General features: G+C 69.3%; 45 protein-coding genes and 6 pseudogenes. 29 read left to right on the forward strand and 22 right to left on the reverse strand.

What is annotated here, in order from left to right:
* Positions 1-98: 98 nt before the first annotated feature.
* The 7 genes and pseudogenes from ACWCP0_RS37380 to ACWCP0_RS37410 all read left to right on the forward strand — a co-directional run.
* Positions 99-299, forward strand: a complete 201-nt coding sequence (locus ACWCP0_RS37380) for a hypothetical protein (RefSeq protein WP_451083205.1) — start codon at positions 99-101, stop codon at positions 297-299.
* Between the two features lie 459 nt (positions 300-758).
* Positions 759-1,466: a hypothetical protein gene (locus tag ACWCP0_RS37385; protein ID WP_451083206.1), complete on the forward strand. Its 708-nt coding sequence runs from the start codon at positions 759-761 to the stop codon at positions 1,464-1,466.
* Between the two features lie 396 nt (positions 1,467-1,862).
* Positions 1,863-2,474: a DUF1269 domain-containing protein gene (locus ACWCP0_RS37390; protein WP_451083207.1), complete on the forward strand. Its 612-nt coding sequence runs from the start codon at positions 1,863-1,865 to the stop codon at positions 2,472-2,474.
* A gap of 449 nt (positions 2,475-2,923) precedes the next feature.
* The gene (locus ACWCP0_RS37395; RefSeq protein WP_451083208.1) at positions 2,924-3,799 is read left to right on the forward strand and encodes a fumarylacetoacetate hydrolase family protein; all 876 of its coding nucleotides are present in this window, start codon (positions 2,924-2,926) and stop codon (positions 3,797-3,799) included.
* A 51-nt stretch (positions 3,800-3,850) separates the two neighbouring features.
* Positions 3,851-4,771: a VOC family protein gene (locus ACWCP0_RS37400; RefSeq protein WP_451083209.1), complete on the forward strand. Its 921-nt coding sequence runs from the start codon at positions 3,851-3,853 to the stop codon at positions 4,769-4,771.
* 63 nt (positions 4,772-4,834) lie between these two features.
* A pseudogene (locus ACWCP0_RS37405) lies at positions 4,835-4,939 on the forward strand (hypothetical protein); the annotation flags it as partial.
* Positions 4,940-4,951: 12 nt separating this feature from the next.
* Positions 4,952-5,158 (forward strand): annotated as a pseudogene (locus ACWCP0_RS37410) (hypothetical protein); the annotation flags it as partial.
* Between the two features lie 235 nt (positions 5,159-5,393).
* On the opposite strand, the gene ACWCP0_RS37415 reads toward ACWCP0_RS37410, so the two are convergent.
* Both ACWCP0_RS37415 and ACWCP0_RS37420 read right to left on the reverse strand, forming a co-directional pair.
* Positions 5,394-5,897: a molybdenum cofactor biosysynthesis protein gene (locus ACWCP0_RS37415; protein ID WP_451083245.1), complete on the reverse strand. Its 504-nt coding sequence runs from the start codon at positions 5,895-5,897 to the stop codon at positions 5,394-5,396.
* Between the two features lie 279 nt (positions 5,898-6,176).
* Positions 6,177-6,269: pseudogene (locus tag ACWCP0_RS37420) on the reverse strand (transposase); the annotation flags it as partial.
* Positions 6,270-7,305: 1,036 nt separating this feature from the next.
* On the opposite strand from ACWCP0_RS37420, the gene msrA reads away from it, so the two are divergent.
* The gene (gene msrA / locus ACWCP0_RS37425; RefSeq protein ID WP_451083210.1) at positions 7,306-7,812 is read left to right on the forward strand and encodes a peptide-methionine (S)-S-oxide reductase MsrA; all 507 of its coding nucleotides are present in this window, start codon (positions 7,306-7,308) and stop codon (positions 7,810-7,812) included.
* A gap of 397 nt (positions 7,813-8,209) precedes the next feature.
* Positions 8,210-8,608, forward strand: a complete 399-nt coding sequence (gene msrB, locus ACWCP0_RS37430) for a peptide-methionine (R)-S-oxide reductase MsrB (protein WP_385425908.1) — start codon at positions 8,210-8,212, stop codon at positions 8,606-8,608.
* Positions 8,609-9,503: 895 nt separating this feature from the next.
* Here msrB and ACWCP0_RS37435 read toward each other — a convergent pair.
* Both ACWCP0_RS37435 and ACWCP0_RS37440 read right to left on the reverse strand, forming a co-directional pair.
* Positions 9,504-9,626: a hypothetical protein gene (locus tag ACWCP0_RS37435; protein ID WP_451083211.1), complete on the reverse strand. Its 123-nt coding sequence runs from the start codon at positions 9,624-9,626 to the stop codon at positions 9,504-9,506.
* 451 nt (positions 9,627-10,077) lie between these two features.
* On the reverse strand, positions 10,078-10,539 hold the full coding sequence (locus ACWCP0_RS37440; protein WP_451083212.1) for a carboxymuconolactone decarboxylase family protein: 462 nt from the start codon (positions 10,537-10,539) through the stop codon (positions 10,078-10,080).
* A 488-nt stretch (positions 10,540-11,027) separates the two neighbouring features.
* Here ACWCP0_RS37440 and ACWCP0_RS37445 point away from each other — a divergent pair, with 488 nt between their 5' ends.
* Positions 11,028-11,225: a hypothetical protein gene (locus ACWCP0_RS37445; protein ID WP_451083248.1), complete on the forward strand. Its 198-nt coding sequence runs from the start codon at positions 11,028-11,030 to the stop codon at positions 11,223-11,225.
* Here the strand turns inward: ACWCP0_RS37445 and ACWCP0_RS37450 are convergent.
* Positions 11,220-11,571: pseudogene (locus tag ACWCP0_RS37450) on the reverse strand (integrase core domain-containing protein); the annotation flags it as partial. The gene ACWCP0_RS37445 and the pseudogene ACWCP0_RS37450 overlap by 6 nt on opposite strands.
* A gap of 312 nt (positions 11,572-11,883) precedes the next feature.
* Between ACWCP0_RS37450 and ACWCP0_RS37455 the strand changes: the two are divergent.
* Positions 11,884-12,843 (forward strand): 5'-nucleotidase, encoded by a 960-nt coding sequence (locus tag ACWCP0_RS37455; RefSeq protein WP_451083213.1) that lies wholly within the window; start codon positions 11,884-11,886, stop codon positions 12,841-12,843.
* 246 nt (positions 12,844-13,089) lie between these two features.
* Here ACWCP0_RS37455 and ACWCP0_RS37460 read toward each other — a convergent pair whose 3' ends face one another.
* A complete protein-coding gene (locus tag ACWCP0_RS37460; protein WP_451083214.1) occupies positions 13,090-14,430 on the reverse strand; it encodes a tetratricopeptide repeat protein in 1,341 nt (446 codons plus the stop codon).
* Between the two features lie 174 nt (positions 14,431-14,604).
* On the opposite strand from ACWCP0_RS37460, the gene ACWCP0_RS37465 reads away from it, so the two are divergent.
* Positions 14,605-15,057, forward strand: coding sequence for a hypothetical protein (locus tag ACWCP0_RS37465; RefSeq protein WP_451083215.1), 453 nt, complete (start codon positions 14,605-14,607; stop codon positions 15,055-15,057).
* Between the two features lie 222 nt (positions 15,058-15,279).
* On the opposite strand, the gene ACWCP0_RS37470 is transcribed toward ACWCP0_RS37465, so the two are convergent.
* A complete protein-coding gene (locus tag ACWCP0_RS37470) occupies positions 15,280-16,428 on the reverse strand; it encodes a serine hydrolase domain-containing protein (RefSeq protein WP_451083216.1) in 1,149 nt (382 codons plus the stop codon).
* A 287-nt stretch (positions 16,429-16,715) separates the two neighbouring features.
* On the opposite strand from ACWCP0_RS37470, the gene ACWCP0_RS37475 reads away from it, so the two are divergent.
* The 5 genes from ACWCP0_RS37475 to ACWCP0_RS37495 all read left to right on the forward strand — a co-directional run bounded on the left by ACWCP0_RS37475 (position 16,716) and on the right by ACWCP0_RS37495 (position 21,394).
* A complete protein-coding gene (locus ACWCP0_RS37475) occupies positions 16,716-17,171 on the forward strand; it encodes a pyridoxamine 5'-phosphate oxidase family protein (protein WP_451083217.1) in 456 nt (151 codons plus the stop codon).
* A 508-nt stretch (positions 17,172-17,679) separates the two neighbouring features.
* The gene (locus tag ACWCP0_RS37480) at positions 17,680-20,052 is read left to right on the forward strand and encodes a sensor histidine kinase (RefSeq protein WP_451083218.1); all 2,373 of its coding nucleotides are present in this window, start codon (positions 17,680-17,682) and stop codon (positions 20,050-20,052) included.
* Positions 20,049-20,459 carry a roadblock/LC7 domain-containing protein gene (locus ACWCP0_RS37485; RefSeq protein WP_451083219.1) on the forward strand — a complete coding sequence of 137 codons (411 nt, stop codon included), beginning with the start codon at positions 20,049-20,051 and terminating at the stop codon, positions 20,457-20,459. Before ACWCP0_RS37480 ends, ACWCP0_RS37485 begins: the two co-directional genes overlap by 4 nt.
* Positions 20,452-20,817: a DUF742 domain-containing protein gene (locus tag ACWCP0_RS37490; RefSeq protein ID WP_451083220.1), complete on the forward strand. Its 366-nt coding sequence runs from the start codon at positions 20,452-20,454 to the stop codon at positions 20,815-20,817. Before ACWCP0_RS37485 ends, ACWCP0_RS37490 begins: the two co-directional genes overlap by 8 nt.
* Entirely contained in the window at positions 20,804-21,394 is a 591-nt protein-coding gene (locus tag ACWCP0_RS37495) for a GTP-binding protein (protein ID WP_451083221.1), read from the forward strand. The genes ACWCP0_RS37490 and ACWCP0_RS37495 overlap by 14 nt, the downstream gene beginning before the upstream one ends.
* Positions 21,395-21,698: 304 nt before the next feature.
* Here ACWCP0_RS37495 and ACWCP0_RS37500 read toward each other — a convergent pair.
* Positions 21,699-21,839 (reverse strand): annotated as a pseudogene (locus ACWCP0_RS37500) (ABC transporter permease); the annotation flags it as partial.
* Positions 21,840-22,081: 242 nt separating this feature from the next.
* Positions 22,082-24,280, reverse strand: a complete 2,199-nt coding sequence (locus tag ACWCP0_RS37505; protein WP_451083222.1) for a glycoside hydrolase family 3 N-terminal domain-containing protein — start codon at positions 24,278-24,280, stop codon at positions 22,082-22,084.
* Positions 24,281-24,914: 634 nt separating this feature from the next.
* On the opposite strand from ACWCP0_RS37505, the gene ACWCP0_RS37510 reads away from it, so the two are divergent.
* From ACWCP0_RS37510 to ACWCP0_RS37530, 5 genes are all read left to right on the forward strand, one after another.
* On the forward strand, positions 24,915-25,322 hold the full coding sequence (locus ACWCP0_RS37510; protein ID WP_451083223.1) for a hypothetical protein: 408 nt from the start codon (positions 24,915-24,917) through the stop codon (positions 25,320-25,322).
* Positions 25,323-25,353: 31 nt separating this feature from the next.
* On the forward strand, positions 25,354-26,127 hold the full coding sequence (locus ACWCP0_RS37515; RefSeq protein ID WP_451083224.1) for a hypothetical protein: 774 nt from the start codon (positions 25,354-25,356) through the stop codon (positions 26,125-26,127).
* Positions 26,128-26,278: 151 nt separating this feature from the next.
* Positions 26,279-26,569: a hypothetical protein gene (locus ACWCP0_RS37520; protein ID WP_451083225.1), complete on the forward strand. Its 291-nt coding sequence runs from the start codon at positions 26,279-26,281 to the stop codon at positions 26,567-26,569.
* Positions 26,570-26,800: 231 nt separating this feature from the next.
* Positions 26,801-27,130: a hypothetical protein gene (locus ACWCP0_RS37525; protein ID WP_451083226.1), complete on the forward strand. Its 330-nt coding sequence runs from the start codon at positions 26,801-26,803 to the stop codon at positions 27,128-27,130.
* 496 nt (positions 27,131-27,626) lie between these two features.
* Entirely contained in the window at positions 27,627-28,580 is a 954-nt protein-coding gene (locus ACWCP0_RS37530; protein WP_451083227.1) for an SMP-30/gluconolactonase/LRE family protein, read from the forward strand.
* A 42-nt stretch (positions 28,581-28,622) separates the two neighbouring features.
* Here ACWCP0_RS37530 and ACWCP0_RS37535 read toward each other — a convergent pair whose 3' ends face one another.
* Positions 28,623-29,723, reverse strand: a complete 1,101-nt coding sequence (locus tag ACWCP0_RS37535) for an ADP-ribosylglycohydrolase family protein (protein WP_451083228.1) — start codon at positions 29,721-29,723, stop codon at positions 28,623-28,625.
* A gap of 86 nt (positions 29,724-29,809) precedes the next feature.
* On the reverse strand, positions 29,810-30,100 hold the full coding sequence (locus ACWCP0_RS37540) for a hypothetical protein (protein ID WP_451083229.1): 291 nt from the start codon (positions 30,098-30,100) through the stop codon (positions 29,810-29,812).
* 117 nt (positions 30,101-30,217) lie between these two features.
* Here ACWCP0_RS37540 and ACWCP0_RS37545 point away from each other — a divergent pair, with 117 nt between their 5' ends.
* Positions 30,218-30,913, forward strand: a complete 696-nt coding sequence (locus ACWCP0_RS37545) for a CPBP family intramembrane glutamic endopeptidase (RefSeq protein WP_451083230.1) — start codon at positions 30,218-30,220, stop codon at positions 30,911-30,913.
* A gap of 603 nt (positions 30,914-31,516) precedes the next feature.
* On the opposite strand, the gene ACWCP0_RS37550 is transcribed toward ACWCP0_RS37545, so the two are convergent.
* Both ACWCP0_RS37550 and ACWCP0_RS37555 read right to left on the reverse strand, forming a co-directional pair.
* Positions 31,517-32,569, reverse strand: a complete 1,053-nt coding sequence (locus ACWCP0_RS37550) for a threonine aldolase family protein (RefSeq protein ID WP_451083231.1) — start codon at positions 32,567-32,569, stop codon at positions 31,517-31,519.
* Between the two features lie 98 nt (positions 32,570-32,667).
* Positions 32,668-33,333, reverse strand: coding sequence for a TetR/AcrR family transcriptional regulator (locus tag ACWCP0_RS37555; protein WP_451083232.1), 666 nt, complete (start codon positions 33,331-33,333; stop codon positions 32,668-32,670).
* A gap of 88 nt (positions 33,334-33,421) precedes the next feature.
* Between ACWCP0_RS37555 and ACWCP0_RS37560 the strand changes: the two are divergent.
* Positions 33,422-33,893: pseudogene (locus ACWCP0_RS37560) on the forward strand (IS5 family transposase); the annotation flags it as partial.
* Between the two features lie 4 nt (positions 33,894-33,897).
* On the opposite strand, the gene ACWCP0_RS37565 reads toward ACWCP0_RS37560, so the two are convergent.
* The 6 genes from ACWCP0_RS37565 to ACWCP0_RS37590 all read right to left on the reverse strand — a co-directional run bounded on the left by ACWCP0_RS37565 (position 33,898) and on the right by ACWCP0_RS37590 (position 39,387).
* On the reverse strand, positions 33,898-34,218 hold the full coding sequence (locus ACWCP0_RS37565; RefSeq protein WP_451083233.1) for a hypothetical protein: 321 nt from the start codon (positions 34,216-34,218) through the stop codon (positions 33,898-33,900).
* Positions 34,215-34,781, reverse strand: coding sequence for a hypothetical protein (locus tag ACWCP0_RS37570; RefSeq protein WP_451083234.1), 567 nt, complete (start codon positions 34,779-34,781; stop codon positions 34,215-34,217). Before ACWCP0_RS37570 ends, ACWCP0_RS37565 begins: the two co-directional genes overlap by 4 nt.
* Positions 34,782-35,256: 475 nt before the next feature.
* Complete coding sequence (locus ACWCP0_RS37575) at positions 35,257-36,072, reverse strand: ABC transporter permease (RefSeq protein WP_451083246.1); 816 nt, start codon at positions 36,070-36,072, stop codon at positions 35,257-35,259.
* A gap of 40 nt (positions 36,073-36,112) precedes the next feature.
* On the reverse strand, positions 36,113-36,997 hold the full coding sequence (locus ACWCP0_RS37580) for an ABC transporter permease (protein ID WP_451083235.1): 885 nt from the start codon (positions 36,995-36,997) through the stop codon (positions 36,113-36,115).
* Between the two features lie 8 nt (positions 36,998-37,005).
* Positions 37,006-38,211, reverse strand: coding sequence for an ABC transporter substrate-binding protein (locus ACWCP0_RS37585; protein WP_451083236.1), 1,206 nt, complete (start codon positions 38,209-38,211; stop codon positions 37,006-37,008).
* Positions 38,212-38,340: 129 nt separating this feature from the next.
* Positions 38,341-39,387: an ABC transporter ATP-binding protein gene (locus tag ACWCP0_RS37590; protein WP_451083237.1), complete on the reverse strand. Its 1,047-nt coding sequence runs from the start codon at positions 39,385-39,387 to the stop codon at positions 38,341-38,343.
* 233 nt (positions 39,388-39,620) lie between these two features.
* Between ACWCP0_RS37590 and ACWCP0_RS37595 the strand changes: the two genes are divergently transcribed.
* Positions 39,621-40,439 carry a FadR/GntR family transcriptional regulator gene (locus tag ACWCP0_RS37595; protein WP_451083238.1) on the forward strand — a complete coding sequence of 273 codons (819 nt, stop codon included), beginning with the start codon at positions 39,621-39,623 and terminating at the stop codon, positions 40,437-40,439.
* On the forward strand, positions 40,393-41,175 hold the full coding sequence (locus ACWCP0_RS37600) for a cache domain-containing protein (RefSeq protein WP_451083239.1): 783 nt from the start codon (positions 40,393-40,395) through the stop codon (positions 41,173-41,175). The genes ACWCP0_RS37595 and ACWCP0_RS37600 overlap by 47 nt, the downstream gene beginning before the upstream one ends.
* 604 nt (positions 41,176-41,779) lie before the next feature.
* Here the strand turns inward: ACWCP0_RS37600 and ACWCP0_RS37605 are convergent.
* Positions 41,780-42,547 carry a hypothetical protein gene (locus ACWCP0_RS37605; protein ID WP_451083240.1) on the reverse strand — a complete coding sequence of 256 codons (768 nt, stop codon included), beginning with the start codon at positions 42,545-42,547 and terminating at the stop codon, positions 41,780-41,782.
* Between the two features lie 646 nt (positions 42,548-43,193).
* Between ACWCP0_RS37605 and ACWCP0_RS37610 the strand changes: the two genes are divergently transcribed.
* Positions 43,194-43,568, forward strand: a complete 375-nt coding sequence (locus ACWCP0_RS37610) for a cupin domain-containing protein (protein ID WP_451083247.1) — start codon at positions 43,194-43,196, stop codon at positions 43,566-43,568.
* A gap of 560 nt (positions 43,569-44,128) precedes the next feature.
* Here the strand turns inward: ACWCP0_RS37610 and ACWCP0_RS37615 are convergent.
* Both ACWCP0_RS37615 and ACWCP0_RS37620 read right to left on the reverse strand, forming a co-directional pair.
* Positions 44,129-44,902 carry a hypothetical protein gene (locus ACWCP0_RS37615; RefSeq protein WP_451083241.1) on the reverse strand — a complete coding sequence of 258 codons (774 nt, stop codon included), beginning with the start codon at positions 44,900-44,902 and terminating at the stop codon, positions 44,129-44,131.
* On the reverse strand, positions 44,902-46,200 hold the full coding sequence (locus tag ACWCP0_RS37620; protein ID WP_451083242.1) for a VWA domain-containing protein: 1,299 nt from the start codon (positions 46,198-46,200) through the stop codon (positions 44,902-44,904). Before ACWCP0_RS37620 ends, ACWCP0_RS37615 begins: the two co-directional genes overlap by 1 nt.
* Positions 46,201-46,306: 106 nt before the next feature.
* On the opposite strand from ACWCP0_RS37620, the gene ACWCP0_RS37625 reads away from it, so the two are divergent.
* Together ACWCP0_RS37625 and ACWCP0_RS37630 are read left to right on the forward strand one after the other, a co-directional pair.
* The gene (locus ACWCP0_RS37625) at positions 46,307-48,169 is read left to right on the forward strand and encodes a cellulase family glycosylhydrolase (protein ID WP_451083243.1); all 1,863 of its coding nucleotides are present in this window, start codon (positions 46,307-46,309) and stop codon (positions 48,167-48,169) included.
* Between the two features lie 159 nt (positions 48,170-48,328).
* On the forward strand, positions 48,329-48,631 hold the full coding sequence (locus ACWCP0_RS37630; protein WP_451083244.1) for a sterol carrier protein domain-containing protein: 303 nt from the start codon (positions 48,329-48,331) through the stop codon (positions 48,629-48,631).
* Positions 48,632-48,726 lie beyond the last annotated feature (95 nt).

The raw sequence follows: 48,726 nt of genomic DNA on the forward strand, positions 1-48,726 counted from the left end.
CGAGCAGAAGCCGTCCGTGACGGCATCCTGCCCGCTACACTCCCACCGCTCGACGCTTCCCCAGGTCAAGCCACGAAGTACTGCTGGAGTACTAGAAGGTGACCGACTCGGCCCAGGTCGTCGCCGACCTGCGTGGCCTGGGCCGGCAGATTCCCGACCTGCTGCTGGACGCAGACCCGGAAACTCCCGTCCCCGTGACGGTGCCGGCCCTCACCGCCGAATCCGACCACCCCTTGCCCTTCGGCACACAGATGCACTCCCGCGTATCGGGCTGGACCACGCGCACGCTGGGCTCTTGACTTTCGACGTTTCCGTTGATCATCGTGGGGATCGCTCAGGCGGGTGATGTGGCGTCATCAGGGCACGTGGGGGTGGGACAGCAGAGAAGCATCGGCGGTGCTTGCGTCTCCTCCGGGCACCAGGATTGAAAACCGACGGCCCCGCTGGCGAGGGACGTTCGCATATGGCCACCGACGAGCATGACCGCTGTGACCCGTACATCCTTCCCAAACCGCGTGCTGGTACGGCCTTGCTCAAAGCCTGGACGCAGGAGATCCAGACTTTCCTGCAGGAACGGAGGCCGTGGCGCCCAGGGAGGCCGAGCCCGGGCACATCGACTTGGACGCTTTGCTGGCGCACTTCCTCGCCGAAGGATGAAGGCGGCCCAGCTGCCACTCGTCGAGAAGCTGGATCGCTCAAGGGCCCCTCGTCACCGAGTCCTGTTAGCGTGCCCACCCTGAGGCTGGCACACTGAATTTGTGCTTCCGCTGATGGCCGCTGCTGATCAGAATGCGTCCTCATCGCTTTCTGCTGCCAGCGTTGTGTCGGTCAGTGCATTGGTCTTCACCGTCGCCTCATTCTGGTGGCTCAACGCCAGACAGGGGCGCCTGGAGACGTGGGAGCCTCATTCCTTTGCGGCGATTTGCCACGGATCCATGGTTCGCCTGCGGCTTCCGCTCGTCCTTCACAACACCGGTGCCAAGCCGATAGTCGTGCAGGATCTCATGCTGAGCTTCCCCGATGAGCCCACCTCTCATCTGCCACTCCTGTGGACGTCTTCACCATCCCGTCTCCAACCCGGGCCGGATGAGGAACCCAAGCTGCCGGCCGGATTCGTCGTGGCCGGCAGAGAAGCGCAACAACTCTTCATCGAGTTCGAGGCACCGTTTTCTGGGTTTGTTCCGGAGGCCCGTGACTACAAGGTCCGAATCCAAGTGAGGGTTGGGCACCGCAAGGGTTGGCGCTCGCTTCTGACGTTCACCTTGAGGACCACCAACATCATTCATCCCGACCGGTACACCGTCTACAACAACGCACCTCTCGAACTGACGAAGGAAGACCAGAAAAAGGCAGACGCTGCGCTCCTGGAGCTGTTGGAGGGGCAGGAGAAGGGCCCTTCCGCCAAGGGCGAGACCAAGCGGCGAGACTCTTCGAACGACGAGGGCAACACCGGCACGAATCTCTAGAGCGGGAAGACGGTCCCGGGCTTCGCCGTGGCGATGTGTCGGCGCCCCGCCCGCTGCCGTCGGAGCCGGTCAGACTGCGGCCGCGAAGGAGATGCTGCGGCCGGTGGCGGTAGACCGTGGCCCGGCCGTCACCGGAGCGTTCGGCGAGCGCGGCGTGGGTGACCGCCCCAGGCCCGCGCCAAGGAGCTCTGCTGCGGCCGCCCCGCTGCGACGGGGGCCCACTTTGGCCTGCTCAGCCGACGCCTGCTTCCTTGCCTTGGCGGCGGCGCGGGGCCGCCGACGACGTCACCCGACATCTATGAGACGACTTGACTCACAGAACATCTCCGATACATAATGTCTCACAGACGGGAGCTCCCGCCGATTACAGGACCTATGAGCAGTTGAGGAGTGGCAATGGACAGGACCGACAACATCGTCGTCTTCCGCTTCACCGAACAGGCCTCCGCCTACCAGGCGCTCAGTGAGCTGCAGCGGCTGGGCGGCCCGACCGTGGAGGTCCGTAGCGCGATGCTCGTCGAGCGCCAGGAGGACGGGACGGTGCGGATTCCGGAGGGCGTGGACGCCAGGGCGGGAGAGGGCACGCTGGTCGGCGGGCTGGTCGGTTCGGTGGTGGGCCTGCTGGGTGGACCGCTTGGCGTGGTGCTGGGCTGGGGCACCGGCGCCCTGGTGGGCGGCGGCGCCGACTGGCGGCGGGCGACGGAGGGTTCCGGCCTGGTGGCCCTGGTGGCCGACGAGGTCAGCGCGGGCAGCACGGTGCTGGTTGCTGAGGTCGCCGAGCGCGACACGGCAGCGATCGACGTGTTCGCCATGCGATTCGGTGCGGTGCTTGAGCGCAGGCCGGCCGAGCGGGTGCGAGCCGAGGTCAAGGCGGTCCGCGAGGCGGAGTCGGCGGCGGAACGCGAGGCCGCCAAGGCGCGCAGGGCGCAGAAGAAGGCCCAGCTGGAAGCCACGATGGAGGCGCGCGGGAAGGCGCTCAAGCAGCGGCTCCAACGCCCCGCCGCCTGACGCGCTCACACGTCATCACAGGCAGGGCCCAGGTCGCGGCCCCGGGCCCTGTTGCTGTTCGGATGATTGCCGCGTTGCGACACCAGTCGGTGTCTGGCCGGCGCCCCCGTACCGATGTGGCCCCGGTTGCATCCCCCGTCCAGGAGGCAGAGGGCCGGACCGTGGCGTATGCCGGCCGCTGGGAGCGCGAGGGCCCTGTCCTGCACCTTGTCCAGCCCAGTCACTACACACCGTGGGTGGGGACGACCTTGGTGCGCGATGTCCGGCTCAATCCGGGACGGCTGACAGCTTCCGGGCCGCGGGAATCGCGGTTGCGCCTGTCCTGGCGCCGGGCCGAACCCTGACTTCGCGGGACCTCGGCCGGCCACACGCCCCGCAACCCCGAGCAGTGCGAGAACGGCTGCCCGGCTGATCACCCTTTTCATCTTTTCTCATGGAGGTGTTGTGCAGTGCGCACAGCCAATCTCAACGGCCGTCTGGTGCTCGTCCTCGACGACGGTGTGGTGGACGTCGAGAAAGCCAGTGACGGGCTGTTCTCCTCGGACCCGCAGGCAGTCTTCGACCGCTGGGCCGAGTTCCGCGACTGGGCCCGGTCCGCGGCCGCGACCGGCCACCCGCGGACGCCTTTGGAGGAGCGGCAGATGGGCGCGCCGGTTCCGCGCCCACGGCAGGTCTTCGCCGTCGCCTTGAACTACGCCGACCACGTGACGGAATCGGCGACCGCCGTACCGGAGCGTCCCGCTGTCTTCACCAAGTACCCCACGTCCCTGACCGGGCCCTACGACACGATTGCGCTGCCGAGTGACCTGGTGGACTGGGAGGTCGAACTGGTAGCGGTGATCGGTCGCGAGGCGTACCGGGTCGCCGCACAGGACGCGGGGCAGTACGTGGCCGGTCTCACGCTCGGCCAGGACCTCTCGGAGCGCGGCGTCCAGTTGCAGGGGCCGGCACCCCAGTTCTCGCTGGGAAAGTCGTTCCCCGGCTTCAGCCCGACCGGGCCGGTGCTGGTCACCCCGGACGAGTTCGACGCCCCCGACGACCTCGCGCTCGGCTGCGCGGTGGACCGCGAGACCATGCAGGACTCGCGCACCTCCCAGATGATCTTCTCGGTGTCCCAGCAGATCGCCTGGATTTCCGCGATCTGCCCGCTGCAGCCCGGCGACCTGGTCTTCACCGGCACACCGGCCGGCGTGGGCGGAGCCCGGAATCCGCGCCGCTTCCTGGCCCCCGGCGAGGAACTGCGCAGCTGGATCGAAGGCATCGGTGAGCTGCGCAATCCCCTGATTGCCGGCCCCAGCTACCCCGAAGGCCCGCAGAGCGCCTGACGCGCGCCCTGAGTACATCACCGCACACTGAAGCCTTTTGAGGAGACTGCCATGGCCCTGCACCGCGTGGCACACATCACGATCGGCGTTCCCAACGCGGCCGCCACCTCCGCCTACTACTCAGATTTCGGGCTGACGGACCTCGGCGACGGCCGTTTCGCCACTGCCGACGGCGGCGAACAGCTCAAGATCGTTCACGCGGCACGACGCCGCCTGGAGGAGCTCACCCTGAGCGCCGACGACCCCGACGACCTGAGCCGGATCGCCTCCGCACTGAACCGGCTGGAGAAGCCATTCGTCCGGGACGCCCACCGCCTGCGCGCGGTCGACCCGGGCACCGAGGTGACAGTGACCGTCGAGGTGCAGCCGCGCATCGTGCAAGCCCCGGCCGACCCGGTGCCGTACAACGGCCCCGGGCGGGTCGAGCGTGCAGGCGTGCGTGCTCCCGGCGTGCTGCGTGAGGGGCCGGTGCGCGTCCGCCGCCTGGGACACGTCGTCCTGGGCTCCACCGACCAGGAGGCTTCCCAGCGCTTCTTCACCGAAGGGCTCGGCTTCAAGGTCAGCGACCTGGTACCGGGCGCGGCGTTCCTGCGCTGCTCCACCGACCACCACAACGTCCTCGTCCAAAAGGCCCCCATCTCCTTCCTCCACCACACCTCCTGGCAGGTGGACGACGTGGACGAGGTCGGACGCGGCGCCACCCGGATGCTGGAAGGCCACCCCGAGCGCCATGTGTGGGGTCTGGGCCGCCATCACCTGGGGGCGAACTTCTTCTGGTACCTCAAGGACCCGGCCGGCAACTTCTCCGAGTACTACTCCGACATGGACTGCATTGTGGACGACCAGCTGTGGACCCCCGAGACATGGGAGGGCGCCAGCGCCCTGTACAGCTGGGGCCCGCCCGTGCCGCCGTCCTTCATCCGCCCCGACGACCTCGCCGCAATGATGACCGGCGCGCACGGCGCCAGCTGAACGAAAGGAACGGAACAGATCGGGAGCACTTCTGCACACGGCCCCGCCGCGGAGGCATACGACGTGCTGGTCGTCGGCGCCGGTCCGGTCGGGCTGACCACGGCCATCCAGCTGGGCACCCGAGGCCGGCGGGTCGGCGTCGTCGCTGGCCGCAGCCCTACCCGCTGCCGCGCGAAGTTGAGCAATCGGGCACCCAGCGACTGATATCCCCTGTTCCCGAACCCCGTCGTCGCCGAATCGCTCCTGGAACGGCTGATCAAACATCAGGTCATCATGAACGGTCCCAGCTACCGGCCGAGCAAGCGCCAGAGGAGTCTCAGCGACAAGCCCGCCAAATCCCCGATTGCTAGCCTCGCCGTTTCGCTTGGGGCGATGAGGTGTCGTTGATCGTCTGCTGTCGGGTGGGCGGGGTGGTTTCGGTGCTTCGGGCATGGCGGAGTCCCGGCGCGGTGGTCGGGTTCTCCGGGTGTCCTTCGGGTCGTGGGCGGTCAGGGGGGTTGTTGGTCAGCCGGCGGGTCGGGGCAGTGCGGCGAGGCGGTGGAAGGCCGTGGCCAGTTCGTGTTTCCAGGGGTCCAGCAGTACCCCGTCGGCGACGAGGTCGGAGTCGGCCGTGATCGGCGCCTCACCCTGGGACGGAGGGCAGCACCCTGAACTCAGCCGGCCCCAGCGTGAGCCATCCGTCCGTCAGCGGCGTACACCGCACACCGCCCTTGTCACGCAAAGCGCGGTGCGCCCCCGGACCGATGAAGGTGTCCATCCAGGCACAGGGCCTGGCGGGACGCCGCACGGACAGCAGAACAGGGCCCTCACCGGTGTCGAGTGACACGGTCGTACCCACGAGGGCGTCGATGTCGATCCCCCGGAGCAGGACGTTGCGACGCGTCAGCCGGAGATCGACTGCCGGGTTGATGTCCACGGGGAGGTTCTCCGCGGCCATGAGCGTGACAGCGGCATTGCGATGGGCCGGTCGGTTGAAGTAGCGGTCACCCACGATCCCGAGGTTCGCCCGGATCTCGGCACGCGTGACGAGTTCGCCGTCATGTGCCGGGGATGGCCCGTCGGAGGGCCGTCCCGTACACCGGTGCACGGGCGAGACCAAAAGCTGAACGACTTCCACCACTGCCATAATGCCCACCAGCTTACGCTATTCCCCTGCCGGATCGGCGATCGCGCGAGCGACACTCGGGCTCAACAGACTGGAAGTGATCACCGTTGGAAATACCTCATTGAGCTCTCGATAAACGGGTTCCTTTTTATTGATCCGAAACTCAAAGGGTTCTATTCGATCGTATAGCGGACGTGTGGGCCGTAGAAGCAGCCGCAGACGACGTGCGGCCGGCGCCGGCACCCCGGTGGAAGACCTGCGGGCTTCTGCGGCGAGTTGGGCCTGGTCGCGGGCCCGGCCACGCATGGACAGACTGCGCTTGAGATCGGCACGGACCAGTTCGTCGGGGTTGAGTTCTGGTGAGTATGACGGCAGGAAGTGCAGTTCGAGCTGGTCGGCGTGCTCAGCTCGCCCCTTGGTACTGATCGCGAACATCGCGTTGACCGAGAAGCGGTTGCCGGTGCGGCGCACGATCGGGGTACAACCCTTGGGAAATGAGTTTGCTGCTTTCGCGCACCAATGTTGAGTTTGGTTCGCTTTACGGTAACCCGGTCGGGCGAGCTGTTTAGCCGTCTCGTTGTAGCGCCATTCGGGCATGAGGCGCAGGGTACGCGTTCCGGCTGACCGCCGACTGGTCGACGGCCGAGGACGTCATGGCCGCGGCGTTTCCTCGACGGCCAGCCGCCCTGACGGGCAGCTGGCCGGTCCCGCGTTCGCGGACTCGGCAGTGCTGTCATTTCTCTTCGACATTCACGAGCCGGCTGATCGACACCTGACGCCGCAGTCGGTCGGCAATCGCTGCTCCTTGTGAACGAAGTCACATCCGGCCCTGTCCGATGGTCGCGCTCATTTGTAGGCCGCCGTCACTGCTCCTGCTCACCCTGTGTACCCGCCTGGTGCGGCGCCGTACGGTCTGAGCCGACCGATCCGACGTGGGACCGTCACCCCCTTGACAGGTGATTCCGAAGCTGCCACTATGGCGTCATCCCCCGGGTGGGTATCGCATTTCCCGCCCAGGGGATTTGCAGCGTTGAACACCTACATCGCCGTCGGCATCACCGGTGACGACCGTAAATGGCGGCCGGGGCCAGTGCGCCGAAGCCCTGGCGCTGCCGACGAAGCGTGATGGAGCCCCAAGATCAACGCTGAGCCAACCGTCGATCGCGGGCTGACGGTTACTTTCTCGCAGGGCTCCTGGACCTCGAGATCGACGGTGTCGACCAGGCCAGGGCCGCCCAGGCCACTGAGTCCCGGACTCCACGGTGACCCGCGGCAACATCGCCTAAGGCGATCCACGCGGTCGCCGTCTGATCGCGCGCGCGGGCCGGCCGGGTCGGCCGACCGCGCTGCAAGGCCCCGTTTCCGGCATGAGTCACCGGATACGGGACCTGTCCTCAATGGAAGAACTTCGAAGAAACGGACTGTGAACATGAACGAGCAGAAGGCGTGGCTGGCAGGTGGGTGCTTCTGGGGCATGCAGGAGCTGATCCGGTCCCTCCCCGGTGTGCTGAGCACCCGAGTGGGGTACAGCGGCGGTGAGATCCCCCACCCCACGTACCGCAACCACGGCAACCACGCCGAGGCGATCGAGATCGTCTTCGACGGCGACGTGACCGACTACCGAACGATCCTGGAGTACTTCTTCCAGATTCACGACCCGAGCACGAAGAACCGGCAAGGCAACGACATAGGCGCCAGCTACCGGTCCGCCATCTTCTACTTCGGCGGAGAGCAGCGGCGGGTCGCGGAGGACACCATCGCCGACGTGGACGCGTCGGGCCTGTGGCCGGGGAAGGTGGTGACCGAGGTGGTTCCCGCCGACGAGTTCTGGGACGCGGAGCCGGAGCACCAGGACTACCTGCGCCGCTACCCGAACGGCTACACCTGCCACTTTCCCCGTCCGAACTGGCGGCTGCCCAAGCGCGTGGAGTCCTGAATTCCTCTCCAGGAGCGCGCGGCGCACCGGTACGACTTCCGAGGGTGCGGCCGGACGAACCCGGCCGCACCGCGGCGTTCCCCGTCGGCTCCGTGCCCCTGCGGGTAGTCGCGCTGCCCAGGGGACGGCGTCGGGGACGCGCCGCAGGCATGCCGTCATCGGACACGCACCAGGTGTTCGGCGCGGGTGATCCGGAGCACTTGCCGGCATCAACTGCTGCGCTCGGCAGCTGTTGAGTTTCCGGCGCCGGTCACGGCGGTGAGAGACAAGTCGGCCATCAGATGATCGCGGGGATGGCGAAGCCCCGCGATCTCGTTCTTTCCCATGGCGCGGGCGACGTGATGGACCTCGGTCCGGACGTACTGGCCCGCCTGTACAGCCGAGGAGGCGCATTTTCATGACTTACGACGTCGAAAAGCCGGACGAGCAGTGGCGTGCAGAGCTGACCCCGGGCGAGTACGCAGTGCTGCGCAAGGCAGCGACCGAGCCCCCCTTCGTCGGCGAGTACACGAACACCAAGACGGTCGGCACATACTCGTGCCGGGCCTGCGGGGCCGAGCTGTTCCGTTCCGACACCAAGTTCGATTCACACTGCGGCTGGCCGTCCTTCTACGACCCCAAGGACACCGACGCGGTCGAACTCATCCCGGAAACCTCCACCAGCACCGAGGTTCGGTGCGCGCGGTGCGGATCGCATCTGGGCCACGTCTTCGAGGGTGAGGGCTTCCCGACCCCGACCGACCAGCGGTATTGCATCAACTCGATCTCGCTGCGCCTGGAGCCGGACGAAAGCTGAGCGCTCCCAGGATCGGTCCCAACCGATCATCGGTCCCGCCCCTGTCGGTCGGCCCTCGTCCCCGCTGCTCCAGCAGCGCTCGGACGCAAGGGCGGCGGCTGTGTCAGGGGCGGAGGCGTCGAACTCCTCGGCCCAGCGGCGGCCCTCGAGAAGGACATCCGCACGGTCTCGGGACCATCCCCGCGGCTGCGGAGCGACCGGTCCGGCCAGCCGTACTACAGCGCGGGGGTCCCGCAGGCGCGGGACCGACATGAGCGAGCTGGGCGTCTTCACCGAGATGAACGGACCATCCCCGCTGGCGCGGGGCCGACCAGGCGTCAGCCATGGTCACCGCAGGGAAGCGGGGACCATCCCCACAGGCACGGGGACGACCTGATGATGTACGCCTCGATCGTGTACTGCGCGGGACCGTCCCGCGGGCACGGGGCCGACCACCCTGGCGTCGCGACGCTTCTTGCGGAAGCGGAGCATCCCCGAAGGCGCGGGGAGCAGCGGCGGTGAGGTCGCCGGTGCGGGCCCGCGTTGGGACCATCCCCGCGAGCGCGGGGCCGACCCCCAACCCTGCGGGGCATTCCCATGCCCACGTGGGACCATCCCCGCGGACGCGGGACCAACCCTGCCTATGGGGACCAGGTGAACTACTGGCGGGGACCATCTCCGCGGGAGCGGGGCCGCCTGCGACGGTTGCCGGACAGGCCGCGCAGGCCGCGCGTTGCCTGAGCGGTTCGCCGGCGCCGTGGCTGACATGGATGCCCAGGCGGAGGGACGGTTCGGCGTGTAGTCGGCGGAAGCCGCAGGTGCCGCGAGAGGCGGCGTTTCGCTCTCCGGCCTGCTCGGCCCCGTCGTCCGCAAGCACGGCTGGCAGGTCGCCTGCCGTGCGCATCGAAGCCGAAGATCAGGGGATGGCGCGATGCCAACTCGTGTGGAGAGCGATCCGCTTGAGCTGCTCAATGTTCAGGGCGGGTTCGCTGCGGCCGGCGGGCAGTCGGTAGGCACCCGCGTCGACTGCCGAGATCACGACGCGCAGCGCCGTCCTGGCGGAGGGTGTCGACGGTCCATTCAACCGCCCCCTTGCCCCCACCGGGAGCAGGTCCCGTACGGATGCCGACGCGGCTGCCGTCGGGTGGAAGCGCTCGCCCGCACCGGCATGGTCCGCGTCGCCAAGGCGGCCACATCAGAACCGGGGACCGGCGCGGTGGCTGCTGCTCCGTCTCCAGTCCTCGCCAGACGGGCATCCGGAAGTGCCGCTTCGAACGCGTACCACTGGGAAGGTGGCTCGTGCCCAGGTCGGCTGCGGCCCGCGGCATCCTTGGCCGCGCCGAGGGTGGTGCCCAGCGCGGTCAGCACCAGTGTGAATCCAGTTGACTGGACGCAGCCGCTGAGCGGACGAGGACGCACCTTGGCCGCGCGACCGTGCGTTCGTGCCCAGGGGCCGCTGACGGATGCGCGCGGACAGGCCGAAGCGCGACTCAGTTGCCGCCGACCGGGTATCGGCTGGTGACCGCGACGCGGTTGAATGCGTTCATCACCGTCGCCAGCCAGGCGACCGCCGACACCTGATCCGCGGAGAGCACGGCCGCGGCCGCGTCGTAGTCGGCGTCGCTCACGTGCCCCTGCGACACACGTGTGATTGCCTCGGCCAGACGGAGGGCGGCGCGATCGGTCTCAGAGAAGAATCCGGTTTCCGCCCACGCCGGCAGCACCGCGATCCGCTCCGGATTCTCGCCCTTCCTGAGTGCGTCGCGGGTGTGCATTCTGAGGCAGTACGCACAGCCGTTGATCTGCGACATACGTATCTTCAGCAGCTCCACCAGGAGCGCGTCGAGACCTGCCGAGACGACGGTCTCTTCCACCGCCGAGGACAGGGCCAGAAGAGCCTGGTAAGTGGCCGGGTGCCGCTTGCCGATATTGACGCGCTGGTTCTCGGTCATGGATTCCTCCGGCCCGGCCGTCAGCGCAACCGAGTCCCTGTTCTCACGGCTCAGGGATCTTGAGCTCGTCTCCCGTGTTCAAGATGAAGATGACCAGCAGCTACGCCGGTTTCGTCTCGCCGCGAGGCCCGCGGCCAGAAAGCCACAAGAGAAACGTTTTCCGATCATCACTCTCCCGCGTGCGCGCTCGTATCGCGCACGGCGACATCCAGCAGCCGGTCCAGCCCCGCCCGGCCGTCGGACCCGGCGGCGTGGGGGAGGGGGAGCCGTACGGCGGTGCGGCGCCGTCGTCCCGTACACCACACACAGCACAACCGTACGACTGGACCGGCGTGCCCGCGCGGGAGTACTCGCTCGTCGGTCCGGCTCCTCGCCCGCCGTGCCGGTGTGGCTGCCGAGGCGTGGTGGGCGGACCGCGCATCACGCCGGGGTGATGGGCATGCCGCCCTCGGTAAGGACATCGAGGACCACGGCGAACAGATGGCGGGGTGGGCCCGTCCGTCACCGTCCACGGTCACGTCGGGACCGGCGAGATCGCCCAGCGTTTTGACGACAGCGTCGACGTACGGGCAGTGCCGGTGGGTCAGATCGTTCACGATCTGGACAACGAGCAGTCCAGCGCGGCGGTACAGGAAAGCCCTGAGGTTGATCCTCGGGAGTGGACACCGGGTTTCATGCGGCAGTGACAGCGAAGTTGATGTGATCAGCCGCTGTTCGACCTCGATTGGTGTGAGGTAGCCGAGAGCGGAGTGCGCCGGCGCCGGTTGTAGTAGGCGAGCCGACCGAACAGCTCGAGCCGTGTCTGTGCCTTCGAGGTCCAGCGCCGTCCGTGGAGCAACTCCCGCTTGAGCTCGAGTCCCTGAAAGAGGAAATCGGCCAGGGCAATGTCGTAGCTCGAGCCGACGCGCCCCATGCTCCGGCGGGTGCCGTGACGGCCATCTCGATCGCGTCGGTGACCAGGGACGTGCGCATGTGGCCGGCGAGAGACCAGCCGATCACGCGGCGCGAGCAGATGTCGATGACCGTGGCCAGACGCGAAGCCACCCCTGTCCATACCGCGGCGCCATGTCGGCGAGGGCAACGGGTCACGGTCAGTACTGCCGCAGCGCAGACGCTCCTTGAGCGGACCGAAATCGACCTGCTCCGCCCACTCGGCCGACAAGACGAACGGACCTCCGATCGGGTCGGTCAGCCGCCATCCGTCGCGCCCGCGGGCGAGACGTTCACGGACGCCTACTGGAAGAGCACCGCACGCAGAAACCCACACGAAGGCGAGAGGGGACCAGCAGACTGGCCGGTGCGATGATGGCGACGAACGCGAAACGGCTGATCAAAGGGGTCACTGTGGCCGTCTACGAGCTGGCGGACCGGCTTGTCATCGGAATCGCCTCCAGCGCTCTTTTCGACCTGACCGAGTCGGACACCGTGTTCCGGGAGCAGGGCGAAGAGAGCTACCGCTCCTACCAGGAAGAGCATCTGGACGAAACACTCCGTCCCGGGGTCGCGTTTCCGTTCATCCGTCGGCTGCTGTCGCTGAACGACCTGGGCAAGGAGGACGACCCGCTGGTCGAGGTCATCGTTTTGTCCCGCAACGACCCCGACACCGGACTTCGCGTCATGAGATCCATAAAGGCCCACGGTCTGTCGATAAGCCGGGCCATCTTCATGCAGGGCCGGTCGCCCCACAAATTCATGCCGGCACTCAACATGTCGCTGTTCCTGTCGGCGAACGAGCGTGATGTTCGCGAGGCTGTCCTGGCGGGATTGCCCGCAGGTCACGTCCTGGGCGCGCCGCGCGAGGACGACACTGAGGATCGCGACCTGCGGATCTCCTTCGACTTCGACGGGGTCCTGGCCACCGACGCATCGGAGCAGGTGTATCAGACAGGCGGGATAGAGGAATTCCGCACCCACGAGGTGATGAACGCCGCTGTCCCGCACGATGCGGGACCGTTGAAGGAATTTCTGGCCAACATCAACCGAATCCAGCGGCGCGAGGGGAAGGAACGCCGGAAGAACGCCGACTACCGGATCCGACTCCATGTTTCCCTCGTCACTGCGCGCGCCGCCCCCGCGCACGAGCGGGCAGTGATGAGCCTGAAGCAGTGGGGGGTGACGGTCAACGACGCGTTCTTCCTCGGCGGGATCAACAAGGGCGAGATCATGAAGATCCTCAAGCCGCACATCTTCTTCGACGACCAGCAAGGTCACCTGGCGAGCACCTCGCAGACGACACCGAGCGTGCACGTGCCCTTCGGAAAGCTCAACGAACAGGCCGGCTCAGAAGACCAGCCCGAATCCTGACCGCTGGCAACGGCACGCCGTACGCGTCGAGCCTGGAGTCGTCCATCCCCGCCCCGCCGACGCCACCGCCGCCCGCTTCCTGCGACTGGCGGCCTCACCAGCCCCCGCGAGGCGCATGCCCCGACGTCGTCGGCCTCCCCTTGCCGACGGAGCCGGGTTACTGGAGCCACACGTGGCGGGTGATCTCTTGGCGCACCCGCCGTCGTAGCTGACCTTCTGTGGCTGAGCTTGAAGGTGCGACGGGGATCAGGCGACCAGCGACGGTGGCGCGATCGTCCGTGCTCGGTCGTAAAGGTCGAGCGCCGCCGCGTTTTTCAGATGAGGGCGCAAGAGACCAAACATCGCCTTCACACGCTCGTCGGCGCGGCCGGACTGCACCTTGGGGTAGTCGTCGAGGGCCTGGTGCCAGGTGGCGCAGGCCGCTTCCAGGTGGCCGAGTTCCAGCTGCCGCTCTGCCAACAGGCCACGACGGTGTACTCGTGTGCGCTGGTACTCGCTGGGGCGGAGCCGGTCCGCTTGTTGCATGGCTTCGACGGCTCCGGCCTTGTCCCCGAGTTCGTAACGTACCTGGCTGACGTGGTAGTTGAGCGAAGAAGGGTCGTACGAGCCGAACGCCTTGCCGCGTGACTCAGCACGGTCCATGGCCGCCTCGGCCTCCCGGATGTAGCGCAGTGCGCCCGTACGGTCGCCGGTCTGCGCGGCGGCGTGCGCCTGCTGGCCGACGAGGAAGGCCAGCATCCGGGGGCCGGCCTTCGGGGAGGCGGCGGCTGCGGCGTCGGCCAGCTCCATGGCCTTCGCCCCGTGGCGGAGGTCGACTGCCTGGACACTCATACCCCGCAGGGTGGTGCAGTACGTCAGGTGGTCCTCAGCCGCGCCCGCCAGCTCCAGAGCCTTGACGTAGTAGCGCTGCGCGAGACCGTGCAGCCCTTCGTCCACGGCCATGTAACCGGTCAGGTAGAGCAGGTCCGAGGCGGCGGACAGCATCGCTTTGCGTACGTCCTCGGGCGCGTCGGCGCGCAGGTAGGCGGCCACCGTGTTGACCATGAACGAGGCCGCCATGGGGCGTGCGTGACGGCCCCCGAACTCGTCGTCCAGTTCCGAGACACGCTCGGTCATGGCGATGACCATGTCCACTTCGCTCATGCCGATGCGTGTCGTGCGGCCGGACTGGACGGCATCGGCACGCCCGACCACATCAGGCCAGCCGGGAATGCTGACGGCCACGGAGAACAGGCCGACACCCAGGACGCTGCGACGGGACGGGTCCATATCCAGCCTCCCCAGGTCGATCACCCCTTCCACGGTATCCGCAGCCGCCGAGGAGCGATCGCGTGGAAGGGGCAACCCCGCTTCGGCATGGGTGACGGGGCGGCCGAGGCGGCGGGAGAGGACTTCGAGGATGCACGTACGCACCGCACCGCGGGGGACGGTGCCGCCGAGCCAGTGGCTCACCGCCGACTCGTCGTAACGCAGAGGGATTCCGGTCTCCGTGCCGACGCGGTTCACCGCCCGCGCGAACTGGCGGTGAGTCCACCGGCTTTCGGCGAGCAGGCGCCCGAGCGCCACGTTCGGGTCACGCTGGGCCATGCCCAAACTCCCCGTGCCCTTGCGAACTTTCAAGGCTTTCAAGTCCTGGTGCTGCGGCAACCGTACCGCTGTGCGTGGTCGTGCGGTTGCGTAGAGGCAGCAGGTCGGTGCTGCCGGGCGTCCGCCCTCCGCGGGGCAGGCAACCCGGAGCGCCCCGGCGGCGTCCTTCCGGACGTGATCGACGACCTCAACCCGACCGCATACGACACCCCGGACGACTCGGAAGAAGTCAGGCCCGGCCCGCTCTGGCGCCATGCCGTGTGGGTAGTGGCTGTCACCGCTCTCGGTGTCGGACTCGGCGCGACGACCGGCCTGTTCCGCATCGGTCCCGAGGAGTACGGTCTGCCCAGCGCCGCCCCCGGCCCTCTCCTGCCCTATCTGGCCGCCTGGACCGTGGTCGGTCTCGCCGCGGCCGCCGTGCTGCGGGCCGCCGCCGCCAGAGTGCCGGTCCACGCACCGGAGACGATCGCCTCCGGCGTCACCTGGCTCGGAACCCGGCTGTCGCTTGGCTGGCGCCCCGAGTGGCCCATGCTGGCCCTGATGGCGGCCGTCGCGCTGGCGGCGGCTGCAGGGTGGAGCCTCATGGCGCTGCGCCCCGGCTCCGGCGCCAAGAGCGCCCGACCGTAGGCGATTGCGAGGCACCGTGTACGGACGACGACACGCCATCGGGCCGATCCTCGCCACTCTCGACCGAGACCCCGGCGACCGAAGCACCGGCTGCTTGCCGAGCACGTCGTCGACGCGCTCAACGCCCCCTTCGGTGCCGCATCGTAGGACCGGCGGCAAGCTACCGTCAGGCAGAAGCTCGGCCGACTGCGGCCCCTCGCCGGCCAGGCACCACGCCTCGCCTCACGCCCCCGCCGCGTACCCCCAGAAGTCCCGCATCAGCGCCGGGAAGCTCGGGCCCGCCATCTCCAGTTGGCTGAGGACGATCGTGAGCGTGTTCGTCGACGGTGTGAGGTACGCGGCCGTGCCGGTGCTGCCGACCCAGCCGTAGCGGCCCGGGACGTTCCAGGGCTCGATGGGTTCGACGTCGACCGAGCCGCCGAAGCCCCAGCCCATCCCCTCCAGGAACACGCCGCTCGCCTTGCGCTGGGGTGGGGTCAGGTGGTCGATTGTCATCTGGCGTACGGACTCGGGGGTGAGCAGGCGGCGGCCGGCCGCGGTCCCGCCGGCGAGCAGCATCCCGTAGAAGGCGAAGCAGTCGTCGACGGTGGAGACCAGGCCGCCGGCGCCGGACGGGAAGGCGGGGGGCTCGCTCCACTGGCCGTCGGGGGCGTCGACGAGTTCGAGGCCGCCTGCCGGATCGGTCCGGTAGTAACTGGTGAACCGGTCGAGCTTGTCGGCCGGTACGGCGAATGCGGTGTCGGCCATGCCGAGCGGCTCGAAGATCCGTTCCGCGAGGAACTCGGGCAGCGGACGGCCGGAGACCCTGGCGATCAGCACACCCTGGATGTCGGATGTGGTGTTGTACAGCCAGGCATCGCCCGGCTGGCGTAGCAGCGGGATGCGGGAGAGCCGTGCCATCCACTCGTCGGGCGGCGGCACGAGCCGGGGCTGCGGAGGCCCCTGTTTCAGCTCGCCGAACAGCGGTGCGACGGCCGGGAGCGAGAAGTCGGAGGGGAAGCCGTACCCGGCGCGGGAGGTGAGCAGATCCAGCACGGTGATGGGCCGTGCCGCCGGGACCACGTCGTCGACGGGGCCGGTCGGCGTACGGACGACGCTCGGTGAGGCGAGCTCCGGTAGCCACTGCCCGACCGGATCGTCCGGTGCGATCCGGCCGTCGTCGATCAGCATCATGACCGCTGCGGCGGTGATCGGCTTGGTGACCGAGGCGATGCGGAAGATCGAATCCCTGGCCATCGGCGCACTGCCTTCGGTGTCGACCGAGCCGACGGCCTGGACCTCGATCCCGTCGCGGTGGGCCACCAGACCCACCGCTCCCGGCAGCGATCCGCTGCTGACGTGCTTCTCGAGGATGTCGTGCAGGTGGGTCACTGGTGGACCCTCCTTTCTGCGGGCCCTGAGAGGCTCGTGGTTATATGCCGGTGAGAGCCGGGGTGACGGCCTGGGGTGGTCGCTCTGCGAGAGCCCCGATGACGCTGCCGCCCCCGGCTCTTGTCATCGGTCCGCCTCTCGCGCGTGTGCTCGAAACCCAGACTCCCGCCGCAGCCGCGAATCATCGGGCAGAATCCGTCGGATCCGCCCGATCGGCCGACTGCCGGTCACGGGAGACTTCACCCAGGGCCGCTCGCCTTGGCCCCGAGTCCGATGGGAGCAGACACGTGACACTCGACGCACCGCGTACCTTCGACCAACGCCGCAAGGACACGCTCGCACGGTTCGAGACCGATGTGGACGTCTGGGTGTCGACGGCGGACGGAACGGGCGTGCCATGTCTCGTGCCGCTGTCGTTCCTCTGGGACGGCGAGACCTTCCTCCTCTCCACCGCACGTGGCAACCCCACCGCCCGCAACCTGGACGCCAACGGGCGAGCCCGGCTGGCCTTCGGGGCCACACGGGACGTCGTGGTCGTGGAAGGCACCTCCACCACGGTCGAGGTCGCGGATCTCGGTGATGGGGAAGGGGACGCGTTCGCTGCCAAGACCGGCTTCGAGCCGCGCGACATCCGGGCGCCCTACCCGTACTTCCGGGTTACGCCCGTCTGGATCCAGGCCTGGCGCGAGGTCAACGAGATCGCCGGGCGCGATCTCATGAATGACGGCCGCTGGCTGGGATGAGGTCTCGAGAGCCGTGTTGGACGGTCCTGTGCGACCGGCCGGGAATGACGCCACCAGCGGCGCGTGCCGGACGGCAACGGCGGAGGCCATGCCTGGCCCGTCACGGCACCGCGGGCAGACCTCACCGATCCGAACGGTCCGGCACAGCCGAGCCCTTCGCCGGGGCGGTCACCCCCCGTACCCCCTGAGCCGATCGCTTCCGAGGCCGGAGCCGGTCTCGACGGGCTCGAGGCGCCCCGATCGGTGCATAACGTGCGCTCTGCCGGATTCCGGGCGATTGCTGACGAGTTGGGTCCGCCAGGGCTCTGATCTGCCACACGCTTTGCGGCCAATAGCACGTAGTTGATCACCAGTACAACCTCTCGTTTTCTATGTGTGGCTGGATATGATCGGCATCTCTCAGGTTCCACCGAAACCGGAACGAGCGTCTCCCAGCCCCTCAGGAGCTGCGCCCCGCCCGGTCGGTGGTCTGTCCAGGCTGCTCCGCTCCCGAGGACTGATGTCTCCCATGGAACCCACACGGTCGCGAGGCCTGTCGAGGACTCGCCGGCTGCGCACCGTGCGCCTGCGCACGCTGCTCATCTGGCTGGCCGTGGCCCCTGTTGTGGCGATGGGTGCCCAATCCACCGTGACCGCGAACCGATTGCTGGAGCAGGCCGAGCATCTGCGCGCCGATGTGGAGTCCGGTGAGCGGATCGGTGTGCCCCTGTACAGGCTCATGGTCGAGATGCAGACCGAGCGGACGATGACCGCAGCGCGCTGGGCGGGCTCGTCCGTGTCCGAGGGCGCCGTGCAAAAACAGCGTGCCGCCACGGACCGGGCCGCGGCCGCGGCCCGTCATGCGTCGGACACCGTGAGCACGGTGTCCGAGGAGGCGGACCGCCGCCTGCTGGAGGTCACGGAAGGCCTCGACGACCTGGACGCCTACCGCGAGCGCACGGACGACGGCACCGGAAACGCCAACAGTACGCTCGCGTACTACACCGGCCTGATCGGCCAGATGATCCGCTTCTACCAGGACGAGCTGAGCCACACGGAGGACAGCCGGATCACCCATGAGAGCCGTGTGGTCGTCGCCATGTTCGCGGCCTCCGAGATGGTGTCCCAGGAGGACATGATCCTCGCGCAGGCCGGGTCGTCCAGAGAGTTGACCACCTCCCGGTTCGCCGAGTTCGTCAACACCGTCGGAGCCCAGCGGTACCTGTACGACACGTCGATCGCGCCGTATCTGCCGGAAGCGGAGAACGACCTCTACTTGCAGATCATCGGCTCGGACGGGTGGCAGACCAAGATCCGCATCGAGAACGCGGTCCTGGCCGAGCACTCGGCCGGCGACGACGGCGTGAAGCTGCCCCGGGAGGTCGACGACTGGCGGGCCGCGCACGAGAAGTGGGGTCCGCCGCTGAACGCGCTGAATGCCGACCGGTCCCGGGGGCTGCTCACACAGGCCGACGCGCGGGCCGCGGAGCTCGAGGCAGAGGTCGCCTGGCTGATCACGGGAAGCGCCGGCGCACTGCTGGTGGTGGCGGTCATCGTCGTGTTCACCACGCGTTCGGTGCTGCGCCGCCTGCGCCGACTCCACGAGCGCACGGTGACCATCGCGGAGGAAACGCTGCCGGAGGTCGTCGACCGACTGCAGCGGGGTCGGCCCGTCGATGCCGAGGCGCTGCCCACGGTCCGCGGAGAACAGGACGAAGTGGGACGCATCAGCGATGCGTTCGCGCGTGTCGTCGCCGTGTCCGTCGAAGGCCACAGGCAGCTCGCGGCCGAGCGGCACGGCTTCGGCATGTTCGCCGCGGGCATCGCCTCACGCACCGGAAACCTGGTCAGCCGGCAGCTGAGCCTCACGGAGGACCTCCAGGACGCCTTCGGCCACGACGAAGCGCTTCTGGCCCAGTTGATGCGCGCCGACCAGCTGACGGTGGGTATGCGTCGCCAGATCGAGAACCTGCTCATCCTGGCGGGCGGCGAGATCCCCGACCCCCACACCGAACCCATGCGCATCGCCGACCTGCTGCGCGAAGCAGCCGCGGAGGTCGAGGACTTCCGGCGGATCGAGCGGCAGGCGCTGGACGAGATCAGTGTGGAAGCTCCCGTGATCAGTCAGACGAGCCACCTCCTGGCCGAACTGCTGGACAACGCGACCCGGTTCTCCCCGCCGAGGTCGAAGGTCGTCATCCGTGCCGAGCTCGTGGCCGACGGGTTGTCGATCGAGATCGAGGACCGCGGCCCGCGGGTCACCCTCGCGAGCTACGAGGAGATGAACGGGCGCCTGCACTCGGCCCCGCCGTACGCCGTCCTGGCGGAGAACGCCCACCGGCTGGGACTCTTCGTGGTCGGCCACCTCGCCGACCAGCTCGGGGCCACGGTCACGCTCCGCAGGTCGGTGTTCGGAGGGACGTCGGCCGTGGTGATCCTTCCCAAGGAACTGCTCGTGCCGACCGAGAGCGAACCGGGACCGGCACGCGCGCCGCGGCAGCCGTCGCACGAGCCCGCTGCCGTGGAGCCCGCTCCTGTGCAGCCCGTTCCCGTACAACCCGCTCGCGTCCAGTCCGCCCCTACGCCGGGCGGACCCAGTGACGGCAAGGCCGAGCTGGTGCTGCACAAGGGGTCCGGGTTGCCGATCCGTCCGACGCACGAGCGGCCGCAGGACACCGCGCAGCCCGTTCGCGCCGCCGCACGGGACAATGACACGCGTCCGGCCCTCCCCGAACGCGTTCCGCGGACCCACATGGTCGAGCAGCTCCGTGAGCCGCGACACGCGCCCGAGTCAGTGGTCGTGCAGGACGAATCGACCCCCGAAGAGGTGGCCGACGCCTGGGCGGACTACGAACAGGGGACCCAAATGGTGGAAGAAGAGCTCCGACAGGATCAGCGATGACGACGACATCCAACGACATGATCTACAGCGTTCTGGACAACAACCTGAGCAGGATCGCCGGCATCAAGGGAGCCGTGCTGCTGTCCAACGACGGGATCATGCTCAACGCCTACATGCTGGAACGGCCGGAGGGGGAGCGCATCGCCGCGGCGTCCTCCGGAATCGCGTCCACGATGAAAGCCATATCCAGAGAGGTCGAAGGCGGCCGGGTGATCCGCCAACTGGTCGAGATGGACGACAGGTACCTCTGCATCGTCGGATGCGGGGAGGGAAGCACCCTGATCGTCGTGACCTCCCGCAAGGCACGGCTGGGGGAACTGGGCGGCGAGGCCGTACGGACCGCGCAGGCGCTCGGTGAATGGCTGGGCACGCCTGAGCGAACCGAGGCGCCCAGTCGTCATGGCTGACGCACCGCACCACGGAGGCCGCCGCCGGACGCGGTTGTACGCCCTGACCGATGGGCGTACGACCGCTTCCCACGCCGCGCTGACCATGGACTCCACGGTCACGTCGGCGGTTTCCACGGATGCCTGCGACGGCCTGCCCAGCGAGTGGCAGGCCGTCCTCTCCATGTGTACGCCGCCGAACGGTCGGGCAGTCGCCGAGATCGCGGCCCGGATGCACATGCGACTCACTCCCATGATCCTCCTTCTCGGCGAACTGGAGGACCGCGGGCTGATCCGGCACAGGTCGCCCCTGGAAGAGGCCGAGACCACCAATGTCCACGTGCTCATGAGAATCAGGGACAACCTTGCCCGGATATGACACCTCTGCCCAGGAAGCGGCCCCCGTCAAGATCTTGATCGCCGGGGGATTCGGCGTCGGCAAGACGACTCTGGTCGAGACGATCTCCGAGATCGAGCCCCTGCGGACGGAGGAGCGGCTGACGGCCGCGGGCGTCGGCGTCGACGACCTCGAGGGGATCGAGTCCAAGGCCGTCACCACGGTGGCGATGGATTTCGGCCGCATCACCCTCACCGACGCCGGTGTCGTCCTCTACCTGTTCGGTACACCGGGCCAGGAGCGCTTCTGGTTCATGTGGGACGACCTGCTGAACGGGGCTCTCGGGGCGGTCGTGCTGGTCGACACCCGGCGCCTCGACCGCAGTTTCCCGGCCGTCGACTTCTTCGAGACCCGCGGGCTTCCGTTCGTGGTCGGCGCGAACTGCTTCCACGGGGAACAGCCCTACAGCGCCGAGGAGATCAGGGCGGCGCTGCACCTGGGCGACCCGGACACGCCCGTCCTCATGCTCGACGCCCGCTCCCGTGACGACGTGCGCGGAGCCCTGCTCTCACTCCTCGACACACTGATCGCCAAGGCAGGCACGGTGGCGCCCGTCTGACGGGGCGACCGACACCGCCACGGTCACGCTGCCGGTGGGTTGCCTGCGCACCCGGGCCGGGCGGCACGTTGCGCGGAGCCCGGCCCGTGCATCGGACATTCCACTGTGACCACGGGGATGCTCCTTCTGCCCGTCGCCGTGCTCGCGGTCGCGAAGGTGCTCGTCACCCGGCTCGGGCACGAGCCGTACGTACCCGTCTGCGTCGCCGCGGCAGCCCCTACTCGGGGTAATCGCCCGGCTGGCCGAGATCACGTGGGACGAGCTCGGGCTCGGCCGTTCCTCGGTACGGCGAAGTCTGCGGTGGGGGCTCGTTTTCGCCGGGGCCGTCGAGCCCCAGTGCCCATGCGAGGAGCCCGCCCTCGGCGAGGACGAGCCGCCAGGCGTAGGCTTCGACCGGGTAGCTCGCCCACAGCGGGGTGAGGATCGCGACGACCAGCAGCGGCCGTCACCTCGGCACGCACGGCTATGCCTGGAGCGCCGGCTCCCTCGACCTGCGTCTGCTCCCGGCAGCTGCACCTTACGCCTTCGGCGTGAGTGGCCCGCACCTGCACCTGACCAGAAGGGCGGGTCCGGGCACACGGTCCCGCCCGCAAATGGTCCGGCCGACGCAGCGGACGTACGAGTGGGCCGCGTCCGCCTCCTGGCGGTCGCGGCCCACTCGGTCAGGCCTGGCGGATCGTCAGAGCCTCAGCGGATCGTCAGGTCGGCGGTCTTCTGGCCGACGGTGAAGGTGTACGCGCCGCGCTCGACATGCTGCTTACCGACACCGTCGATGTCGCCCGGCGTGACCGCGAGGACGTTCGGCCGCACGGTGAGGCGAACGGTCTGCTGTTCGCCGGCCTTGAGGTGGACCTTGGTGAAGGCCACCAGCTTGCGGGACGGGGCCAGTACGTCGCTGGTGGGACGCGAGACGTAGACGGGGACGACGAGGTCGCCGTCGCGGTTTCCGGTGTTGGAGACCTTCACCTGTAGTTTCACCTTGTCGCCCGCGCGGACCGATGTCTTGTCGAGGGTGATCCCGTCGAAGGAGTAGCTGGTGTAGGAGAGTCCGGCGCCGAAGGGATACAGGGCGTGGTACTGGGACTCCGGGCCGCCGTTGGTGCCCGGCAGCTGCTGGTAGTACAGCGGGTCGTTGCCAAGAGCCCTGGGCCAGGAGACCGGCAGGCGTCCGCTGGGGTTGGCCTTGCCGAAGAGGACGTCGGCCACGGCGTGGCCGCCTTCGGAGCCGGGGAGCCAGGACATCAGCAGGGCCTGGGTGTCGGCGGCGTCGCCGAGGACGAGGGGGCGGCCGGCCAGGACGACGGCGACCACGGGCTTGCCGGTCTGCTTGAGCGACTTGACCAGGGCCTGCTGGTCGGCGGTGAGTTCGGGCCGCGGGTTGTCCGCGGGGCCCTCGGCGCCCGCCTTCTCGCCGACCACGACGACGGTCACATCCGCGTCCGCGGCCTGGGCCACCGCCTCGTCGGCGGTCTTCGCGTGCACCACCTGCGTGCCGGACCCGGCGGCTTCCTGGATGCCCTTCAGGACGGTCGTGCCGGGGATCTTCACTCCGGCGGGGACGCCCTGCCAGCCGATGGTCCAGCCGCCCACCTGATTGTTGATGTCATCGGCGTACGAGCCCGCGACGACGATCTTCTTGGCGGACGCGGAGAGGGGCAGCGCGCCGCCCTCGTTGCGCAGCAGGACCTGCGACTCGGTGGCGGCCTTGCGGGCGAGGTCCTTGTCGGCGCCGAGTACGGCGGCGTCGGCCTTCGCCGGGTCGACGTACGGGTTCTCGAACAGGCCGAGTTCGAACTTCAGCGCAAGGATGCGCTTGACCGACTGGTTGATCCGCCGCTCCGAGACCAGTCCGCGGTCGACGGCGGTCTTCAGGCCCTCGCTCCAGTCCTTGGCGAAGTACGGCTCCATGGCCATGTCGACGCCGGCGTTGACGGCGAGCGCGATCGCCTCGGGGTAGTCGGCAGCGATCTTGTACCTGGTCTGCAGGGCGCGCACGTCCTCCCAGTCGCTGACCGCGACGCCCTTGAAGTCCCACTGATCGCGCAGCACCTTGGTGAGCAGGTACGTGGAGGCGGTGGCCGGTACGCCGTTGACGGCACCGGAGTTGACCATCACGGTCTTCGCGCCGGCCTGGATGGCCTGCTTGTAGGGCGGCAGCAGGGTGTCCTGCAGATAGCGCATGGAGACGTCCGCGGGGGCGCGGTCGTGTCCGTTGAACGGCTCGGAGTAGCCGGCGAAGTGCTTGACGCTGGCGGCGACCTCCTTGGCCCCGTCCGCCTGCTCGGTGCCCTTGACGGTCGAGGCGGCGAGCGTGCCGGCGAGCAGCGGATCCTCGCTGTAGGTCTCGTAGTAGCGGCCCCAGCGCTGGTCGCGGGCGAGGTCGGCGACGGGGGCGAAGTTCCAGTCGATGCCGGTGGCGGCGACCGCGCGGGCGGTCGACGCGGCGGAGTCCTCGACGGTGCCAGGGTCCCAGGTGGCCCCCAGGCCGATCTGGTGCGGGAAGACGGTCGCGCCGAGCACATTGTTGTGCCCGTGCACCGCGTCCACGCCGTACAGCACTGGTATGTGCAGGCGCGAGTTCTCCACGGCGTACTTCTGCACGGCGTTGACCATCTCCGCCCAGGCCTTGGGCGTGTTGGACGCGGGGGGCATGCCGCCGCCGGAGAGGATCGACCCGGCCGCGTAGTCGCCGAGCACGGTCTTCATACAGGTCTCGTTGAGCGCGCCGCCACTCCACTCGCAGTCGCCCTGGATGCGCGTGACGGCGACCTGGCCCATCTGCCCGATCTTCTCGTGGAGCGTCATCCGCTTCAGCAGGTCCTCGGCGCGCTGCTCGGCGGGGGCGCCGGCCCGCTTGTAGAGGGGGACGTTCGCGCTGGCGGGCACGGCCGCGACGGCCGCGACGCAGGCCGCGGCGACGGCAAGGGTAGTAAGTGTTCTCAGACGATGGCGCGGTTGACTCAATGGCATGGCAGGTATCCCGTTCCTGTCCGGGCCCCGGAAGCCGGGGCCGTCCATCGAATGCGGCAAGCCTTTCGTTGTTGCTGCCGGAACCCTTCCCTTGCCCTGACATGGCGTCAAGACTTTGACACAGGAACATCTACGAACTCGCCCTCCACAGTGGGGTGTCCACGGCCATCGAGTCCCGACCGCTTGACGATTGAACGGGTATGAGCGACGCTGCCCGCGCGCACAACCTGCAGCTCGCAGGTGAGTTGGGCATCCATCACCATGAGCGGACCGCACCCTGGTCCGCCGCCGCGTCGATGCGATCGGCCTGTTCCGCGACACCAGCTACGGGTCCGGCGGCCACCACCACCTTTTCCTTCGGAACCTGTTGAGCGTGCACGCAGAGTGTGATCGGAGTCCGGCGGTATCCGATGGTGCTGACCACGGCGGCCCGAGGACCCGATACCGTCGCGCTGCAGAATCGTGCGCCGCCACCGTCCGGCGGGCGTGATCGTGACGGGCCGGCCCCACCACGCGTGGGCGTGCCCGCGATCACGGCGTCGGACATCCTGTGGTTCCGGGGACCGATGGGTCGCTGGACGGCCCCCGCACCGTACGGAGAGTTCGGACAGCGCGGGACAGCCCCGGGGGGAAGGCCTTCGGCACCCACGGTGAACTGTCCGGCGACGGCACGAACCTGCGGGTCCACGACTTCCTCAGCCGCAGTGAGGAGGTCGTCACGCCCGACGAGTACGGGGAGATGACCGCCGCGGGCGGCCACGGCGGCGGCGACGCCGGGCTCATGGACGCTTTCGACGAGGCCGTGGCCACCGGGGATCCCGACCGGATCACATCGGGTCCGCGGGACCCCCTGGCCAGTCACCTCGCCGTCCTTGCCGCGGAACGCGCCCGGCACCAGGGCACCGTCGAGACCGTTCCCGACCTCTCGGGCAACGCTCCGATGCCGTCCCCAGCGTGACGATCTTGCCGTCCACTGCGCTGGATCAAGCGTGACCCGCATATCCCCGCGTTCCTGGCTACTCCTGTCCCTGCCCGTCGGCACCCTCCTGGTGCTCGTGGTGCTGCTCATGTTTCCTTCGGTGACGTCCCTGTGGCGTCTCCACAACGAACGGTTCGTCCCCGCCGAGCCGTTGGTGGATCGGGTGCTTCCCGGCGGTGGCACGGCCCAGCTGTCGAGGTGCGGGTCGGACGACGGGCCACGCCCGGTGCCACATGGCGCAGGCGAGCGCGATCGCGACCCTCAGCTCTCGTTCGCCAGCTGGGGCGTCTACGACCCCGGTCCGAAGGCGGGAGGCGAACCGACCTTCACCGTCCAGGTGGTCGTCAACACCGGCGACCGGCCGCTCGAACTCGACGCACCCGTGGCCAAGGGCCGGGTGACCGTCGATCTCTACGGCCCGCACGGCGAAGGCCGGCGCGCGAGCGCCCGAGGACTCACCGCGACGGTCGTCGGCAGCGGCTACAAGGCCAAGCCCCTCGAGGTACCGCCGTCCGGCCGCTTCCGGGTCGCGCCCGGCAAGGAGCTGCGCCTCGACGTGAAGGTGCCGGCCGAGGCGATCTGCCCCAGCCACACCATGGCCGACGTGATCGCATGCACGCCCGAGCACACCAACGACGCCGCGGACTGCCCGGTGATGACGCTCACCCTGTCCGACCCGGCGATCCGTGCGTACCGCGCCGCGGGGGCGGAGGAGGGTGACGCAGGGCCCTTCAGCGACCGGCTCGTCGCGGTCTTCCTGGAGCCGGATCTACGGGTGACGTGAGTCCGTGGCTGCTGGACCTTGACGACTTCCGTCCATGCGGCTGAGTACGTGTACGGATGCGCCGTCAGCCCGCTGCCCCTACCTTGCGGTCATGACGGACAGCCGATCCCCCACTCGCCGTGACCGACGTGCCGCATCGATTGTGCTTCGGGTGCTGGGTGGGCTGACGGCCACACTGCTGACCCTTGTGGTGGCCCTGCACGGGCTGGTCATGGGCCTGGACGGCACGCACTGCGAGACCGTCGTCGCGTTCGTCGCGCGATGCGACGCTCTCACCCACTGGACGGTTCGACTCCTGGTGCTGGGAGTGGTTCCCATCGGCTGGGTCCTGGCTGTCGGCGGGGTCTTCCTGCCGTCCCCGCGCGCCAGACGTTACTGGTGGTCCGGAGTGCTGGTGCTGCTCACGGGATGGCTTGCCGCCTTCCTGATCGCCTACCGCTAGGACACACGCCTCGTATCGAGGGCGATAGCCCTCCGTCGCCCAGCTGGGCTGCCATGACCGCACGCTCGGATCAACGCGATACGTACCCTGAAACCGAGGAAGACTGTGTCTGCTGAGCGCAACATCCGAACCACCTTCGCTTTCCACCCTCCCGAAGACGACGCCGGTGCCTGGCATGCGACACTCCAGTCCCTGGAAAGGGCCCTGAGGGAGGCATTCCCCGAACCGACCTTGGAGTACAGGACGTCAGGGATCCGCGGCACGACCGTGCTCGACTTCGAGATAGAGCCGGCACCTGACGTCTGGATCGACGGGACGGCAGCGATGCCCAAGCCCGGCTACGCGCACGTCACCCTTACTGAGGTGACCGCCGGCGAGGCTGCTGCCTTCGCCACGTGGCTCCGTGACTCGTTCGCCCCGGCACCGCATCTCGTCCGCTTCGCCAGCAGCCTCGCCATGGCGAACCGGGCCGAATCCTCAGAGCCGTTGCCGTCCGAGGGAGACACGGCAGACATCGAGGACCTGCTGCGCAGACACCTCGACTCCTTCGACACGCCGTAGACGGCCCCACACTTCGGGGCCGGGCAGGACGCGCGCCTGCCGGAAGCACGCACACTCAGCTGAAGGAGCAGCAGGGCGAAGGCCCGCGATCTTGCCGTCGGACACGGGCGCGTCCGGACCACCGGGACTCTCGTCTCATGCTCACCGTACGCGGCACCTGCGCGTCGAAGTCGCCGACGCCCGCGCCGTCCAGTTACCTGTACCGCCTGCAGCGTCCGCCCCTCGCGCAGGCAGGCAGCGGCCTCGTCATTGCGGTTGCTCGGGCGGGCCGCTGGGGCGTGGAGCCCTGACCGCGGTGCTGAGCTGACGTACGAGCTGGTTCACCGACGTGGCGGTACGGGTGGGGCACAGGGGAACTCGGACAGGTGACGGCTCGTTACGAACGAACGGGACCCGCACCGGAGTTGATGCCGGATGCCGAGTTCCACGAGTGCTCCGAGTTCCCTGAGTCACCGAATCCGCAGCCCGCTCCCACTCTTCACGGAGGCCCGGAACCATGACCCGGAACCACCCCCAGCCCTCCCGGCGCGCCGTTCTCGGCGGTGCCGCCGTCGCCGCGCTCGCGACGGCGGCCGGCGCCGGCACGGCGAGCGCCGCCACCGTCGGTACGGCTGCCGCGTGGCCGAACGAGTTCCCGCTCCCCGACGGATTCCTGCCCGAGGGGATCACCATCGGCGCCAAGCCGTACGCCTATATGGGCTCCCGCGCCAACGGCGCCGTCTACCGCACCGATCTGCGCACCGGCAGGGGCGGGTTCCTCTACGAGGGCGCGCCCGGCACGGCGGCCATCGGGCTGAAGCTGGACGATGACGGCCTGCTCTACATCGCCGGAGGCGGCGGCGGAACGGCGCGGATCGTCGACAGCCGCTCCGGCCGTCTCGTGGACACGCACCAACTGACGGACGTGACGGGTCACTTCGTCAACGACGTCATCCTGCTTCGCGACCGCGCCTGGTTCACCGACTCCCGCGACAGCGTCCTCTACGGCGTACCGCGCGGCTGCGACGGAGAGATCCGCCGCCTGCCGCTCGGCGGCGACTGGGTCCAGACGCCCGATGTGAACAACGCCAACGGCATCGTCGGCACTCCCGACGGCCGAGGGCTCATCGTGGTCAGCAGCAACCCCGGCAAGCTCTACCGCGTGGACCTGAAGACCGGTCACGCCGCCGAGATCGCCCTGAACGGCGCGGACAACGTCTCCAACGGCGACGGTCTCCTCCGTATCGGCCGCACGCTCTACGTCGTGCAGAACCGGCAGAACCTCATCAGCGTGTTCGACCTCGACACGCGGGTCCGCACCGCCACCCTGCGTCGTACGGTCACCGACCCCCGGTTCGACGTTCCCACCACCGCCGCCCGATGGGGCGATCGGCTCTACCTCGTCAACGCGCGCTTCACCTCGCCCCAGACGCCCGAGACGACGTTCAACGGCGTAGCCGTCGCGCTCTGACGGAGCGACGGCTCGACCACGTGACGATGTGAGGAACCGGCGTCACCAGCCGGGGTAGCGGCTCCACCAGTGCGGGTCCCAGCCCTGGACGTACTCGCTGCCGCTGGGGGCGTCCGACACCTCGGCGAGGAGATCGCGGGCCAGGGTGTCGAGGACCCAGGTCAGTTCATGACGGCTGACCAGGTTCAGGGGCAGCGCCTCGATGCCGTGGGCCGCGCCGAGCAGCGCGCCGGTCACGCACGCGACCGACTCGCCGTCGGGTGCCGCGGCCGCGAAGCGCAGCGCGGCGTGCACGTCGGCACGGTCGGGGAAGGAGGCGGCGGTGTAGAGGCCGCCGAGGAGGGCCGAGGGCGCGGTGGCATCGGGGGCGAGGCGTGCGAGGCGCGCCGGGTCCGCCGGGTGTTCGATGGCCTCGGCAAGTGCGGTGGTCATGCCGGCGTGTTCGGCGTCGGTGACCGTGCCGTCGGCCGTGTGGAGGGTCAAGAGCCCGGCCCTCAGCGCGTCCCTCACGTCGTCGTCGGTGACGCAGTGCCGGGTGAGTACGGTCGCGTGGGCCGCGGCGGACTGGGCTGTCGGGTCGCCGTGGGTGAGGGCGGCGATGTCGCGCGCGTGCTTGTCCCACTGGCGGACGGCCTCCGCGGTTCCGAGCCCGGCCAGGGGCAGCGTGCGGCCCACCGCGTGCCACCCTCGGCTGGCGGTCGTGGGCTTGTCCACCGTGCCCTGTTCGATGGCGGACAGCGCCTGCACCGTGGCCGGTGCCGATCCGCGCCGCTCGGCCAGCGCCGGCACCTGCGCGAGCCAGCCGTCCGGCCATGCGTCGCCCTTGAACTCGCCCCAGCGGGCCCTCATGCGGTCGGCCTCGATGCCCTGAAGCGCCGCCCAGCGGCAGTAGGCGTGCCACAGAACCGACGGCGGATGACAGATGCCCTTGTGTTCACTGCGGACCAGGGCGCGGATGGAGCCCTCGGCGGTGAAGCAGGCCAGCTGGGTGCAGACGCCGGCGCGCAGCGGACCGCTGTCCGGCAAGGCCCCGCGAGCCGCGCCCATGGTCTCTCCCAGCGCCATGCCGATCAGCATCCCGCGGAGCCCGGAGGCGATGCGTCCACGGAGAACCTTCTCCTGATGCTTGTTCCTGTCGGTCAAGGCGGTGCGCTTTCTGTCGGGTTGCTGGAGCGGGCCACGTGACCCTATGGCGCGAGGACCGTGTGCGGTGCAGGCGGGTGCCGGGCCTATTTGCCGTCGCTGCAGATCACCGCGGTGATCTTCTTCGGGTCGGGGTCCGCGCTCTGGGCCCGGCGGTGCCGCTCGATGAGCTCGGCGCAGCTCTCCGTCGGCCTGCCGCACCCGTTGTCGGCTGCGGGACCGCACGGCACGGTGCCCTGGGTGGCGTACGGCGATGGGGCCCACCCTGTGGGGGTCGTGCTGTGGAGAAACTCCGTGGCTGCCCATCCGGAGGCGCCGACCGCCAGGACCACGATCCAGAACAGCCGTAGCCATCGCGGCCTGCCGATCCCTTTCACGCTCTTCCCGCTCCTGACTGACGCTGCCGTGTGCATGCCACCGTATCTGCCGGACCGCGCCGCCGGGCGGCGCGTTGCCCGTGGCTCGCGCCAGGAATCGGACATTCTGCTGTGTCCATGCGGATGCTCATCCTGGCCGTCGTGGTGCTCGCGGCCGCGAATGTGCTCGTGAACCGGCTCGGGCCCGGGCTGTACGTACCTGTCTGCGTCGTCACGGCCGCCGTGCTCGTACTGATCGCCCGGCGGTCCGGGATCACCTGGGACGAGCTGGGGCTCGGCCGTTCCTCGGCACGGCGAGGCCTGCGCTGGGGGCTCGTCCTGGTCGGGGCCGTTCTTCTCGTCTACGCGGTCGGACTGGCGCTGCCCTTCACCCGCGATGCGTTCCACGACGAGCGGGCCGCGGAGCTGTCGGCCGGACAGCTCGTGTACCGGGTGCTCGTGCGGGTGCCGTTCGGGACCGTGCTGCTGGAGGAGATCGCCTTCCGGGGTGTCCTGTGGGCGATGATGCGCAGGCGTTGGGGCGCCGCTTGGGCCACCGCCGTCTCCTCGGCGATGTTCGGGCTGTGGCACATCCAGCCGTCCCGCGGGCTCACCGGCTCGAACGCCGCCGTCGAGGCGCTCTTCGGTACGGGCACGACCGCGGTCGCGCTGTCGGTGACCGCTGCGGTCCTGGGCACGGCGCTTGCGGGTGTGGTGTTCTGCGAGCTGCGCCGCCGGTCCGGGAGCCTGATCCCGCCGATGGCGCTGCACTGCGCCCTCAACAGCGTCGGCTACGCGCTGGCGTGGGCGGTCGGCCGCTCGTGGGGCGGCTGACCCGGGGCGTGCGAGGGGGTTTTGTCGTCCGGGGGGCGGGTCGGTCCTCCGGGACGGTGTGGGCGTTGCGCGAGCCGTGTGGTGGTGAGGGCGGGCACAGCGGAACTCGGGCGGGCGGCGGTGTCGTGACGAATGTCAGGAAGGCACTTCCGTGTTTCCGCCTCGACAACCGCCACACCCAAGCGAAACAGCGGGGCCGGCGTCGCGCGTGGGACGAGGCAGGAACATCCTCGGCGCGAGGCTTGTCGCGCAGATACCGCAGACCCCCGCTGACGACCCGCCGGAGAGGCTGGGACGGAATCCGTCCCTGCCTCTCTGCGTCGGCGGCCGCCTTCGCGTGGGCCATCGTCGGCAAGGCGGCTACGAGCGGCTACGAGGTGGTCAACCAACTGCCTCTCCTCCACCGGTTGCGGCGGCAGTGCCCCGCCATGGCTCGGCATCAGCGTCCCGGGAACCGGCGGGTTCCGCTCGAAGAAGTGCCACATGACGGTCCGACGCGGCAGCCGTTGAGTACCGCCCGCCGGATGAAGGCAGCGGGAACCGAGTACGCCGGTACAGGGTGCCGCTGCCGCGGGGACGTTGACCGTGTCGGCCTGTCCGTGATCAGGCGGTGTGTCTGCGCACGGCACGAAGCAGGTCGTCGACGTCCTGCGGGGTGGTGGCGAAGGAGGTGACGAAGCGGACGACGCCCGGCTCCCATCGGTCGTGGTAGAAGACATAGCCGTCGGCCAGGAGTCTGTCGATGATCTGCCGGGGCAGACGGCAGAAGAGGATGTTGGCGTCGGCGGCGCCGAGCAGGCCGACCTCGGGCATGGCCTTCAGGCCCTCCTGGAGGCGGGCGGCCATGGCGTTGGCGTGGGTCGCGTTGCGCAGCCACAGGCCGTCGGTCAGATACGCGTCCAATTGCGCGGCGTGGAAGCGCATCTTGGCGGCGAGCTGGCCGGCGCGCTTGGCACGGAAGGAGAGTTCGGCGGTGAGGGAGCGGTCGAAGACGACGATCGCGTCGGCGGTCATCGTGCCGTTCTTGGTGGCCCCGAAGGACAGCAGGTCCACCCCGGCCTGCCAGGTCATCTCGGCGGGGGTGCAGCCGAGGGAGGCGACAGCCCCTGCGAAACGTGCGCCGTCCATGTGCAGGCGCAGGCCCGCCTCCTCGGTGATGCGGCCGAGGGTGTGGAGCTCGTCGAGGGAGTAGACGGCACCCGTCTCGGTGGCCTGGGTGACGCTGACCACCGAGGGCTCCACGCTGTGCACGTCCCCGGCCTTGTACCGCACGGCCGCGCGCAGCTCGTCGGGGTCGATCTTGGCGTCGTCACCGCCGAGCGGAACGAGCTTGGCACCCGCGGTGTAGAACTCGGGCGCCCCGCACTCGTCGTTGTTGATGTGGCTGTCGCGATGGCACAGCACGCTTCCCCACGGCGGGGTCAGCGCGGCCAGGCTCAGCGCGTTCGCGGCGGAACCAGTGGAGACCAGCAGCACGTCGACGTCGCACTCGAAGATCTCGCACAGCTTGCGCCGGACATCGCCGGTGATGGTGTCGGCGCCGTACGGCTTGGCCTGGCCGGCGGCCGCCCGGGCTATGGCGTCGATGATCTCCGGCGGGGCGCCGGCGACGTTGTCGCTGCTGAAGATGCGCGCCGTGGGGGTGGTGGTGCTCATGGGTGAGGATCCTCGCTGTCCGTTGAGGGTGGGAGAGGCCAGGGCGGCGGTGCTGTCCGCCTGATCGGTGCCGCTGCGGCACAGGTGAGGAACTGTGCTCACCGGCGGTATCTCTCGGTCGTCGTCCGCGCCGGGTCGGCGGCGTTGATCAGCTGGCGCAGGCCGCCGTAGTAGACCTCGTCGTCGGTCACGGTGGGCACGATCGCGGCGAGGTGACCGGTCAACGCCGGGAACTCCTCCGGGTCGAGCGCGGCCAGCGCGGTGCGGGTGGCCACCTGGGCGGCCTTGGGCTCGCGGTGATCGACGAAGCTCGCGCTGCCGAGCGTGAGCAGGTACATCCGCCGGTACGCGGTGATCGCCTCCTCGGGGGTCATCCCGGCCGCGAGGCTGTCGGCGAGCTGCGGTTCCACCAGGCGGGCGAGCAGATGGGGGCCGAGCCATGGGCGCGTCCCGCGCAGGGCGAGCAGCCCGGGGTGGGTGGCGAGCAGCCGGTACAGCGCGCTGAAGCGCGTCTCGGTGGCCGTGGCCCAGTCGGTGTCCTGCCCGACGTCGGGCAGCCGGGCGGCCAGGTGGTCGGTGCACAGGTCCAGCAGCCCGGCCAGGTCGGTGCAGCGGCGCTGAAGAGAGGCGAGGGAGATGTCCAGCCGCGCGGCCAACGCGCGGAAGGTCAGCGCCTCGGGGCCGCCCTCGTCGGCCAGGAGGAGGGCGGTCTCGGCGATGCGTTCCGGGGTCGCACGGTCCAGGGCGGGCGAGTGACGCGGCATACGAGTCATCGTACGATACGTTGTATCGAAACCCAAGTTGCCCGTTGTGCGACGCCATCACCGCGTACGTCCACGGCCGGTCGGCGACATCAACGCCACCGCCGACCGCCGCAGATCTCCGGCCACGTCCGCCCGGTCGCCGAGGTCCGGCAAGCAGGGTGGGCGCTGGGCAAGCCACCGCAGGGTGATCAACGGGATCATGTTCCGGCAGCGCACCGGGGTGCCGTGGCGGGATCTGCCGGCGCGTTCCGGCAAGTGGAAGACCGCGTACGAGCGGCACGGACGCTGGTCGGCGGACGGCCCGTGGGACAAGATCCACGCGACCGTCCAGGCCGATGCCGACGCGGATGGACTCATCGACTGGTCCCATGGTCAGCGTGGAATCCACCTCCTGCCGTGCCCACCAGCACGCCGCCGGAGCACGCAAGAGACCCCCGCGGGTGCCGGGGAAAAGACAACGCGCCGGCAGCACCGCCCCGACGAGGGACTCGGATGCTCCCGGGGGCGGACCGACCTGCAAGATCCATCTCGCCGGGGAAGGCGGCCGCCGCCCGCCGGCCCGCTTCAGCCGAGCAACGCCCATCGGACAGTTGCCAGCCCGGCCAGGACCAGCGGTGGAGCGAACCACCATCGGTTCATCACCCTGCGCACGGACGGGACCACGAGGAAGAGCACCGTGACGGCGCTGGTAGCGATCGTCAGGACGCACATGGCGATGATCCCGTCGACCGCGTCCCTGTCCCATGCGTCGTGCGGCCGGATGGTCACCGCGTAGAAGCAGAAACCGGCTGCGAGGAGATCGAGGATGACGACCGGAACCGCCAGGACCCACTGCAGGCAACCCCGGTCGTCGGTCCGGACCGGTTCGGAGCGGTCGGGGCTCATTGCAACGCCTCCCGAGCCGCGTCGAGGTTACTGCTGAAGCGCCGGCCGTACCGCTGGGCCTGCGGCCCTTCCCAGCCCGGCCCGCCGTTGTAGCGGGCGGCGAGTTCCTGGTACTGGGCGGGTGTCATGTCCTGGGCCGGCACATGGGCGAATTCGCTCTCCGCCTTGAGCTGCGCCAGGTATTCGGACGCGATGAAGATGTTCTGTGCCGGGTCCTGAAGTGACTCCTCGACTATCGTCCGCTGCTGCTCGGTGAGATTGCCCGGATCGTAGCCAAGGACCTCCGCACCGCGTCGGATCTGAATGGCGATCGGCCCGAAGGAGGTGTGGTCCGGGTCTCCGCCGAGGCGCCAGGGGAGGTTCTCCGGAATGACGGGGCTCAGGCCCCAGGGCGCATCCGCCTGCTCCCGAGGCGTGAGGTCGCGTCGGCGTGGAGCGTGCCGGTTGCTCCACGAGTGCCGGTTGCCGGAATCGTGCCGCCAGCCTGGGTCGGCAGGCAGCTGATTGAGCCGCATGCTCGACGACTGCTGTATTACGTCGGCCCATTCCTCATCGAACGACACCCATCCCCCTTTGTGCCTGCCGGGCCTCGCACATGGCGCACGACGGGCGGGCGAACGACAGAAGATGATCTTATCAATCAGTGGGAGGGTTGCCTGAAGACGAAATTTCCGGGCGGCGGCCGTCCCTGCTGCCCGACCACGCCGACCGGCCTCCGAGCGGGCCTTGCCCGTGGCGGCCTGCCGGTAGGTCCGGTAGTCCTGGCGTGACCCTGCTGATGGTCATCCAGGCCGTCGCGGTGCTCGCGGCCGCGACCGTGCTCATCAATCGGTTCAGGCCCGTGTTGCCCGTCCCTCTATGCGTCGCCGCGCGTAGGCACCACGCTGATGGGCGCCGCGCTGTCCTGCGAGCTGCGTCGCCGGTCCGGGAGCCTGGTCCCGCCGAGGGCGCTGCACTGCGGCCTCAACAGCGTCGGCTACGCGCCGGCGTGGGCGGTCGGCCGCTCGTGGGCAGCTGATCGCCACGCCCCACAGTTCCTCAGATCCTGCTGCCCGAGGCCGTGTCGCTCGACAGGCGCTGGGCCAGGTAGATCGGGATGATCGACAGCAGTACGAGCACGGCGGCGACGACGTTGACCACGGGAGCCTGCTGGGGGCGGGCCATGTTGGAGAAGATCCAGACCGGAAGTGTCTGTACCCCGGGCCCTGCCGTGAAGGTGGTGACCACGATCTCGTCGAAGGAGAGCGCGAAAGCCAGCAGCGCACCCGCCACCAGCGCGGAGCGCACCATGGGGAAGGTGACGTCCCGGAAGGCGCGGAAGGTGTGGGCGCCCAGGTCCATGGCGGCTTCCTCGTACGAGGCGGACATCCGGCGCAGCCGGGCGGCCACGTTGTTGAAGACCACCACGATGCAGAAGGTGGCGTGCCCGACGACCACGGTGAACATGCCGAGGCCCACGCCCAGCGGTTCGAGCACCGTACGGAACGCGGTGTTGAGCGCGACACCCGTGACGATGCCGGGCAGCGCGATCGGCAGCACGACCACGAAGGAGATGGCCTCCCGGCCGAAGAAGCGGTAGCGCTGCACGGCGAAGGCGATCAGCGTGCCGAGTACGAGCGCGATGGCCGTGGCGCCGAGGCCTGCCTTGACCGACGTCCACAATGCTTCGCGGGCCCCGGCGCTGTGCCAGGCGGCCGTCCACCAGCCGAAGGTGAGTCCGGGCGGAGGCCAGCCGGAACTGCGGTCCGGGTTCAGGGAGTTGACCAGGACCAGCAGCAGCGGGATGTAGATGACCGCGAAGCCGAGCCCTGCGGTGATGCGCAGGGTGACGCGCGCGGGGCGGGAGAGGTTCATCGGTGGGCCTTCGCTCTGCGTGTGGTCAAGGGACATGTGGTCACAGGCTGCTCAGTGCTCCGGTGCGCCGTACCGCCAGCAGGTACAGGACGATGACCACCACCGGTACGGTGCCCAGTGCGGCGGCCAGCGGCAGGTCCAGCGTGATGTTGGAGTAGATCAGATTGCCGATGAGCTGGGTCTTCCCGCCGACGATCTGGACGGCGATGTAGTCGCCGAGGCTGAGCGAGAAGGTGAAGACCGAGCCGGCCGCGACGGACGGCAGGATCATCGGCAGGACCACGGACTTCAGGGTCCGCCCGGTGCGGGCGCCGAGGTCCGCGGATGCGTCCAGCAGGTTCGCGGGAAGCTGCTCGAGTCCGGCGTGGATCGGCAGGATCATGTACGGCAGCCACAGATAGGTCAGCACCATGATGGTGGCGGTCAGTCCGTAGCCGGGGCCGTCCAGCCCGAACGGCCCCAGCGCCCATTCCAGCAGACCGCCCTCGGCGAGGATGAGGCGCCAGGCGTAGGCCTTGACCAGGTAGCTCGCCCACAGCGGGGTGAGGATCGCGACGACCAGCAGGGGCCGCCACCGGGGCCGGGCGATCCGGGCCGTGTAGAAGGCGATCGGAAAGGCGATCACCACGCAGATCGCGGTGACCGCGAGGGCGACGCCGACACTGCGCTGGGCGACCTGCCGGTAGACGTCGGTGGTGAGCAGGGCGGTGAAGTTGTCCGTGGACCAGACCTTCACCACATCCGAGGTGAACGAGTCCGTGGTCCAGAACGCGGACATGAACAGCGCGGTCAGCGAGCCGAGGTAGGCCAGGACGAGCCAGGCCAGTGGCGCGGAGAGGAGCAGGGACAGCTGCAGCCGGGAACGGCGGTGCAGGGTCCCGGCGAGCCGCCGGACGAATCCGGCGGCCGGCGCGGTCTGCGTCATGTGTGTGCTCAGCCCTTGATCTCGGTCCAGGCCTGGACCCACTTCGCGTACGGCACGCACTTCGTGTCCGTGCGGCCGTCGATGCACTGGGCGATGGGAGTCGTCCAGAAGTGGACGTTCTTCCAGTACGCCTCGTCCTGCGCGTGGAAGGTGGCGCAGTGGTTCTTGTCCGCGGTCAGGGCACAGGCCTTGCTGTTGGCGGGCGCTTCACCGAAGTACTCGGCGACCTGGGCGTTCGCCTTCGGGGAGACGATCCAGTCCAGCCATTTGTAGGCGCAGTTGGGGTTCTTGGCCTTGGCGGAGACCATCCAGGTGTCCGACCAGCCGGTGGCGCCTTCCTCGGGCAGCACCGCGTCGACCGGGGCCTTCTCGGCCTTGGCGGCGTTGACGATCACCTGCCAGCTGGTGCCGACCACCGAATCGCCGCTCTTGAACGCGGAGATCTCCTTGAGGTAGTCGCTCCAGTACTCGCCGACGTTGGCGTTCTGCTCCTTCAGCAGGGCGACGGAGGCGTCGAACTGCTTCTGGTCCAGCGCGTACGGGTTCTTGATGCGGAGCTCGGGCCTGGTCTTCATGAGGTACAGGGCGGCGTCGGCGATGTAGATGGGGGAGTCGTACGCCGTGACCTTGCCCTTGTACGGCGAGGCCTTGTCGAACACCACGGACCATGAGGTCGGGGCCGGGGTGACCTTCTCCTTGTTGTACATCAGCACGTTGGCGCCGCGGCCGTGCGGGATGCCGTACGGGACACCGTTGACGGTGTTCCACTGCTTGTTCTTGAGCCCGGAGAACACGTCCTTGTAGTGGGGCACGAGATCCGTGTTGACCGGTACGGCGTCTCCGGAAGCGATCAGCCGCAGACCCGCGTCACCGGAGGCGGAGACCGCGTCGTACTGCCCGGTCTTCATCAGGCTGACCATCTCGTCCGACGTGCCTGCGGTCTTGGTGTTGACCTGGCATCCGCTCTGCTTCTCGAACTCGGTGACCCAGTCGACCTTCGGGTCGTTGGAGCCGTCCTCGGCGTACCCGGCCCAGGCGATCAGGTTCACCTGGCCCTCGGACGTGCCGAGCGACTTCTGGGCGCTGAGCTTCGGCGGGGTGAAGCCGCTGCCACCGGGGGCGCCGCCCTTGGGGCTGTCGGAGGAGCCGCAGGCGGTCAGGAGGAGCAGGGAGCCGGCGGCGGTGGTGGCCATCAGCGATCGGTTCAGGCGCACGAGCATCTCCACACGTGAGGTAGGGACGGAGTGGGGGAACGGGGACCAGCAGCGGAGGGGAAGGGAAGGGGAGGGAAGGGGAGAGGGAAGGGGAGGGGAGAGGAGCGGGGAAGGGCCGACGCCCGTGGGTCAGTTCGGCTGCTTCGCCTCGGGCAGCGGGAAGTTGTGGCGGTTGTGCCAGTGGAGCCGCACCCGGGAGCCCCGGAAGGCGGCGACGTCCTCGGACGACGTCTCGAGGTTCTGCTGCAGTGCGGTGAGGCGCCCGCCCGCGTCCAGATCCACCAGGAAGCGGGTCGCGTCCCCGAGGTAGACGGCCTCCGCGACGGTGCCGACGGCCGCGGAGTGCTCCGGTTCGTCGGAGATGGCCGACTCCTTGAGGACGCGGATCTTCTCCGGGCGGATGCTGTAGGTGCCCGCCGTGCCGACCACCTGCTCAGCGGCCCGGCCGGTCAGCAGGTTGGACGTACCGACGAAGCCGGCGACGAAGGCAGTGGCGGGCCGCTCGTAGATCTCGGCCGGGGTACCGACCTGTTCCACGCGGCCCTTGTTGAAGACCGCGATCCGGTCGCTCATCGTCAGCGCCTCCTCCTGGTCGTGCGTGACGAAGACGAAGGTGATGCCGACCTCGCGCTGCATCGCCTTGAGTTCGACCTGCATCTGCTCGCGCAGCTTGAGGTCGAGGGCGCCGAGCGGCTCGTCGAGCAGCAGCACCTTCGGGCGGCCGACCAGGGCGCGGGCCAGCGCCACGCGTTGGCGCTGGCCTCCGGAGAGCTGGGACGGGCGGCGGCTGCCGAGACCTTCGAGCCGTACGCGGGCCAGCGCCTCACGGGCCTGCTCCAGCCGCGTGGCCTTCGGCACCTTGCGGACCTTGAGGCTGTAGGCGACGTTCTGCTCCACCGTCATGTGCGGGAAGAGCGCGTAGTCCTGGAAGACGGTGTGCACGTCCCGCTCGAAGGGCGCGAGGCGGGTGACGTCGGAGCCGGCGAGCTCGACGGTGCCGCCGGTGGGGGACTCGAACCCGGCGATCATCCGGAGCACCGTGGTCTTGCCCGAGCCGGAGGGGCCCAGCATCGAGAAGAACTCGCCGTCCGCGATGTCCAGGTCGACGCCGGCCACCGCTTCTGTCCGGCCGTATGCCTTGCGCAGGTTCCGGAGCCGGATCGTCATTCCCTCCATGAGCGGGGGACCTTTCTGCTGCGGTCGTCGGATGGCGTGTTCGGCCTACGGGCTGTGCCGGCAAGGGCGTTCACGGCCGAGGGCGTGTATCGGGGCTGAGGACCGGCGTGGCTGCCCGGCGCCGCCCCGTGTCCGTGTCCGGCACTGCCGGTGCGCGAAAACATATGAAGTCATGGTTCAAAGCTCAAGACCCCTTTAAGGTAAAGGCTGAGTCAATCCGCAAGGTGGTGGTCGTGAACCGAGACAAAGCAGACGTCCGCAGGGCCGTCTTCACGCCTGTCGACACCCAGGCACGGGTGGACGCCGTCGTGCGTCGCCTCGGTGACGCCATCGAGCTCGGACTGCTGGCCGACGGCGAACAACTGCCGGGCGAGACCGATCTCGCAGCCCAACTCGGCGTATCCACCGTGACCTTGCGCGAGGCACTGATGGCCCTGCGTCAGCAGGGACTCGTCACCACGCGCAGAGGCCGCGGCGGCGGAAGCTTCGTCACCGTGCCCGACGGGCCGACGGAGGAGCGGCTGCGCGCCCGGCTGGCCGACTGGAGCACCGAGGAACTGCGCGATCTCGCCGACCACTGGGCCGCGGTCTCGGGAGCCGCCGGCCGGCTCGCCGCCGAGCGCACCGAACCGGACGACCTGCAGCCCCTGCGCAGGACCCTGGACGAGCTGACCGACGCCGCCGAGGCGACGGCCCGCAGCCGGATCTGCTCGCGCTTCCACGTGGAACTGGCCGCTGCAGCCCAGTCCGCCCGGTTGACGCGCGAAGAGGTCACCATCCAGACCGAGGTGGGGGCACTGATGTGCCTCATCCTTGGCGATGATGGATATCTGGTGGAGGTGACCGATCGTCACCGCGCTGTAATCTCCGCCGTGCAAGATGGTGCGGGCGAGCGTGCCAGAGCCCTGGCAGAACAATGCGTGCAGGCATCCCTGACCCGCCTGATCGGACTCCGTCTCGGCTCTGTCGGCAGTGCGCGCCGTCTCCGTCCCGAGGAGGGCTCCCATGGCCAGCAGTCCCCGTCTCGTGAGCGCGGCAAAGGCCGCTCCTGACGAAACGGTCGCCGACGTGGCCGTCGGAATCCGTGACGCCCTCGAAGGCGTCTTCGATGCCGTGAGCCGGACGTGCGCCGAGACCCAGGCACTCCTCTGCTCGGTGTCGGCGCAAGGGCGCCGGCCCGTCTCCGCCGACCTCGCCCCCCTACGGCCCGGTCTGCACGAGCGACTCGGCCGGTACGACCTGGTCTCGGGGATCGGGTTCGTCGCCGTACCCGGGTTGCTCGCCGATGTGTCGGCCTGGCTGGAGTGGTGGCAGACCGATGGGAGCGGCGACGTCCGTCCGCTCGTGCCCGACCTCGATCCGCAGCACTCCGCGTACTCGGACTACACCCACTGGGACTGGTTCACGCTGCCGAGGGACACCGGCCGGCGAGCGGTCGCGGGACCCTATGTGGACTACCTCTGCTCCGACGAGTACAGCCTGACCCTCTCCGCACCGGTGACCGTCGAAGACCGCTTCGTGGGCGTCGCCGCCGCCGATGTGTACCTGCGGAACTTCGAAGCCGCCGTACTACCCCTGCTCCAGCGGCTGACCGCTCCCGCCCGGCTGGTCAACGCGCGCGGACGCGTCGCCGCCTCGACCGACCCGTACCACCTCGCCGGCTCGCTCACCAAGAGCGCCGCCTTCGCCGCCCTCCCGGCCGGCCCGCAGCACCCCACCGTCCACGACGGCCTGCGCCTCCACCCGTGCGACGGAGTACCCCTGCTGCTCGTCACGGCAGCCGGGTGACCGGTCCGGCGCAGGCACCAGGAAGCGGGCCCGGGCCCATCACACGTTCACGGGCCAGCTCCGGTTGGGGAGGACCCTGTTGGGCGACGCTGAAAATGCGGCATTCAAGGTGCCGATGAGCGAAAGCGGAATCGCCCCGCTGGTGTGGTCCCAGCGGGGCGATCGTGGGCGAGGTGTCGGGCCGGTCGGCAAGGTGCCGGGGTCAGTGAGTGTGCTGCGGCTGTTGTCGTCCCCGAGGAGGCCGCACGGTGATCGATTCGTCTACTGTGCTGGTCATCATCGGCAGCGCCGTTCGTGTCCGTGGGGGGTCGGAAGGTGAATTTCAGTCCACGCGTGCGGTTTTGGGCGAACATAGGCGCCTGCGTCTTTTGGGCGGCGGCCAGCTACCTGTTGGTGACGGAGGACCCTGTCCTTGGGGGTGGATGGCTATGGGTCGCCTGGATCGGCGCCGTGTTCGGGTTTCTCGGCGCGCTGCGGGGGGTCTATGTGGCGAGGCAGGAGAGACCCCCATCCGAGTGAGTGAATGCCGAAACTCTGTCAGTCGAGGACTTCGGCCAGGCGGTGCCCGAATCCCGACCCCCATGGCGCGCGTAAAGGATCACCTTCACCGGTCGGCGGCGGCGACGAAGACAACGAGCGCGGTAAGGAGGGCCGCGAGCGTCATCGCCATGGTGGCCGGCATGCCCAGGAATCTCCGCCCCTGAGGACGTTGCTGATGGGCGAGCCTGAGGGCCACCCACGCGCCTTGCGCGAGCACACCGGCGACGAATGCCAGCAGCAGCGGCATGAGGCCGTTCGGGATGGCCAGCGCACTCGTCACGAAGACGCCCACTACCGGGCTCAGGCAGGCCAGCGCGATCCACGGGGCCACCCGCCGGCGCGGTTGCGCCCCCAGCAGGGCGGCCAGCGCCAGGCCCTCGCTCGCGGCGTGCACCAGCAGCGCCGCCACCACGGCGAACGAGGCGGTCAGCGCCAGTGTCGCCCCCTCCAGGAACCGATGCAGGGCGAGCCCGGACGCCGCGCCGATGCCGCTGGCGCGGCCCGGCTCGCACGGGCAGCCGATGCGGACCACGGCGCCCATGACCGCGTACGAGGCGAGCGTGGTGACCGGCACCGCCCACCACGGCACACCAGCCTCGTGCGCTTCGTCCCACGCGTCGGGCAGAAGATGGAGAACGGCGATGATCAGCAAAATCCCGGAAGCGGCGGCGAACAGCATGGCCGAACGACCGGACCCACGCCGCGCCAGCCATGCGCCCACCACCGTGGCGAGAGCGACCAGGATCAGGGCGACCAGCGTTTCGGTCGTGGGCAGCTCCCACCCGTCCCCGTTCTCGGTGTGCGCGCCTGCTGCGTACAGCACGGAGAGCATGTCCCTCCCTGCACGGCGTGGCCACGCATGCGTGCGCGGTGCGGGCGAACCGACGAACCGGCTCCGTAATTCACTATTCCACTCCGCCACCGGTACGCGATTCGGCCTGCGGACACCCTTGCTGACCTGATGCGATGAAAGGAGCGGGCCTCACGCTCCTGCTGGGCGCGCAGGACGCTCGATCTGTCCAGGCCGCAGCCGACCACGCCCAGCGGACCGCGCCATCACCCACCGGTGGATCCGCGCTTAGAGGAACAAGGCCGTGCTGCTGTTGCGGCAGCGATGACGGCGGGACTGCGGCCGTGCGCTACGCCCTGCCTGGTCCTGACCGCCACGGCCCCCGTATTGCGGAGGCGGTCGGCCGGAGACACCCTGGTCTGGGGTGCTATCTGTACGAGGCACACGTCGCACGGCGTGTCACCGATGCGGGTCCGAACCTTGTCTCCACTGCGAAGTCCACTGCGAAGCAAGTTGTGTGGGCCCGGAATTGACGGACACGGTCAACGCCGAACGAGCCGACGGTGCACCGGCCCAGGAGGCGGTGGCCGACACAAGTCATCCGTTCCGGGCAGGCCTACGGAGGTGTATTGCAGTGCCGGAGAAGGACTCAGTGAACGAGACGACCGAGCAGGAGTTCGGACCCAAGATGCTGGCGGACGTCCAGCCACCCTTCATTCCCGAGGGCGCCTCGGGGATGACCATCCTCGTCCAGTGGCCTCCCGGTCACCCCGGCCTTCCTCCGCACCGCCACGCGGGGCCGGCTTTCGGCTACGTGATCGAGGGCGCGCTCCGCTTCGAGATCGAGGGTGAGCCGGAACGCGTGGTCACCGCCGGTGACACGTTCTGGGAGCCGGGCGGCGACGTGATCCACTACCAGGACGCCAACGCCCTCTCGGACGCGCCGACCAAGTTCGTCGCGTTCATGCTGTGCGAGCCGGGTCAGCCGATGTACACGCTGGTCGACGAGGAGGAGCTGAAGAAGCGGACACACCTGCGCGCCCCGCGTCCCTCCCCAGGCTGACCTGCCAGTGCGTTCCCGCAAGTTCGCAACACTCAGCTAGGGGCTGCAGCGCAGTACGCCCATGGGGAGCGACACGCCCCGGTAGTGTGATCCGATGTCTCATGGGATTGCGTGGATAGGCGAGCACAGCAGCGAAGACCCAGTCGGCAACACACGCGGAATGCGCGGCCGTATTTCGCTGACGGCCGGCCGGGGTGTCGACCTGGACGAGTCCCTGATCGCTCTGGGCGCGGACCTCCTGCCCGGGCAGCAGTCCACGTCTACCCCGAGATGTACGGCACCTGCGGGGAGTGGGTGTACGTGCTGGAGGACTGGGGCCTGGCGACGTGGTTCACCGGCTACCGGGGGGTGACTCGGCGATGGCGGCGATCTTGCCCACAGACACGTCGGGCAGTTCGGCGTGGATGCTGGCGGCGCTGCAGCCACGCCTGAATCGTTCCGACTGCGCCCTCAACGAGCGGGTTGCGCATCGGAGTGGGCGGTCGCCCGCCGGGCGGGACGACTGACGCGCCGCCCACCCCGGGTCAGGTGAGCCCGGGGCGAGCGGCGCCCGTACGACGTCAGGCCGCCGGCGGTGTGTGCGCCAGGCGGCCGTTGCCGCGGGTGAGGCGGTAGCCCCAGATGCCGGCCAGGGCGGCGAGCGCCGCACCGGCAGCCGTCCACAGCGCGCGGGACGACCACCAGCCGGAAGCCCAGCCGCCGTCCGGCTCGATCTCCGGGCCCGACGCGGGCACCAGCGGTGCCGCGAGCGTGCCGTCGACGGCGGCGGCGCCTCCGGAGTCGGCCGCCGTGACCTCCACCGCGGCGTCGACGGGCTCGCCCAGGTCCTCGGCGGGCGCGCCGACGACGGTCAGGCGGACGTAATAGGAGCCGGGAAGCGGGTCGTTGGCCCACGGCTCGGACCAGGCCCGGACCGTGCGCAGCGCACAGGAGAGCTCGAGCGAGGTGGCCTCGGCCGGGGCGGACCTGGTGTCGCTGCCGTAGCGGCAGGCCTGACGGCGCCGCAGCCCGTCGTAGACGTCGAGCCGCCAGGTGTGGGCGCCGTGGCGGGCCTCGGACCCGGGCAGCTTCACCGTGGCCCGTACCGTGGCCCGCTGCCCCGCGTCGGCCGGGAACTGCCAGTAGAGGTAGTCACCGGTCGACGCCTGCGCGGTCGCCCGCTGTCCGGGGCGGACGACGGTGGCCGTACGGAAGGATGTGCCGGCCTCGGTCGGCGCGGCGGCCTCCTCCGTGCTCGCGCTCGGGGAGGGGGTCTCCGCGGCGGCGACGCCCGGAGACGTCAGCAGCGCGGCGGCGGCGAGCAGGCCGCCCGTGAAAGTGCGTACGGTACGCATCAGTTGGTCCTCCAGACGGCGATGCGCAAGCGCGAGATCCAGCCCCACAGCAGACCGGCGACGAAACCCGCGAGCGTCAGCAGGCCGAGCAGCCACCAGCCGCGGCCGAGGCCGAGGAAGGCGACATCGGAGGCGTCGCGGGGGCCGTCCACCACGTCGATCGTCAGCTCGACGGGCAGACCGGGAGTGGTCTTGACGGAGGCCGGGGCGGAGAAGGAGTTGCTCACGCGCAGACAGACCGTCTCGGCGGCCGGCTTGACGTCGTCCGCGTCCACGTCGTCGATGGCGGGCTTGGGGTGGCGCAGACCCGTGGAGACGACGTCGGTGCGTCCGTCGCCCGCGGCCTCGCCGCGTACGATCTCCCGGCCGTGCAGCGTCGACGCGCGCAGCAGCACACCGTAGTCGCGGTTGACGGCGCGGTCGGCGCCGATGCTGACGGAGGCGCGGAGCTCCTGCCCGGGCAGCAGGTCCACCCGGTACCAGCGGTGCTCGCCGAAGGCCTCGCGGTCGGTGTAGAGGCCGGCCTTGAGCTGCGGCGCGTCCTGGCACCGGTCGGCGCCCTGCGTCGCGACCGGGGTGACGACAGGTTCGGCGGCGCGGTCGATCAACTGGCCGACCCGGTCGGACAGTTCCTCCTTGTGCTGAACGGAGGTGTACGTGCCGCCGGTGGCCTCGGCGATGCACATCAGCTGGGCACGCATCTTGGCGTTGGGGACGAGCCCGAGGGTGTCGATGGTGATGTTGATGCCCTTGGCGGCGATCTCGCGTGCCACCTCGCACGGGTCGAGCGGGGCGCAGGTGTCCTCGCCGTCCGTGATGAGCACGATCCGGCGGGTGGCGTTCCCGCCCTCCAGGTCGTCGGCGGCGCCCAGCAGGGCGGGACCGATGGGCGTCCAGCCCGTCGGGGCCAGGGTCGCCACCGCCGTCTTAGCCTCGGTCCGGTCGAGTTCGCCGACCGGGTAGAGCTGGCGCGTGTCCTTGCAGCCCTTCTTCTGGTCCTTGCCGGGATAGTCGGCGCCGAGCGTACGAATGCCGAGCCGGACCTCCTCCGGCACCGCGTCCAGCACCTCGTTGAACGCCTGCTTGGCCGCGGACATCCGCGACTGTCCGTCGATGTCGCGGGCCCGCATCGACCCGCTGACGTCCAGGACGAGTTCGACCTTGGGTGGTTCCTTCGCGGCCGGTTCGTCGGCCGAGCCGCCGGAGTCGGCGAAGGCGGCGGCCGGGACGAGGCCGCCGGTCAAGGTGACCAGCAGCGCGCTGCACACCGCGGCTGCCAGTCGCTTTCGTATGATCATCGCCGGATCATAGTGATCGCGGGGAGCGCTGCTCAATTCCGCGCGCAACTGGGTATCGACTGCGCCGCGTTGACAATCTGACGCTTCGTCAGTAATCGTGGTGTGCATGGGCAGACTGGGCGCGCGCATGACGGTTCTGGTGGTCCTCATGGCCACGGTCCTGTACCCGGGCGGCACACCGTCGGCCGCCTCACCCGCGCCCGGCTCGCTCTGGTTCGACGAGGAGGCCGCCGCCTCCTTCACGGTCGAGGACGGCCGCTTCGTCGACGGACTCGGCCGCGAGGTCGTCCTGCGTGGATACAACGTCTCCGGCGAGACCAAGCTGGAGGAGAACGGCGGGCTGCCTTTCGCCTCCGTCGCCGACGCCGAGAAGTCCGCGGCGGCGCTGCGCGCGCTCGGCGGCGGCAATGGCGTGCGCTTCTTGCTCTCGTGGGCGCATGCCGAACCCGTGCGCGGACAGGTGGACCAGGTCTATCTGGCGGCCGTCACCGCACAGATGAGGGCCTTCCTCATGGCCGGTGTCCGCGTCTACCCGGACTTCCACCAGGATCTCTTCTCCCGGCACCTGTTCCACGAAGGCAGCTGGTACACCGGCGACGGAGCCCCCCAGTGGGTGGTCGATGCCGGTGACTACCCGCGTGAATCGTGCGGGATCTGCCTCTTCTGGGGACAGAACATCACCCAGAACCAGGCCGTGACGCGAGCGACGCACGACTTCTGGCACAACAAGGGCGGCATCCAGGACGCCTTCCTCGCGACCGCACAGACCACGATGGCGTACGTCGCCGAGCACCTCACCGCCGCAGAGTTCGCCGGCGTCGTCGGCTTCGACCCGTACAACGAACCGCACGCAGGCTCCTACGACCCCGGTCAGACGAGCCGCACCTGGGAGCGGGACGTGCTCTGGCCCTTCTACGAGAAGTTCCGTGCGCGCATGGACGCGGCGGGGTGGCGTGACAAGCCCGCGTTCGTCGAGCCGAACCTCTTCTGGAACGCCAACCTCGACTTCCAGCGCCAGGAGGGCGGCCTGCTCGACGCGGGCCGGATCGGACCGCGCTACGTCTTCAACACCCACTTCTACGACCAGAAGGCGATCTCCGGCGTCTTCATGTGGGGCAAGGCGAAGGACGGACAGTACGCGGGCGACTTCGGCACCGTCCGCGACCGTGCCGCCGGTGCGGGAACGGCGGCCGTCGTCAGCGAGTTCGGCCACCCGCTCAGCGGCACGGTCGCCGACAAGGCCCCGACCGTCCTCAAGGCGATGTACCAGGCCCTCGACTCCCGGCTCCCCGGCGCCACCTGGTGGACCCGGCCGCACGAGTCGGGACCCGTCCTGTCCGGCACCCAATGGCAGTGGGACATCTACAACGGCCGCCACCACGAGCTCATGAACGGCAACCCCGACAAGGTCCTCACCGCCGGCGACGCCTGGAACGACGAGGACCTCTCCGCGGTACGCCTCGACGACTCGGGCACGCCGGTTCTCCGCCAGGACACGCGTCTGCTGGACCGCCTCTATCCGAGCGCCACGGCGGGCCGTGTACTGGCCTTCACCTACGAGGACCGCTCCCGCGACGGCTCCACCACCCTCACCTGGAACCCGGTGCCGTCGTCCCTGCCACGCGTCCGCGAGCTCGTCGGCTCCGGTCAGTACGGGCTGCTGCTGTGGCGCTCGGACGGCACCTCGGCCCCGACCGAACTTCACCTCCCGGCTTCCTTCGAAGCGCCGCGCACGACGGTCGTCTCCGACCTCGGCACGGTGCCCGCGCCCCCGGCGTACGACGGCACCACCCCGATCGCCGTGGCCCCCGAACCGGGCGGCACAGGCAGCCGCCGCCTCCTGCTCACCGCGCCGAACACCGGGAGCCTGCACTACGCCCTGATCACCAACGGGGCGGCGGCCCCTCCTGACCACCTTCTGCGTGGCGCGCGTGACGAACTGGCGGCTTGGGCGGCGGAGCACGGCTGAGGCGCATCCGCCCGCGCCGCGCGCAACTGGCGGCGGTCGCCCGGCAGCCGTACGCCGCACTGTGGCGCTTCCTTGCCGGGATCGACCTCGTGCCGTGGATCGAGTATTGAGGCGGCGGTGGACGAGCCGCTGCCGCACCTGCCGACCGACCCCCGTGCAGTGCGGTCAACAGAGGTGGACCGCCTCTGGGTACGACTCGTCGATGTCGACCGGGCGCTGGCAGGGCGCCGCTACACGACACCGCTGGACGTGGTCCTGGATGTCCGGGACGGCTTCTGCCCGTGGAACACCGGCGGTTACCGGCTACAGGCCGACGGCGACACGGTGGGGTGCGAGCGTACGGGCGCTTCCCCTGACCTGCGGCTCACCTCGGCCGAACTGGGCGTGGCCTTCCTCGGCGGCACGACGCCGAGTTCCGCGCACACACAGTGGAGACGAAGCGGAATTATGCAACGGATCTAACCTCGCCGTTTCGGTTGGGGTGCGGCTGAGGGTTGGGTAGAAACGCAAAAGTGCCTCCCTGAGCTGGGACGATGGACCTTGTCTAGGGGTTCGGT

Source organism: Streptomyces sp. NPDC001970 (assembly GCF_053594115.1).

Bases quoted from the DNA above. Each gene is read 5' to 3' on its own strand.
- ACWCP0_RS37615 (WP_451083241.1), bottom strand. From the start codon at position 44,902: ATGCGTACCGTACGCACTTTCACGGGCGGCCTGCTCGCCGCCGCCGCG.
- ACWCP0_RS37545 (WP_451083230.1), top strand. From the start codon at position 30,218: ATGCGGATGCTCATCCTGGCCGTCGTGGTGCTCGCGGCCGCGAATGTG.
- ACWCP0_RS37440 (WP_451083212.1), bottom strand. From the start codon at position 10,539: ATGACCGAGAACCAGCGCGTCAATATCGGCAAGCGGCACCCGGCCACT.
- ACWCP0_RS37530 (WP_451083227.1), top strand. From the start codon at position 27,627: ATGACCCGGAACCACCCCCAGCCCTCCCGGCGCGCCGTTCTCGGCGGT.
- msrB (WP_385425908.1), top strand. From the start codon at position 8,210: ATGACTTACGACGTCGAAAAGCCGGACGAGCAGTGGCGTGCAGAGCTG.
- ACWCP0_RS37620 (WP_451083242.1), bottom strand. From the start codon at position 46,200: ATGATCATACGAAAGCGACTGGCAGCCGCGGTGTGCAGCGCGCTGCTG.
- ACWCP0_RS37490 (WP_451083220.1), top strand. From the start codon at position 20,452: ATGGCTGACGCACCGCACCACGGAGGCCGCCGCCGGACGCGGTTGTAC.
- ACWCP0_RS37550 (WP_451083231.1), bottom strand. From the start codon at position 32,569: ATGAGCACCACCACCCCCACGGCGCGCATCTTCAGCAGCGACAACGTC.
- ACWCP0_RS37415 (WP_451083245.1), bottom strand. From the start codon at position 5,897: ATGGCAGTGGTGGAAGTCGTTCAGCTTTTGGTCTCGCCCGTGCACCGG.
- ACWCP0_RS37610 (WP_451083247.1), top strand. From the start codon at position 43,194: ATGCTGGCGGACGTCCAGCCACCCTTCATTCCCGAGGGCGCCTCGGGG.
- ACWCP0_RS37605 (WP_451083240.1), bottom strand. From the start codon at position 42,547: ATGCTCTCCGTGCTGTACGCAGCAGGCGCGCACACCGAGAACGGGGAC.
- ACWCP0_RS37590 (WP_451083237.1), bottom strand. From the start codon at position 39,387: ATGGAGGGAATGACGATCCGGCTCCGGAACCTGCGCAAGGCATACGGC.
- msrA (WP_451083210.1), top strand. From the start codon at position 7,306: ATGAACGAGCAGAAGGCGTGGCTGGCAGGTGGGTGCTTCTGGGGCATG.
- ACWCP0_RS37600 (WP_451083239.1), top strand. From the start codon at position 40,393: ATGGCCAGCAGTCCCCGTCTCGTGAGCGCGGCAAAGGCCGCTCCTGAC.
- ACWCP0_RS37480 (WP_451083218.1), top strand. From the start codon at position 17,680: ATGGAACCCACACGGTCGCGAGGCCTGTCGAGGACTCGCCGGCTGCGC.
- ACWCP0_RS37460 (WP_451083214.1), bottom strand. From the start codon at position 14,430: ATGGCCCAGCGTGACCCGAACGTGGCGCTCGGGCGCCTGCTCGCCGAA.
- ACWCP0_RS37485 (WP_451083219.1), top strand. From the start codon at position 20,049: ATGACGACGACATCCAACGACATGATCTACAGCGTTCTGGACAACAAC.
- ACWCP0_RS37565 (WP_451083233.1), bottom strand. From the start codon at position 34,218: ATGAGCCCCGACCGCTCCGAACCGGTCCGGACCGACGACCGGGGTTGC.
- ACWCP0_RS37390 (WP_451083207.1), top strand. From the start codon at position 1,863: ATGGACAGGACCGACAACATCGTCGTCTTCCGCTTCACCGAACAGGCC.
- ACWCP0_RS37625 (WP_451083243.1), top strand. From the start codon at position 46,307: ATGGGCAGACTGGGCGCGCGCATGACGGTTCTGGTGGTCCTCATGGCC.
- ACWCP0_RS37580 (WP_451083235.1), bottom strand. From the start codon at position 36,997: ATGACGCAGACCGCGCCGGCCGCCGGATTCGTCCGGCGGCTCGCCGGG.
- ACWCP0_RS37555 (WP_451083232.1), bottom strand. From the start codon at position 33,333: ATGCCGCGTCACTCGCCCGCCCTGGACCGTGCGACCCCGGAACGCATC.
- ACWCP0_RS37400 (WP_451083209.1), top strand. From the start codon at position 3,851: ATGGCCCTGCACCGCGTGGCACACATCACGATCGGCGTTCCCAACGCG.
- ACWCP0_RS37575 (WP_451083246.1), bottom strand. From the start codon at position 36,072: ATGAACCTCTCCCGCCCCGCGCGCGTCACCCTGCGCATCACCGCAGGG.